Genomic DNA, 57671 nt, shown 5'->3' on the forward strand with positions numbered 1-57671 from the left:
GGAACAAAAGGAGACAAAGGTGATGCTGGAGCGACAGGAGCACAAGGACCTATCGGATTAACGGGAGCGACTGGAGTTGCAGGTGCAAAAGGAGACAAAGGAGATATTGGTGCAACTGGAGCACAAGGTATTGCTGGAACAAAAGGAGATAAAGGTGATGCTGGAGCAACTGGAGCAGCAGGCGCAAGAGGTTTAACTGGAGCACAAGGACTAATTGGTTTAACTGGTGCAACAGGACCAAAAGGAGATGCAGGAAATGCAGCGCCAGTTTATACGGCTGGTGCAGGAATAGTAGTTGATAATACAAAAAATATCATTTCTGCTTTATACACTACAAATTTATGGAACGCTAACCAATTGCAAGGTCGTCCTATAAGCACTACGGCACCAACAGGAAATCAAGTTTTAGCTTGGAGTGGAAGTAATTGGGCACCTGCATCAATTGGCCCAGAACCTTGGAGAGTGGCTGGTACAACAAATGAAGCTACTTCAAATACCCAGAATATATATCAAATGGGTAGAATAGGTATTGGGACTAATAGTCCCAGTAAAGAATTGAGTGTTGTAGGTAATGCGGTAATTTCTAAATCACTACAAGTCGATGGGGAAAATGTAGGTAACGGAACAGTCAGAACAGGTTTGTATTTTGGGTCTACTACTAGTGGAGAAGGAATTACTTCAAATAGAGCTACTACAGCAAATGGGAATGTGTATGGATTAGATTTTTGGACTGCTAATACTAAACGTATGTCTATTGCTAGTAATGGTAATGTAGGTATTGGTAAACTAAACCCAGAAACCGCATTAGATGTTGTAGGTATAACTAGAAGTAGTGTTCTGCAGGTTAATAATGGGCTTTCAACAGGAAACTATAACAATCCAGCCGAACTTAATTTTGTTAGAAATGCTGCATTTGACAGATGGATTTTAGGAGCCTCTCTTGGCGGAAGAGGTAATGATATTTTTGAATTAGTTCATGTAGCAGGAAGTTCTTTTACTAATAGAGTGTTTGTTTACAATAGAACAAATAGCAGTTTTGCAATTAATCAAGCTGATGCAAATGCTTCTTTTAGATTTTATGTAAATGGTGCAGCGGGAGGAACGACAACTTGGTCGCAATCATCAGACAGAAGATTCAAAAAAGACATTGCTCCAATTACAAATGCATTAGATAAAATAATGAAAATTGATGGGGTAGGTTACAACTGGAAAGCGGATGAATTTAAGGAAATGAGTTTTGATCAAAAACATCAGTTAGGAGTAATTGCTCAGGATATTGAAAAAGTATTGCCAGAAGCAGTTACTGTAGATGACAAAGGATACTACTCCGTTTCTTATACTACAATTATTCCAGTATTAGTAGAAGCTGTAAAAGAGCAACAAAATGAAATCTTGTCACTTCAAAAAAATCAAAAAGAGCAACAAGAAGAATTAGAAACTCTTAAAAAATTGGTGCAAGAAATTATAGCAAAAAAATAATTAAATGTGAGTACAGTCTTTATTAAAGACTGTACTCTTTTTATAAGTCTAAAATCGGCACTTTATTAAACTACTGATTTTTAATGTAAAACCACTTGGTTTACCTGAGTTTACAAGAACAGAAATACCTTAATATGGTGTTTTTTGGACGTTATTAGGCTTCTAATTTTTGTCACTTTGTATTATAAACATTGGGCTTTACAGCTACAAGAACAAAGCATCGATAAAAAGCTACATTCATTTCTAATCTGCATACAGGCAGTAAATTCAATTTTTATGAAAAATATATTCCCATTTATAAAAAAAGTAACGACGCTAATTGTTGTCGTTTGCTATCCGGACTTTAATTTGCAGGCACAATTATTAAACCCCGATCAAATTAAAGTTACTTCTGGAACTTTAGTTTCAGTACATTTTGATTTTAAAAATGCTGCTACAGGAGAGTTTATTAATGACGGACAAGTACATATTTTTAATCATTGGACCAATGATGGTAAGGTAAGTTTTACGCCTTCACAACAAGGAACAACTTATTTTACAGGACAGGAAGAACAAATTATAGATGGAGAAATACCTTCAACTGATGTTTACTCTCGTTTTAAAAATGTTACGTTCAATAATTCTTATGCATCGACTCCATTTTTACTAGCAACAGATATTTCTGTTTCAGGCAATTCTAATTTTCAAAAAGGAATTATAGATGCCGATAGTTACAACGGAAAAGTAATCTTCGAGAGTAATGCAACACATACAAATACAAATAATAACAGTTTTGTTGATGGTAGAGTTACAAAAATAGGAACAGCAGCATTTGAATACCCTGTTGGAGATGCAAATTATTATCGTCCATCTATACACGGAAGCTCAGGTGATAATTCAGATACATATACCTCACATTATTTTTTACAAAACTCAGATACTAATTATCCTCATAGTAGCAAACAAGATAATATTCAATTAATTGATAATAAAGAATATTGGGAAATATCCAGAGATAAAGGTCTTACGGATATTGTACTTACACTAACCTTAAATCCAGATACAACACCTTCCTATATCTATCAGGAAATGGCTAGTACAGAAATACAAATTGTAAGATGGGATAATGTTACCAAAAAATGGATTTCGGAAGGCGGAGCAACAGATGATGCACAAACTATGGTTACTGCCAAAGTTACAGATTACGGCATTTTTACATTAGCCAGAGTAACTAAAACTCCAGGAGAAAAAGAAGAAGAAGATCTTATTGTTTACAACGCTTTATCTCCAAATGGCGATGATAAAAACGACTTTTTCCTTATAAAAGGTATAGATAAGTACCCTGATAATAGTGTTGAGATTTATAATAGATGGGGAGTTTTGGTTTACGAAACCAAAGGTTATAACGAAAGTGATCGCGTTTTTAGAGGATTCTCAGACGGACGTGTAACGATCAATAGAGGTGCAGGTTTACCAACAGGAACCTATTTCTATATTCTAAAATACAATACAAAAACGAAGTTCAAAGAAAAATCAGGTTACTTATATATAAATCAAGATAATTAAAATGCAAGATGCTTTTTTAGATAAGCACGGAAGGGAATAATGAACCTCTTTAAAAATAATTAAAATGAAAACACTAAACATAAAATTATTGATCCTTATTTTGTTCACTTGTAATTACATAAGTGCACAGCAAGATTCGCAATACACACAATATATGTACAATCCTAGTATTGTAAATCCAGCATATGCAGGTTCGCGTGATGTCATGAGTATATTTGGGCTTTATCGCGCACAGTGGGTTGGGCTAGAAGGAGCACCAAAAACAGGAACACTTTCTTTGCATACACCTATAGAGAATTCAAAGGTAGGTCTGGGATTTTCACTTGTTAATGATCGAATAGGACCATCAGACGAGACAAATTTTGCTGCAGACATATCCTATACTATAGATGTTTCTTACCGATATAAATTGGCTTTTGGAGTAAAAGCGAACGCCAATTTAGTAAACATCGATTATACCAAGCTAGATATTTTTGATCCATCAGATTCTAGATTTCAAGAAAATGTAATCAATAAATTTTCTCCAAACGTTGGAGCAGGAGTTTACCTATATTCAGATAATACCTATGTAGGACTTTCGGCACCAGCATTATTACAAACAAAACATTTTGATGGATCTGTAAATTACGATGGATCTTCGACATTTTTTGCAAGAGAGCAGGTTCATTATTATTTAATGGCAGGACATGTCTTTGATTTAGATTATAATCTAAAATTCAAACCATCGGCATTGGTTAAAATGACCGAAGGAGCTCCTTTACAAGTCGATTTATCAGCCAACTTTTTATTTAACGAAAAATTTACTGCCGGTGTTGCCTATCGCTGGAGTGCTGCACTAAGCGCATTAGTTGGTTTTCAGGTAAGCGACGGACTATTTATAGGATATGCTTATGATGCCGAAACAACAAAACTAGCCAATTATAATTCAGGTTCACACGAGGTTTTCTTGCGATTCGAGTTATTCAAGAAATTCGATAAAATCACTTGCCCAAGATTCTTCTAAACAAATATTATTATGAAACTAAAAATAGTACTAAGCACCTTATTCTTAATCTCAGGGTTGGGAAGTTATGCCCAAAACAATAAAATTAAAAAAGCCGAAAAAGAGTATGAGCAACTAGCTTATATAGATGCTATAAAGATTTACGAAAATGTTGCTAAAAAAGGCTATAAATCAGCCGATTTATTTCAGAAATTAGGGAATGCCTATTATTTCAATGCCGAGTTACCACAGGCAAATCATTGGTATACCGAGCTTTTTTCGCTTAAGCAAACACTAGATCCAGAGTATTATTATCGCTATTCTCAAACACTTAAATCTGTAGGAGATTATGATAATGCCAATAAAATGCTCGATGCATTTAATATAAAAAACAGTAATGATTCAAGAGCAAAATTATATGAATCAAACAAAGATTATTATGCAAAAATTCAGGAAAATTCAGGACGATATACTATACATAATATTGAAATAAATTCTGAATTGTCAGATTACGGAACATCGTTTTTTAAAGATCAAATCGTATTTGCCAGTTCACGCGAGCGACGTGGAGTTACAAAACATATTCAGAAATGGAACAATCAGGCTTTTTCTACTTTATATACTGCAAAAATAGATGCAAATGATAATCTGGAGAAACCACAACCTTTTTCTAGCACTATCGATTCTAAATTTAATGAGGCAACACCAGTCTTTACAAAAGATGGTCAAACCGTATATTTTACCAGAAACAATTACAATAACGGAAAAAAAGGGAAAAATGCAGAAGGCACAATTTTGCTAAAGCTATACAAAGCAACTCTTGAAAATGATAAATGGGTAAATGTAAAAGAACTTCCTTTTAACAGCGATGACTTTAGTACAGCACATCCGGCATTGAGTCCAGATGAAAAAACATTATACTTTGCGTCTAACAGACCTGGTACATTAGGAGAATCTGATATTTACAAAGTAGCAATTTATGGAAATGATAGTTACGGAAATCCCGAAAATCTGGGGAATACTATAAATACTGAAGGCAAAGAAACTTTTCCGTTTATATCGGCAGAAAATGAACTTTATTTTTCTTCTAATGGGCATCCGGGATTAGGAGGTTTAGATGTTTTTGTTGCCAAAATGAATCCACGAGGAAGTTTTGAAAAACCGAATAATGTAGGTATGCCAATAAATGGTCCGATGGATGATTTTGCCTTTATAATCAATACTAATACTAACACCGGATATTTTTCTTCTAATCGAGAAGGAGGGAAAGGATATGATGATATATACAGTTTTACCGAAACTAAAAAACTTGAATATAATCAATTAATAGCGGGAACAGTTATTGACAAAGATACCCAAGGTTTTTTGGCTGGAGCCAAAGTAATAGTATTAGATGAAAACAGGAATGTTATAAAAGAAGTTTTAACTGATAACAATGGAAAGTTTATTTATGACGAAGCCGAATCTGGAAAAACTTATTATATACGAGTTTCAAAAGACGAATATCTTACTGAAGAACAAAAGCAATATATAACATCAGAAAACGGAAAAATAGATGTAAAGATTGCTTTAGAAAAGAACATCAAGAAACTAACTCCGGGAACAGATTTAGCTAAAATATTTGCCATCGAGAGAATATATTTCGATTTAGATAAATCTGATATTCGCCCAGACGCAGCTTTAGATATTAGTAAAGTTATAGCAGTTTTAAATCAGTATCCTACTATGAAACTGCAAATTACTTCGCATACAGATAGTCGTGCTTCTAAATCTTACAACCTTATGTTATCGCAAAAAAGAGCACAGTCTACTCTGGATTTTATGGTAAAATCGGGCATTGCCAAAAACAGATTAACAGCCAAAGGATATGGAGAAAATCAGCTAGTTAATAAATGCGCCGATGGTGTAGCATGTTCTGAAGAAGAGCATCAGCAAAACAGAAGAAGCGAGTTTATAATTACAGCCATGTAAAGCCTGTAAAACATCAAGAAGTTATTTTATCTGATAAAATAAAGCTCATTCTTTTTGGCGGTCAAAAAAAGAGTGAGCTGGGCTTCTGCCAAATTTAAAAATTTAAAATAGATACAATATGAAAAAGAAAAAAGTACTTGTATATGATAGTCAGCATTGTTTCTCGAGATTTTTAAAATATGAGTTTAAAAAAGATTTTGCATTTGATGTCTATAAAAACTTCAAAAAATTCGACAACATAATCGAGCATTATACCATTATGTTGTTTGTTGTTAATTCGGATAAAGAATTATATGATCTCATTCGAATTTATCAAAGAGGAATCCCTTTGATTGTTTCCACATTTAATAAAGAAATAAAATCAAAGTTAGAAATGATAGATGATATTCTATTGTTTGATCCTTCCAAAGTAAAATCAGAAATGCGAGCAGAGCTAAAATTCTTTCTCAATGTTACTTCTAATTAATACAATAATTAAAAATTAGAATGCACCAGAAACAATCCTTTGTTACAGAAAGGATTAAATAAAGAATTTGTAGTTGGAGAATAATAGATCTAAGAGGGAACTCATAAGAGCAATCCTATTTACCAAAAACAAATAAAAAATAAATTATGAAAAATATAAAATTACTAATACACTTTTTTGTCTTTCTACCATTGATTGCTGCCGCGCAAGGGCTCGATTTTACAGCTGTGGCAACACCTGTATTTTGTGTAAACGATGGTTCAATTACCGTAACAGTTTCCAATGAGGTAGGACACGTACAATACGAATTGGTAAATTATTCAGGAATATCAATAAGATCTGTAATAGGAATTCCGCAAGATAATCCTGTTTTTCTAAACTTGGCTCCGGGCACTTATACCGTAGGCGTGTATGATGATAATAATGGTACAACTCCTATTACAAAACAGGTTGTTGTACCTAATAACGGACCAGAAAAAACATTAACCATAAGTAATGTTTATTCTAGCCGATTTGCTTATTGTGGCACAGATACAAATCCTGGAGGATTAATGGGAGTTACACCAAGTGGAGGTGCAGCGCCCTATACCATTACAGTATTAGACACTAATGATGTTGTGGTAAGAGAGGCTGTTTCTAATGGCAGCCAGAGTTTCTCAGGTATGCCGGCAGGAACTTATAAGATAAGAGTAAAAGATAATTGTGGTACGGTGGTAAACAGCCTTAGTCCTCATGTTATTGCGCCAAATATTGTTTATGATTTTACTGTTTCTGCCCCTTTGCGCTGGGAGGATGGTTTAAAAGTTGAGAATAACAACGGTGCAGGAACTCCATGTGATCCTGTTACCAATGCTTATTTTGATTTCAATAATTTAGCGGGGTTTCCTATAGTTAGAGGTAACGATGTATTCCCAATAGGTCTGGCTCCAGGAATTACGCCAATGTATGCTGTTGAATACGATGGTATAAAAACAGCCTACATGACTTTCAATGAACTTAGGGCATATAAACAACCCCTTTCGACAGATGTAAAAAACTGGAAACCAATGACTTTGTGGGTAAGTGTTTGCGGGGTAGAAAAGTCTACCGTTTATAATTTATCCTCAAGAAATCAGAATTTTTTACCTAAACCCATTGAAAATGAAGCAATAACATTTTATGTAGCCGACGATCCCGCTAATACACTTTGTGTCCCAACAGGATATGTTAGGTTATCAAGATTATCCCAATTTTCAGGTAATTGTTATCCGCTTATTTTAACCATTACCGAAAAAAATGGAGCAGTGCCTCCACAACAATTTGACTTAACAGGAGGTCAAAACGAGTTTGAAGCCTTTTTAGCTCTTGGAAATACTTATAATTTAAAAATTACTGATGGAATAGGAAGCGAATTAAATAAGTTTTCTTATGTAAATATTACAAGAGGGCAAAACGTAAGATTGAATTCAATAAATGAGATATTTATTGATCCTATAAAATTCCGACCTGCTAATCAGGACGAATTGCCTATTGAATTAGGTAGTATGGCCGATTTTAAAAATTTCGGCAGAAGCCAAATAGGTATCAGAGATTATGCTCTGCCAAAGCCATATACAGCGGCTATTACAGGTCCGAACGGATTTTATATGGAAAAAACGGTTACTAAATCAGATATTTTTGTCGGTACATTATTATCAGATAATCTTGTGTTAGGCGATTATTCTGTTCGTGTAACATCTGCAGCGACATGTTATGATAAAACGTTTCCTATTACACTTGATAGAGTAATAGATAGTATCTCAGTAACTTCTAGAATTACGCCCGATCCTGTAGCGTGCGATCGTTATATAAAGCTTTTCGATTATAAACTTGCTTATAGAGGAACATTAAGACCATACCCAACTAATGTTTTCGAAGATGTATTTAAAGCGCCTGTTATAGGATTTAAAGTAATTGATGGGCCGGTAGGTTATACTCATACTAATGATATGAATAATGGTTGGAGAATGGAGGTTTCTCCTGTAATTACAGCAACTTTTAGAGGAGATATTGCAGGACTTTACAACATAAACCTAGTAGAGACTCGTGATCTGACTAATGTGTATGCTGGACCATTAAAAGTAGATGTTAAGTCAGAATTTCCAGTATTTGATATGAATGGTTCTGGAGGCGCAATTTGCACAGGGTCTACAACTGGTACCTTAAGTGTTGTGGTAAAAAATGCCACGTCACCAGTATATTACTTAAAAAAAGCTTCTGATGCTAATTATCCAGCTACAGGACAGAGCTCATCTGATTTTCCTAATCTTACAGCAGGAGATTATATGGTAAAGGTTGAAACGGCTTGTTATCCGACAGCATTAGAGACTAATTTTAAAATGGATTATTTAAGCAACATAGGAAGTGTAATTACAGGAACTAGTGATTTATGTGATTCAGATGCATTGAATTTATCTCTTAAATCAATAGGGCCAATAACAAATGCCGAATGGAAACTACCCGACGGAACTACTCAAACAGGAAGTTCTTTAGTACTTACTAATCCACAAGCTGGACAATATTCAGTAAAAGTGACAACTCGTTCTGGTTGTGTTGTTACTGATGTGATAGAGGTAAAAGTAAAAAACAGGGCAGTTCTTGCAGATGTTTTAGCAACAGACAAAACTATTTGTTCAGGAGAAACAACTACGTTGCAAGCCACAAGTACTACAATTACAAATCCTTTATTTACATGGTATAGTGATGCTGGTTTAACCAATGTTTTAAGTACAGATGCGGATTTTACTACACCTGTATTAACAGCAGATACAACCTATTATGTTACGGTACAAAATGTCGATGTTTGCGAGAGCATTCCAACTGAAGCCAGAGCAGTAGCTGTAACGCTTAATCCTTCGGCAACAGCAATGGATATTATTGCCGATACTGCAAATACTTGTTCAGATAATACAGCAACATTAGATGCAGATAGTACAACTATCACTAATCCTATATTTACTTGGTATAGTGATGCTGATTTAACTGATGTTTTAGGTATTGGAGCTAGTTTTACAACACCAGAATTAATAGCCGATAAAATATATTATGTTACAGTAAAAGGAGATAATGCGTGCGAAAATTTACCAGGTACAGCCAAAGAAGTACATGTAACGGTACATCCAGCTCTGGTAGTAACACCACCAACACCGCAAATGACAGGTAATCAATGTGTTTTTCCAGAAATTAATTTTTATAGTAATTCTGCTGGAACTTTATATGTTTGGAGCGTTGATGATTGGAGTATTGGTCTGGAAGATAATTGGATTTCGAGTCCTAATATGCCTTCTTTTACAGCGATTAACACAGGAACACAACCTGTAACGGCAACTGTAACTGTATATCCTATTGGAACTTATTGTGGTGCAGGACCATTTACCTTTACAATTACCGTAAATCCTATTATAGTCCTGACTAAACCAGCCGATATAAAGGTTTGCAACGATAATATCGTTTCAGAAATTAATTTTGATAGTAACATAACGGGAACTACATATAGCTGGACAAATGATAATCCGAGAATTGGTTTAGCTACTGTTGGTACAGGAAATATACCTGCTTTTACAGCAATTAACACAGGTGACTCATCCGAAATTGCTACAATAACAGTAACTCCCACTGCGGCAGGCTGCGCTGGTACTCCAGTTGTATTTACTATTGAAGTAAATCCAGAAGGAACAATGAATAAAATTGCAGATCAGAATATTTGTATGGGAGAAACAGCAATATTAACTGTAAGTAGTGCTACGGTAATTAATCCTGTATTTACTTGGTACAGCGATGCTGCCTTAACAAATGTTTTGGCTATTGATGCAACTTATAATACAAATCCTTTAGTTACAACTACATATTATGTAACAGTTAAAGGAGATAATGCATGTGAAACAACTACAGGAATGCCAGTAATGGTAACAGTTTCTGATGCAGGAACACCAACAGGAAGTGCGACACAAGAATTCTGTTTAGCATCAAATGCTTTGGTTTCCGATTTAGTTACAAACGAAAGTAATGTGACTTGGTATGATGCAGCAAATGGCGGAAATATAGTTTTTTGAAAATAGAATATAAAATTGATTCTATTTTTTGAAAATAACAAATATTAAATTCAGCTTTTTCAGGAAATTAGTTTTAAAAAAATATAGATCTCACAAACCTAAAAAACCAATCAACTCATTCAAAATCTGTGAATTATTTTTCAAACAAATTAAAAAACAAGTATTTTCTTTCAATTTGAGCAATGTACTGATTTACAGTTGCTTAAATCGATTTTGAAAAATCAAATCATAAGCAATAGTTAAATCCAATTTTAAGTATAAATTTTGATTAAATTTACAGCTATCAAAAAAAATCAACACTTATGCCAACCGACTGTATCAGCTACCAAAACTCAGGATATTTCTCAACATTGATACATGATTATTTAGAACAAAAATCAGATTTAAAACCATTATATAATAATTTTCCAACTCTGGAAAATTTTGAAAAACAAATTATCGAAAAACAACAAAATTTCGATAATAACAATAGAATCCCCTTAGTTTCTGTCTTAAAAGAACAATATGCTGAAATTGAACTTTCGGATTCCACCAAACAAAATATCAAAGCCTTAGCGCTCCCAAATACATTTACGGTTACTACAGGACATCAACTAAATTTATTTAGTGGCCCATTATATTTTTTATATAAAATCATCTCAACCATAAATCTTACCAACGAATTAAAATCAAAATACCCATCGCATAACTTTGTTCCCATTTATTGGATGGCAACTGAAGATCATGACTTCGAAGAAATCAATTATTTTAATTTTAAAGGTAAAAAGTTCCGATGGAATGCCGAAAGCACTGGACCTGTTGGAAGATTATCGACTAAAGGACTTGAAGATTTTTTCGAAATATATGCTTTAGAATTAGGTTCAAGCATCAATGCCAATGTTTTGAAAAAAATATTTAAAGATGCCTATTTAAAACATGATAATCTGGCAGATGCAACCCGTTATCTTGCCAATAGTTTATTTGCGTCACAGGGTTTAGTAATTCTAGATGCTGATAATGCCAATTTAAAACGTGCTTTTATTCCATACATAAAAGAAGAATTAGAATCTCAAACTTCATACAAAGCTGTTCAGGAAACTATCGAAAAGCTGAAAGATTATACGGTTCAGGTGAATCCACGCGAAATCAATTTATTTTATATTGAAGATAATTTACGCGAACGCATCATTTTTGAAAACGGAAAATATAAAGTTAATAATACCCGAATTGAATTTTCAGGAAAAGAAATCTTTGATTTACTAGACAGTAATCCTGAAAAATTTAGTCCAAACGTGATTATGCGTCCGTTATATCAGGAAATTATCTTACCAAATTTATGCTACATCGGCGGAGGCGGAGAAATCGCTTATTGGTTAGAATTAAAATCATTCTTTGATACTGTAAAGATAACTTTCCCGATGCTTTTAATTAGAAACTCTGTGCTTTTAACTACCGAAAAACAAGCAAAAAAAGCAGATCAATTAAAGTTATCATGGAGTGATTTATTCTCAAAACAAGACCATTTAATCAATAAAAGTACTAGAGAATTATCCCCGTTTTCAATTGATTTAACGCCACAAAAAGAACTTTTGCATAAGCAATTCGAATATCTTTATGAATTAGCAAATCAAACTGATAAATCATTTACTGGAGCTGTAAAAGCGCAAGAAGTTAAACAAATAAAAGGGCTTGAAAACCTAGAAAAAAGACTTTTAAAAGCTCAAAAAAGAAAACTAAATGACATTTTGCAACGTATTATCGATTTGCAAAACGAATTGTTTCCTAATAAAAGTTTACAAGAACGTCAAGCAAACTTTTCAGAATTTTATCTGGAAAAAGGAGAGGAATTAATCCCACTTCTTATTAAAGAATTAAAGCCATTAGAATCTAATTTTAATGTTATTACTATATAAATCACTATACTTGTAGTTCATTAAAAAATAAAAGCCATAAATTTAAAGAAAGTCTGTTTTAGGACTTTGACATTGCTAACTTAAATTGTCTATAAAGGAACGCGGATGATACTGATTTACGAAAGTAAAGCCGCAGATTAAACGGATTTTAAAATAATAAAAAAAATCCGTTTAATCTGTGTTTTCGCCTTAGCGAATCCGCATGATCCGCATTCCTTTCGCAAAGAGTTAGATAGAATTAAAATGATTTTTTGAGTACTCAGAAATCCGTAAAATCTTTTAAATCTGTGGCAAAAAAATAAAAGTAATAATCATAGGAAACAAATAACCACTTACTTCTGAAATTATTACGCTCTAAACCAAATTATTAACTTTAAAAAACAAGAACTAACCTATTACCAAAACATTATGACCAGAGAGCGCTTGATTTCACTAGATGTCTTCAGAGGATTAACTATTTTATTAATGACAATCGTCAATAATCCCGGAAGCTGGAACGCTGTTTATCCTCCTCTACTACACTCTGAATGGCATGGCTGCACACTAACCGATTTAGTTTTCCCATTTTTCATCTTCATTATGGGAGTAGCTGTTTCATTTGCAATGCCTACAAAAACTTTCGACAGTACCACATTCAATAAAATACTGGTACGCTCTTTAAGGATGTTTTGCTTAGGAATCTTCTTTAACTTTTTTGCCAAAATACAACTTTTTGGACTCGACGGAATTCCATTACTTATAGGTCGATTAATTATAACTATTGCGGTAGGCTATGCCTTAATGGGAAATTTTAGTTCTAAAGTCAAAAACATTCTTGCCTTTTCAATCCTATTTATATATCTCTTTTTAGCTTATAGCGGCATCGAAGCTTATCAAGACGTACGCTTACCTGGAGTATTACAACGTATTGCTATCGTATATTTTGTAGTATCACTTTTATACTTAAAATCAAACCAAAGAACACAAATAATAGTTGCTGCAGTCTTATTATTAGCCTATTGGGCAATGATGGCTTTAATACCTGTTCCTGGAATCGGTGATGCAAATTTTGATAAAGGAACCAATCTTGCTTCTTGGTTAGATGGTATCTTATTAAAAGGACATATGTATCGCGGAACCATAACTTGGGATCCTGAAGGTATATTAAGCACCATTCCGTCCATCGGAACCGGAATTATCGGATTACTTATAGGTCAGTTATTGCATCGTTCTATTCCAAAAATAGAAATTGCAAAAAAAATGGCAATCGCAGGAATTGCATTAATTATAGTTGCTCAAATCTGGAGTATAGTTTTCCCTATAAACAAATCACTCTGGACTAGTACTTACACATTATATACAGCAGGATTAGCAACTACTTGTCTGGCACTATTATATTACCTCATTGATATTTTAAACTTAAAAAAAGGAATTAAACTATTCTTAATTTGGGGGGTAAACCCTATGATTGTATTTTTCTTTTCGCAAATAATCCCACAAGGATTAGTAATGATACAGTTTGAAAACCCGCATAGTCCAGGAGAGCAAATCAATCTTTTAAACTATTTATACAGCTTTGGGATTGCGCCATTTTTCAGTAATCCAATGTCGGCTTCCTTAGCTGGGGCATTAGTATATGTGGGAATCTGGACCTTCATTTTATGGATTTTCTACAAGAACAAACTTATTTTTAAGGTTTAATTTTTCCTTTACAATATGTTAGACGCACTACGGTGCGTCTCTACCAATAGGCATCTATCAAATATCAATTATCATAAAGGCAACCTGTGCAGTTTTAATTATGAATTTATTAAATTCAATTCATAAAAAAAGTCTATTTTTGCACAAAATTTAATAAAAACAAAAATGGCAACAAATAGAACTTTTACAATGATTAAGCCAGATGCAGTTCAAAACGGACACATCGGAAATATCTTAGCAATGATTACTAATGGAGGATTTAAAATCGTTTCATTAAAATTAACTCAATTAACTGTAGCTGATGCTCAAGCATTTTATGCTGTTCACGCTGCAAGACCTTTCTACGGAGAATTAGTAGAATTCATGTCTCGTGGACCAATTGTTGCTGCAATTTTAGAAAAAGACAACGCTGTTGAAGATTTCAGAACTTTAATCGGAGCTACAAACCCTGCTGAAGCTGCTGAAGGAACAATTCGTAAAGCATACGCAACTTCTATCGGAGAAAATGCAGTTCACGGTTCTGATAGCGACGAAAATGCTGCTATCGAAGGTGCATTCCATTTTGCTGGAAGAGAGCAATTTTAATTTAGACCTCTTAGATAGTTAGATTTTTAGACTACTTAGATTCCTAGATTCCCTAAAGAGAAAACCCGTTTCAATGAAGCGGGTTTTCTCTTTTTGCTTATAAAATCATTAAAAATTAGCAGCTGTCTTTTTAATTATTTTGCCCATTTTTTGGTCTAAGTCTTTTAGCAACTCGTCTAAGGCACTTTCGCACATAGGCAGCACTTTTTCAGGAGTCAAAACAGGAATTCCACCTACTATAACACCCGTTTTTTTAGAGTTTGACCCTTCGTTGATAGCAAATACTTTCTTTCCAGTTTTGTCATACAACGAAATTCTAGTATAAGCTTTCATTTTAACAGTTCCTGTTCCCCCAACTGCAAATCCCTTTACCAAAGAAAAGTGTATTTCTGTAAATAAAACACCATCTGCAATTTCTTTAAAAATAGTAGCTGTTCCTACTTCATTTGACTGACCAGCCGGTCCTTCATAAATATATTTGTATCCTGGGTAATTTATTATAGTTTTCTCTCCTACTTCATCTTTAGCATATTTAGGAGAAAAATTAATGTACTCTTGTTTTTGAATCACTTCATTTTCTGGAAGTAAATCAAAAGGAAATTGTTTAGAATAAACATTAAAAAAAGCATTATGGTATTTCTCTAAAAGAGGACTAAGATTAAAGTTTGGATTATTTCCTAAATCAGCTATTGCTGCCAAACTATTAAGCCCAAAATCTGAAAGATCAATTATTTTGTCTGTGTAAAAACCAACAACAGCAACTTTTTTCTTTTGTGAATAGCTATTTAAAGCAAATAATACGGTTAAAATAAATAATACCTTCTTCATTTTTTCTATTTGATTGTTTTTAATTATTAAAAAAATACTTACAATTCAAATGTATCATAAAAAATCTATATCCAATATAGAAACGCTAATTATATTTTTAAATAAAACTCTAATAGCCAAAATTCATCTAGGTATTTTTACATCAATCTAATTTATTTTGGGTTGGAAATTACTAACCTTGTTATTTTAAAAACAAAACCCGCTTCAATGAAGCGGGTTTTGTTTATTTCAGCATTTCTGCACTTTCCTCTTTAGAGTTATATTCCTTCTCTCCTAAATCACGTATCTTTTCTCTTAAAACTTGTTTTAATTCATCAAAATTGCTTTGATAAAAAGTAGATATACTAGCTATTCTTTTTCCATTTTCAAGTATAAAAAGAGTCTCCGAAATACCTAGCTTTCCAACCTCAAAAAGAACTATAAAACCATCTAAACCATTAATTTCATACGTTATAGACTTCCCTAATCCAAAATAACGATTAACAATAATATATCTATCATCAATAGTTAACTTATGTGCTCTTGTTCTAAACATCGTCATCCAAAAAAAGATGACAAATAGTAGTAGTAAAATAGGTAAAAGCATTCCAGCTACAGGAGAAGTAGAACTTAAATAAATAACCAAAAGTGGTAAAACAGTTAAAAAAGTAGCAATAAAAATTGGGAGTGAATTAAACTTAGATTTTATACTTATCATTTTTAGAAACTTTTATTTTTAACGCAAAACTACATCCCGAACTACATCTCTACGCAATTCTTCATTTATCATTGTAATGATTTTAGATTTTCCATGAGTTAGTTCTTCTCTTAAAACAGACGATGTAAGCTCAACATAAAGCGTACTTCCTTTTAAAACTACATTTCGGGTATAACTATTCACTCCATTCCCCATCAGTTGCCTCCATGCCTCTTTTACATCGATCTGATCCATTCCGGGTTGGAGCTTATTTACTTGGATAATCCTTTGCAAAATATCCCCAACAGTACTCTGATTATTTAGTCTTTTTGCCATTGTCTGTGATATTAATTGGTCCTGCCTTTTTATAGTGATATTCTTTTTTCTCAGCGTTAAGCAGCACTAATTTCTCGTCTGTTAAGGTGATTAATTCTTCCGTCCATTTTGTATAAGGAGTCGAATAATCTAAGAAAGCTTTACCGTCTTTAAACCTAACTTTTACTTTTTCGTGTAAATCGTTTGTTAAAAAAGTTCCGTCTAATTGCGGCATTACTTTCTGACGGATTCCACTATTATCAGCTCCAATTTTAAAAAAATCATAGCTTTCATTCATCCCGTAATCCCTATCTTCACCTTTATCAAAAACTACTTTTTCAATTTCCCAATACCCATTTAGTTTAGCAACATCTGCGGGTTCTATTTTTTGTTGACATCCAATAAATAAAAGTGAAACTAAGAGAATCTTAAATACGTTTTTCATTATAAATTTTATTTTTTAGGAGCTGTTTCCTGCTATCCGCTATATCTTTTTGTGGAAGAAAAATCCACAAAAAAGGATACCGCTACTATCAGGGCTAAAGCTTCAAGGTAGTATAAATATTTTATTTTTGTGAGTTACAAAGTTAACTTTATATAATTGATAAAGAAGAAAAAATTGCCAAAACCCATTAAACAATTTTATAGATTTTGGTTTACTTCTAAAACAAAAAAACCAATGAATATTTATAATATTCATTGGTTTTTATATATTAAAAAGTCATTATTCTATTTACAAAAGTTTTACATCATAAAACCTATAATCAAGAATTCTGATTACTTAAAACTATCTTTTTGTTTGAATTCTTCTAAGAAGGCCTAAAAGAAATAAAATAACTCCTACTACTAATAAAACGTAATATAATGTTATGTTTTGTTCTCTAAAAATATTAGATAAAACAAAAGAAAGAATACTACCAAAATAAAAATAAATCGGCGGAATATTATTAAAACTCATCTGAAAACTATTTAAAGAAACTATCTACGAACTCATATTTATTAAAGACCTGCAAGTCTTCAATTCCTTCTCCTACACCAATGTATTTTACAGGAATTTTAAACTGATCAGAAATACCTATTACAACTCCACCTTTGGCAGTTCCGTCTAGTTTAGTTACAGCAAGAGCTGTTACTTCGGTTGCAGCGGTAAACTGTTTTGCTTGCTCAAAAGCATTTTGTCCTGTAGAACCATCTAAAACCAAAAGTACATCGTGTGGCGCATCGGCTACAACTTTTTGCATTACACGCTTTACTTTTGTCAATTCGTTCATCAAATTAATTTTATTATGCAAACGCCCTGCTGTATCAATAATTACCACATCGGCATTTTGTGCTACTGCAGATTGTAAGGTATCAAAAGCTACAGATGCTGGATCACTCCCCATATTCTGTCTCACGATTGGTACATCTACTCGATCTGCCCAAATTTGCAATTGATCAATTGCTGCTGCACGAAAAGTATCTGCTGCCCCTAGAACCACTTTATAACCAGCTTTTTTAAACTGATAAGCTAATTTACCGATTGTAGTAGTCTTACCTACTCCATTTACACCAACTACCATTAAAACGTATGGTTTTGTTTGTATCGGAATTACAAATTCAGTTGCTTCGCCTGTATTGGTTTCCGATAATAAACCTGCAATCTCTTCTCGCAAGATTTGGTTTAACTCATCGATACCTAAATATTTATCGGCTGCTACGCGTTTTTCTATTCGTGTAATAACTTTTAATGTTGTCTCTACTCCAACATCCGAAGAAACAAGGATTTCTTCTAAATTATCTAAAACGTCATCATCGACTTTAGATTTTCCGGCTACAGCTTTACTTAATTTAGAAAAGAAACTAGTTTTAGATTTTTCAAGACCTTTGTCTAATGTCTCTTTTTTATCGGAAGAAAATATTTTTTTAAAAAAACTCATTTTATATAGGTTGTTAGTTTTTCGAATTATTTAGATTTTTCTCACAATCTACAACAATCCTAAAGTTTAAAAAAGACAAATTGTATTTAATTAACCCGATTACTTCACATCATTTCCAATTACATAGGAGTTCAGTGAACTACGTTTGCAGAAAAATCCTTTCTTGTTCTAGAGTTCAGAACAAAAGATTGCAGCAAAAGCGGGAACTTTGATTAAAAAAGAACTTTTGTTTGGCTTCTCTAAATTTTGAGACAAATATAAAAAATAAAAAAGCTACTTCCGAATGAAAGTAGCTTTTCTATATATTGTAATTGTTAATTATTTCTTTTTCAAGAAAGTATCAACTTCTTCAGGAGCCATAATAGATTCTACGAATGTATATGCACCAGTTTTAGGAGATTTTACCATTTTGATGGCTTTTGATAATCTCTTAGAAGATGTTTGTAACGATGCTACGGTTTTCTTTGCCATGATTCAAATGTTATTTGAAGTTTCTATAAAGCTCTAATGGAAAACCATTGAGATTTATAAAATCTCTAATTATTACTTAATTTCTTTGTGAACAGTTACACGTTTCAAGATTGGATTAAATTTCTTAATCTCTAATCTGTCTGGAGTATTTTTTTTGTTCTTTGTTGTAATGTATCTTGAAGTTCCTGCTACACCAGAAGTCTTGTGTTCAGTACATTCTAAAATTACTTGGATTCTATTACCTTTCTTTGCCATCTTGCTATATATTTATTTTGGAAAAGATTATTTGATAAATCCTTCTGACTGCGCTTTTTTCAAAACAGCAGAAATTCCATTTTTATTAATTGTTTTTATCGTAGATGCTGCTACTCTAAGAGTAATCCATCTATCTTCTTCTGGAAGATAAAAACGCTTTTTAACTAAGTTCACAGAAAATTTTCTCTTAGTTTTGTTCATAGCGTGAGAAACGTTATTTCCTACCATCGCTCTTTTACCTGTAAGGTCACAAACTCTTGACATTATACTTATGTTTTATCGTTATTCAAAATCAGGGTGCAAAGAAAAGAAAAATAAACGATTGAAACAAAAAATTAGTGTACATTTTTTAAAATTTCTTTCTGTAACATTTCTAAACTTTTAATTACAGCCCTATCTATCACTTTTTCACGTGGTTGACCAAAGTTAAATTCTTCAACAATTACATCGTTTGGAGTGGCTATTGCAATGAAAACCGTCCCAATTTCTGCATTTGAGTCTCCTTTTGCTGGTCCAGCGTTCCCAGTTGTCGCAATTGCGTAATCAGTTTTCATTATGCGTTTTACGTTTGAAGCCATCGATGAAGCAACTGCCGCACTTACTACGGAATTTTCCTCTATTAAATCGGCCGGAACGCCCAAAACAGTAGTCTTTATCTCGGTTGAATAAGGAACTACACTACCTCTAAAATAGCTTGAAGCACCAGAAACCGCTGACAAAAGTGACGCGATTTTTCCTCCTGTACAACTTTCTGCAGTTGCAATCGTCTTTCCTTTTTTTGTTAGTAATTGTCCTACTACTACTTCTAGAGTTTCATTATCATCAAAACCTACTATAATATCATGAATGATAGCATCTAGCGATTGCACATTGGCTTCGATAGCCGCTTCTAGCATTTCTTTATCTGTACCTCGAGCAGAAAGTCGCAAACGCACTCTTCCCGGATTTGGTAAATAAGCTAACTTTATAAAGTCAGGCAAATTATTCTCCCAATCTTCAATACGCTCGGCCACTAAACTTTCGCCCTGACCATAAGTAAGTATCGTTTTATGAATAATATAAGGTCGCTCGTATTCTTTTACTACTTTTGGAATTATTACGCTTTCTACCAAATATTTCATTTCGTAAGGAACTCCCGGAAGCGAGATAAAAACAGTATTTTCTTTCTTCATCCACATTCCTGGCGCTGTTCCCATCTGATTATGAAGCACGGTACATTTAGAAGGAACCAATGCCTGATCTTTGTTCATTTGGGTAATCGGTCGCTTATAGAATCCTTCTATTAACTCTGTAACATGCGCCAAAACCTCGGGATTAACAACTAGTTCATCTTCAAAATAATCGCAAAATGTTTTTTTCGTCACATCGTCTTTTGTAGGCCCTAAACCTCCTGTAACGATTACCAAATCGACTTTGTTTTGCAATTGAGAAAACGTACTTAAGATATGTTCTTTATCATCACTTATCGAAATCATTTCATGGATTTCGACTCCGATTTTATCTAGAGATTTAGCTATAAAACCAGAATTTGTATCTACAATTTGCCCTATTAGGATTTCGTCACCAATTGTAATTATTGTTGCTTTCATGTATCTAAAATTCAAATTATTACGTAAGTTATTTATCGCAAGGAATTGCGCGGGGAATAGCAATGAAAGTCCTTTTATCGCGAAGAAAACGGAAGAAAGAAATACATAAATTCACTTGTTTTATAATTATGTTACAAAGCGAATTGTATCTGGAGAAGATTACCCAACCTGAATTTTCAGGTTGGCAATCTATGAAGTTTTACAAATCAAAGTCTTTCTTAATTTCTTTGATTGCCTCTTTTACTTGATTTTTTATACTTTTAAAAGTTTCTTCTATGGCTTTCTTTTTACCCTCTGCCTTTGTCCAGGCTTCGACTTGAAGAATTTCCTCAAAAGCAACATTAAGCCCTAACAAATCAAGCGTAGGCTTTATTTTGTGTGCATACGCATACGCATGTTTATGGTCTTTCTTTTTTATCCCTTCTTTTATTTGTTTTAAATCCTCAGGAACTTCGGTTACAAACAAATTAAGAATTTCATTTACAAATTCTGGATCGTTATCTGAAAGTGCGTACACTTTTGAAAGGTTATATTTTAAAGCCATTATTTTACTTGTATTCTGAATAATTTTTTTCCTTCTAAAAACCCTTCTAAAACATCGTCTGGCTTTACAGCTGCAACTCCTGCTGGAGTTCCTGTAAAAATAATATCTCCAATTTTTAGCGTGAAGTATTGAGAAACATATGAAATAAGTTCATCAATTTTCCACAACATCATACTGGAATTTCCTTTTTGAACTGTCTTAGAATTATTTGTTAACTCAAATGTAATATTTTCCAACGAACTAAATTGTGTCTTAGGCAAAAAATCACCTATTACTGCCGAACCATCAAAAGCTTTTGCTTTTTCCCAAGGCAATCCTTTTTGTTTTAACTTTTCTTGTAAATCTCTCGCTGTAAAGTCAATACCCACACTTATCTGGTCGTAATATTTGTGCGCAAACTTTGGCTCTATATATTTTCCGACCTTATTAATTTTAACAATAAGCTCAATTTCGTGATGAATATCTTCAGAAAATTCGGGGATTACAAACGGATGTTGCTTTAATAAAACTGCCGAATCGGGTTTCATAAATACAACTGGCTCTGTTGGGCGTTCGTTTTGTAACTCTTCGATATGATTGGTATAATTTCTACCGATACAAATGATCTTCATTATTTCTAGTTTTCAGTCTCAGTTTTCAGTCACAGTCTTTTATAAACACAAAATCAGTCCCAGTATAAAACCGAAGACTGACACTGTGACCAAAAACTTATTTAGTATTTAATTTTCTTAATTTAATCGCCGTTAATACTTTTTTAGTATATAAAGGAAAATCAGCATTTTGTATCCAGCTAAAATATCCTGGCTCAGTTTCCAGAACCTTCTCTACTTTCGCTCCTTTATGTTTTCCGAAAGTAAAAATTTCTTCGTCATCTTTATCAAAAGCGATCATTCCTGCAAAATCGGCTATTTTTTTTCTGGTTGTAAATTCAGATAACGCTTTCATATCATTTTCCAATTCTGGGTAACGATCTAATTGTGCTTTAAGAATTTCGTATGTCGCCATTGTATCTGCTTCGGCTGAGTGTGCGTTTTCGAGGCTTTTTCCACAATAAAATTTCAAAGCTGCACTTAATGTTCTTTCTTCCATTTTATGAAAAATAGTCTGCACATCGACTGAGCATTTATTTTTCATATCAAAATCAACTCCTGCACGAAGCAATTCTTCTGCCAACAACGGAATATCAAAACGATCAGAGTTAAATCCTGCCAAATCGCTATCTTTTATCATATTGTAAACCTGCGGTGCTAAAACTGCAAATGTAGGCTCATTTGCTACTTTTTCATCAGTAATACCATGAACAGCTGTAGTTTGTGGAGGAATTGGAATCGTAGGATTCACCAACCAAGTTTTACTTTCTTTATTTCCGTTTGGAAAAACTTTAAATATTGAAATTTCTACTATTCGATCTTTTCCGATGTCTATTCCGGTAGTTTCTAGATCGAAAAAGCAAATTGGTTTGTTAAGTTTCAGTTCCATTTTTTAATTTTATAAGTTTACAAATATAATTTTTAAACACGAATTTCACCTGTTTTTTTCAGAAAGTTGCCGATTACTACCTGTAATGCAATAATGATGTAAAAAGAAAACCCTTTCAACATTTAAAACGTTAAAAGGGTTAATTATTTATAAGACGGGATTTTTCTAGAAATCTCTATCTATATCAAAAGCTTCTAAATACTCAGCAACTCTTTTTACAAAACTTCCTCCTAATGCTCCATCTACAACACGGTGGTCATAACTGTGTGAAAGGAACATTTTTTGGCGGATTCCGATAAAATCTCCTTCTGGAGTTTCGATAACTGCTGGTACTTTACGAATTGCTCCAAGAGCTAAAATCCCTACTTGTGGCTGGTTGATAATTGGCGTTCCAAAAACACTTCCAAAAGTTCCTACATTCGTTACTGTATAAGTTCCGCCTTGTGTATCATCTGGTTTTAGTTTTCCTGCTTTTGCACGATTACCTAAATCGTTTACCGCTTTTGCCATTCCGACAAGGTTCAACTGGTCTGCGTTTTTAATTACCGGAACAATTAAATTTCCGTTTGGCAAGGCAGCAGCCATTCCTAAATTTATATTTTTCTTTTTGATGATATAATCACCATCAACTGAGATATTCATTCCTGGGAAGTCTTTTAATGCTTTTGCAACAGCTTCCATCATAATTGGTGTAAAAGTTAATTTCTCTCCTTCTCTTTTCTCGAAAGCTGTTTTAACTTTTTCTCTCCATTTTACAATATTGGTTACATCTACCTCAATAAATGACTGTACGTGTGCAGATGTTTGAACTGAAGCTACCATGTATCCAGAAATAAGCTTACGCATTCTGTCCATTTCTATGATTTCGTCACCTCCATTTACAGAAACCGGTGCTGCTTTTGAAACTACTGGTTCTGGTACTTTAACTGGTACTGGTACAGCAACCGCAACTTTTACTTCAACTTTTGGAGTTTCTACCTTCGGAGCTTCTACTTTGTTTGTTCTACTAACAACATAAGCCAATATATCTTCTTTGGTTACTCGACCATCTTTTCCTGAACCATTTATACTTTCTAACTCTGCAATAGAAACATTTTCTTCTTTAGCAATGTTTTTTACTAATGGAGAAAAGAATTTATCTGAAGCTGAATAATCTGCAGGAGCGGCAAATGTTTCTTTAGCTGCTTCGATTGTTTTTTCGATAGCCGCAGCTTCTACAGGAACAACTACCTCTTCCGTTACTTTATCAACTAAAAATGACGAACCTTCTTCTGTTTCAATAATGGCAATAGTTTGCCCTACTTGTACCAAATCGTCTTGGCCAAACAATTGCTCAATCAAAATTCCCGAAACCTCACTTGGCACTTCGCTATCGACTTTATCTGTAGCGATTTCCAGTACTGCTTCATCCATTTCAATTTTGTCTCCAACTTGTTTCAACCAGTTTGTGATTGTTGCTTCAGCGACACTTTCTCCCATTTTAGGAAGTTTTAATTCAAATCTTGCCATATTGTTAACCTAAAAGGTGATTTTGATTTTCAGATTGCGAAATTACTGAAATTTTTAAATATAAATTACATTAAATATAATTTTTATGTGATTTTAACGATTTTACCTCTATCATTACTTGAATCACTTCCGATTAAGAAAGCGGTGCTTTTGGGTAAAATCTTAAAAGTAATCTTCTTATGTCTTTCAGATTTTATCATATCGATACATTTCTTGAATGATATGTATTGATTATCTAAAATTACCTCTGCTCCTTTTCCTATGTAAATCAGGGACGAATTTACCATTTTTTCTTTTTTTAAATTACAAAATGTAACTTTATTTTGTAAAATTAAACTCAATTTTTCGACTAAATTATCATTCATGGAATAAAAAAAATATTCTTTTGGAGTTGTTTTTACCGTCGTTTTTCCCTGCATCATTTTAACGATAGAGAAAAATACTATTCCTATTTTCATAAAAAGAGAAAACAAAAATGATACTTTAAAGTGTTTCTTATAAAAGAAATTCATGGCGTTCTGAAAGCGTTTCATGTATTTTTCGTCTTTTATGGTACTTTCGCCTTTATAGTGAATTACCGTAGTTTCAGCGTAATAATAATTGTTTTTACCTTTTTTTAAAACCATATACGATAAATCGATATCATCGGAATACATAAAACAATCTTCATCAAAACCGCCGACTTCATTATATAAATCTCGTTTCATTATCATAAAAGCACCAACAAGTATTTCGACTTTTCCTGTTTGGTTCTTACTTAAATGTTGCGCATAGTATCTATTGAAGTATTTGGACTTTGGAAAATACTTGTACAATCCTGTAATTTTGGTAAAAGCTACCCAAGGTGTTGGAACCCCACGCTTGCTTTCGGGAAGGAAATTCCCTGCTCCATCTATAAGATTTACACCTATTATTCCTAAATCCTGTTGCTCTTTGGCGAAAGCCAATACTTTTGTAAATGTATCTTCAGCAACGACTGTATCGGGATTTAAAATACAGATATAATCTCCTTGAGCTTGAGAAACTCCGATATTATTCCCTTTGGGGAAACCTAAATTTTCGGTATTCTTAATCAGTTTTATATCGGGGAAACGACTACGGATCATCTCGCAACTATCATCTGGAGAATCATTATCGATTACAATAATCTCGCTATCAATATCTTTAAGTGCTTCTTGCACACTTAAAACACATTGTTCTAAAAAATAACGTACATTATAATTGAGGATAATAACCGATAATTGCATGTAAAATAGTCTTGAAAGTTCGAAAGTTAAAAATTTTCTACTAAACCAAACCGTAATGACCAATCATTTTTACTAACTCCAAAATCCATTACGAGATTACTATTATTACGTTTGTTCCATTTTATGCGCAATCCTGTACCAATTGCGGGATTCCATTTGGTAAACTGATATGTCTGAAATTTAGATACTGATGAAATATTAGTAAAAAATACTGCGCCCCAAAATCCATCGGCAGAAATATCTGTTCTATATTCGGTTTCAAAATACAATAATGCATTGCTTCGGAAACGATTTCTTGTAAATCCTCGTCCTGTTTTTTGTTGGCGGTCCCAGCCTATACTTGGCAAATCGAGATAATGCGGATCTCCTCCTCCTATTGTTGACCAATAAAAAGCTCTATATGCCAAAACTTTATGTCTTACATCGCTAAACGAATGGTATTTTCGAGCATCTATATATAAAGATTGCCAGCCTTTATTATTAAGTCCTCCATTGGTATTGATTCGGAAATTCGCTTCTAGATAGGTTCCTTGTTCAGGATTAATATTATTAATTCTGGAATCATAAAGTGCCTGAATTGCAACTCCAAATGAAACATCATCAGAATAATCTCCGCTCATATATTTAAAATAATCGGTTTCTCTCTCAATCTTAGAATCCTCGGAAATGTTTTGATAACTATCAAACAGAACTCCTAATCCGAGTCCAAAATCACCTTTCACTTTTCTTGTTACATATTCATAAAACCGCCATTGTTTGTAATTAAGTATAGACATTTCGTCGTCGAGATGATGATCTCCTAAACCGTATGTAGGTTGCGGATATATCATAAATCGATAATCTCCTGTAAAGTTATACTTGTCATCCTTAGTATATATATAGGACTGAATTGGGAAAACATACTGATTAGAGAAACTAAAATAAGGAGAGAAAATTACTTGCGACATTGTTGTTTTCTTATGGTCATCGCCTAGGTAAAAAGTGCTTAAAAATGAAATAATTACTCTGGCATTTCCATTGCCTTCTACAGGAATAGGAGACAATGAAAAGGCTACCTTCTTCTTGGTATCATATCTTACAGTATCATTCTTAGTAAAAATGCTTTTATACACATCGATAATGTCTCTACTATTGTGCAGAAGCGAATCTTTTTTGTGCGTAATGGAGTCATTTTGCGAATAGCAAAAACAGCTAAAAAAAAGAAAAGACAAAACACTTTTTATTTGTAAGCAATTCATTTTTAATTGTTTTAAAAAACACTCTCTTAACAAAAATAAAACTAAAATTTCACTTACTCTTGAATTCATCAATAAAGATTCTTACAAAAAATATAAAATATAAGTCCTTGTTTGTGAAATATGGAATGAAATCTATGATTGCAACTAAATATATTGTTGAATTATTTATTTTAGCAAAAAATAGCTTTCTCTTTATGAAATATAAAACATTCACTAATAGATTTTTACCTCTTGGTTTTATTATACTTTCATTCTTTTTTTTAAGCTGCAAAACAACTTCTGTACAGAACGTAAATAGCAATTCTGATTTGGTTATTTTTAACACTTGGTATATTGCTGGACCAACTAAAGAAAATCAAGATGTTATAAACGAGATTAGAAAAAAGAAGCATTATATTCTTGTTACTGCAAAGGATTCGCCTGCAGGAGAAATTGAACTAAATGTGATGATTACTCCATCTGGTTCTAATGATGGAAAACCAACTAACTTACCCGGCGATTCTGGTTTTGTTAGTATTACTTATAAATCATCTCAGCTTATTAAAATCCAAGCTCGTGAAGGAAATGATTCTGGTACTGGCTGTGTTCATGGAGGAACGCACGCAATGGCTGATTTACCTGCTTCTCCTGATAATTTTACCACAATAAAAATCCCTTGGTCGGATTTTAAACTAAACGGTAAACCTGTGAATATTCATAATCTTTGCAAATTTAATTTTGTGAATTATCATCCTGTTTCTGGCGCTATATTAAAAATAACTGAAGTGCAGATTCAAAACTTAAAACCATAAAACTAACAAACCTCAACGCTATGAAAATCAAAATTCTAAAATTCTTATTTCTAACACTGTTCTTCTTTAATCTTTCTTATGGTCAAAATAAAAAGATAGATATTAATGGCGTTTGGGCTGATATTAATTCGGGAGTAGAAAATGCGGTTGTTATTATCTCTGAACAAAATGGTAAGGTTATTTTTTCTCATTATCTGGAATGGAAAGGACAGAAATTTGTAGAAAGTGGTGTCGGGAAAAGAACTGGAAACACGATAGAATATAAGGTTGATGTAACTTTACCTATTGAAGGTTGGGCAACTCAAGGAACGCATACTTTAACATTATCTGAAGATGGGAATACTCTTGAGGGGACTTATAAAGACAATAAAAAAAGAGAAGGTCCAATTGCTTTTAAACGTGTGAGGTGATTTTATTTTGTAAAACACAAAAGGGAGCTAATGATATCATTAGCTCCCTTTTTATTATTTTATGTACCCATTTCTACATTATCCCAATCATCGGCTCGATTATAGATCCATTCTAACGATTTTCGTCTTTCATATACTAATCCTTCATTTAGTTTTGCTTGTCGACCATTTAGTCTTTCATCTACACAATACCAATGAAGTCGGTAGTAATAATCTAGCATGGTATAAATATCAACTTCAGATTTTAAATTCTGTAAGCTTTCCATTTTTTGATTATCTTCTTCATTTTCCAGATTTGGTAAAAGGGAAGCCATATTATCTCCTATATACTCTTCTGCTTCTAGCCCCGGAATCATTTCTGTTACCCACATAAAAGCCCATAAAGACTCAAGATACCATCTTAAAGAATTAACTTCAAATTCGGTTAAATCATCATTTTCTTTATCTAATATTTCTTTTTCTGAATCTGATAGATACTTGGTTAAATCATGATTCTCTATCCATTCTTTAATAATATAAATTGGAGCTTCAAACGCAATGTTTATCAAAGCATTCATAACGGACATTCTTCCTTTAATCTCTTCCAGAGATCTTAGTTTTGGTGTATCCAGAATCGGCAACCAATCATTTACACGATATTCTTTTTGTTTAATAATTGTATCATTATCAATTTTAATCTGTCGGCGTTGTTCTTCTGTCATAATGTAATTTTCAAAATATATCCGAAAATATAAATAATTTCTTTCAACACAAACTGATTCAATTGAAACTTTACAAATGCAGTTGAATCTTGTATTTGTTAAAAATTTTCATGGCAAACAACATAATCGTTGAGAATACTAAAGACCAGATTATTCCAGGAATTCCTTCGCGGAAATATCCTGGAATAATATGGATCGCAAAAGTTTTACAGAAATAATAAATTACGCCTGGCAAAATATAAATCAATAAAGGATTTGCTGCAGCTGGCATAAAAAAATTACTCCATTTGGTTTGTTTTTTAATTTCCATAAGCCAATACAAGAAATAAAATATAACAGTACAAATACCCGCTGAATATAGTACCCAAGAAGGTGTTCCTCTTATTTTTGAGATCTCATAATACGGTCGTAACAGATACCCCAACACAAAAAACAATACTCCAAAAGCTATTACGTTCCAATTGATTTTATCTGATATCTTGCCCTCAAAAAACAAAAGTGATATTATTACTCCTGCCGAAACAAGTGTAGCGTGCGTCATATGTCCAGCGATAAAGCCTATCCATTTTATTTCATGAACAAACGATCCTTCGATTTGATTTAAAATATTTGCTACAAGACAAATAAAAAGAAACACAATCATTGCAATCAATCTTCCGTTAACAAGCCAGTAATACAACACAGCAATTAAATACGCCCAACCGATAAGTCCTAGAATTCCCCACCATTTTGGCGTGATTCCCACATCTCCATTTTCCTGAACGTATAAAAAATATAACGCTACCAGAACCAACATTCCGCCATATTGCAAGATATTTTTAGTGATTTTAGGAAATGATTTGTCGTATTTATTCCAAATAGGAATTGGCATTGTGTATGCTAAAAGTCCCCAGAATGCAGCAGAAATCACCATCTTGGATGCATCATAACCATATTCGGCATTTACCATATAAACTCCAATAATAATAAGTGCCAACGCTCTTTTTAAAGTATGTGTCCAGATTGTTTTGGGTGTATCACCTTTAATTAATCGGGCATTAAATGCAAATGGAATTGACATCCCGACGATAAATAAAAATGCAGGAAATACTAAATCGACAAATGTCATTGCATCAGTATCGGCTGGCATATGCTTCATCCATTGTGGCACATTCTTTATACTTGCCAACTCATTGACAAAAATCATGATAAAAATGGTAATTCCACGAAAAGCATCTATGGAAATAATTCTTTTATTGAATAAATCTTCTTTTATTTTCATATCCATTACATTATTATTACTAACAAATATAAAATATTCAAGGAGAAATCAAAGGTGTATTTAAAAGACTGACAAACTTGTTTATTTATGTTAAATATCGGCAGAAACGGAGATTTTTGTTTGGGTCAAAAAGTTATCTTTGCCGAATTACCCCAAAAACATTAAGAAATTAAAGGTTAAAAAAATAAAACTCCAAATTAAACTAATTCATCATATAACATGAACAAAATTACATTCTGTGCTATTACATTAATAACATCAATATTTTCAGTAAAAGCTCAACTTTATACCCCTAGCGGAACTGTATTAGGAACCTCATTAAATAGTAATATAGGAATTGGTACAAGCTCACCTTCTGAAAAAATAACTATTGAAGGAAATCATGGAGATACTCGCTTTTCACTTCATTCTACAGGAGGTGGAAATAATACAAATGAAGCCGATCTTCTGTTATGGGCAAGCGAACCCGGGTTAACATATTCAGGAGTTGGTATTGGTAATAATGTCCATAATTATACAACCAATAATGGCAATATAAACTTATTAAATCCAGCAAGAGGTGGTTCATACATTCGCTTGCTAGATAATTCAATGTTATTTAATGTTGTATCATCTACCGGAGTTAACAAACAAGCTTTAAGCATTAATACAGAAGGTAATATTGGAATTGGAACCACAAATCCATCTGCTACATTAGATATAAATTCACCTATACCAACTCAAGGTAGATATAGTTCTCAAAAATGGTCTACTGGAAACCCTGGATATAGTTTAACATTACAAACTATCTGGAACAATAGTGGTATCAATCAAGAATTTATACAACGCTATAATGGAATAGATTATACTTCATTGGCTTTGTTTCAAGGTAAAATAGGTATAGGCACAACAAATCCAGATGAAAAACTTACTGTAAACGGAAAAATACACGCTCAGGAAGTTAGGATTGACCTAACATATCCTATGACCGTTCCCGATTACGTCTTTGCTAATGATTACAAACTAAAATCATTACAAGAAGTAGAAGAATTCATCAAACAGAATAGCCATTTACCAGAGATTCCATCAGCAAAAGAAATAGAAAAAAATGGACTCATGCTTGCTGAAATGAACATGAGTTTGTTGAAAAAAATCGAGGAATTGACATTGTATATGATTGAAATGAAAAAGGAAAACGAGACAATGAAAAAGGAAAACAAAAAATCAAGTCAAGAAATTGAAACATTAAAAAAAGAAAACGAAGGCTTTAAATCTATATCCGACAGATTAGCCAAACTTGAAAATCAATTAAAATAACACCAAATTTTCTATGAAAAAAATTACCATGAGCATTATAGTCACAATGGCATCAATACTCTCTGTACAAGCACAAACCTTAAACCCTACTCCTAGTATTTCTAGTCCTAATTCGGCTGATAATTTTAAAGGAGGTTATACTTTCTCATATGCTACAGCAGGAACACCTTGGGATGGCTCACTTATAAGTTATGGCGGCTTTGCAAATAATTATGATTCTCAAATAAACTCTGATTATTTAGAAGGAAAAAACATTTCTTTTAGAACAAGAAATGGTGATACTAACATATGGAATCCTTGGATAGAACTAGCAACACGTGGAATAAATAATTTTAAAGGTGACCAGGTAGTCACAAATGGTAGTATTACTAGCTCTATTACTAATGATGGAGGTGGTCATATCAATTTAGAAAATCCCTCTAAAACATCTAATGGGATAGCCAAAAAGTGGACTATTTTTAATATGACTGGAGTTTATGGTAATAGTTTACAATTTTGGGCGTATGATAATTTAGGTTGTTCAACAAGTGGAGGTATGTGCAACAACCGTTTTACTATAATGGATAATGGTAATGTTGGGGTAGGAACGTCAAGCCCAAGTGATAAACTTAGTGTATTAGGTGGAATTTCTAAATTAACTATATCTGGAACCGATGGTACTTTTGATAATCTTATCAAATATGGTCACAAATCAGATTTGGAAAGTGGAGCTAATAACGTAAATCGTTGGCATGGTATCGATGCAACTATTACAGCAGGTCGCCCAGATAATAATAAATTAAAATTTAAACTATATGCAGGAGGTACTGAAAATAAAGAACCTATTGATGTAATGACATTAGTAGGCAATGGTAATGTGGGAATAGGAACCACGAATCCAACTGCAAAACTAACAGTGGCAGGTGACATTAATTCCCGAGAAGTAAGAGTAACGGTTGAAGCTGGAGCTGATTTTGTCTTTGAAAATGATTATGATTTACCATCATTGAATTTTGTAGAAAGCTTTATTAAAGAAAATAAACATTTACCTCAAATAGCTTCTGCCAAAGAAATGCAAGAAAATGGTATTAATCTATCGGAGATGAATATAAAATTATTACAGAAAATTGAAGAAATGACATTGTATATGATTGAGCAGAACAAAAAAATATTAGTACTCGAAAAACAAAATGAAAAATTTTCAGCCTTAGAAAGAAGATTAGAAAAAATGGAAAATGGTTCAAAATAGAAAATAAGTATAACTATTAATTTACATAAAATGAAAAAAAAATTAAGCCTCCTGATAATTATATTAGGACTATCTATAACGTCTATAAATGCTCAAACCTATTTCCCTCTTCGAAATATAGAAACCAATTTAGGTCCATTTTCAAATATTAATGGACAATGGATTGCAGTAACACCTACAAATAATACGCTAGGCTCAAACTATTATCAAGGAATAAATTTTGGTTTCGATACAAACAATTACGCCAGTTTAGTAAATGCCATAGGCACAGATGAAATTTATTTTGGTAGATGGTCATTTGGTTGGAATGATTGGAATAAAATATGGCATTCCGGAAATTTAAACAATATAAAATCAGATTTTACTGCCAGAACAATAAAAACGTCTAAAATTAACTTTACAAATACTACATATTACTATAATCCATCATCCTTAACTAAAACTAGTTATATTGAATTTCAAAATGCTGATTCTGATAAAATTAGTTACATTTTCGGTGCGATACCGCCTGAATATCATACTCCTGGTATAGGCATAGCAACAAAATCTGCATGGGATAGTCCTGAAATATATAATCTATTTTGTCATCCAAATGGGAATGTAGGAATCAGCACAACAAAACCAGATGAAAAACTTACTGTAAACGGAAAAATCCATGCTAAGGAAATTAAAATAGATCTAGACTTTCCTGCACCAGATTATGTCTTCACCAATGATTATAAACTAAAATCGTTACAAGAAGTAGAAGAATTCATAAAGCAAAACAGCCATTTACCAGAAATTCCATCAGCAAAAGAAATCGAAAAAAATGGATTGATGCTTGCCGAAATGAATATGAGTTTATTAAAAAAAATTGAAGAATTGACGCTTTATAGTATTGAGCAGAATAAAAACAATTTAGATCTAAAACAAAAAGTTGAAAAATTAGAAAAAGAAAATGAAGGGTTTAAATCTTTATCAGAAAGACTTTCTAAAATTGAAAACCAATTGAAATAATACCGAATCTATTATGAAAAAAATCACACTAAGCGCAATAATTATAATGACTTCTATAGTTTCATTACAAGCACAGATATATGGAACAATCCAAGGCAACTCTACTAACAATAATTTTATAGGAATTGGAACCAATAATCCTATTGAAAAATTAAACATTAATGGTGGTACAGGAGATGGAGCTTCATTTGACGCAAAAATGGCATTAACAAAAGTTTCAAGTACAGGAAATGTACAAAGTGCTAAAATTGTTTTAAGCGATGTTGATACAAATTTTGGGAACCTAACCTTTAAAGTGAAAACAACTGCCAGTAAAGCAGAGTTTGAGAGTTTCTATACTGATGCCTTAACCATAAAAGGATCAAATGCTAATGTAGGAATCGGTACAACAAACCCAATAACAAAACTCGATGTCGTTGGTACAATAAAAAGTTTTGAGTCTACACCTCTAAGCTCAACTACTAATTCATTTCAATTAATTAATGAAATTGGAGGTAGTACTGGAAGCAATAATAAAATGATGAATAAAAAATGGCTTATAAGAGATGCTACATCAGATAATTGGTGGACTGCTAGATTACATGACGGTCTCTCTGTAGATGCCTCTTTTATGACTCCACGTACTGATACTAGAACTTGGTGGGAAAGAGATCCAAATGACGATATTCAGTCATGGGGAAATGAAGGAAAAACCTATTTAACTATAAATAAGAGTAACATAGGTATCGGCACAACAAACCCAGACGAAAAACTAACTGTAAATGGAAAAATTCATGCTAAGGAAGTTAGAATAGACCTCGATTTTCCTGCACCAGATTATGTCTTCGTAAATGATTACAAATTAAAATCATTACAAGAAGTAGAAGAATTCATCAAACAAAACAGTCATTTACCAGAAATCCCATCTGCAAAAGAAATCAAAAAAAATGGGCTTATGCTTGCCGAAATGAATATGAGTCTATTGAAGAAAATTGAAGAATTGACGCTTTATAGTATTGCTCAAGAAAAAAACATTAAATCTCAAAATAATAAAATCATTGAACTTGAAAAGCAAAATGAAAAATTATCAGCTATAGAAAAAAGATTAGAAAAAATTGAAATGAACACAAAGTAAAAGACCAAGGGCTAATTTTATAAAAATGAGTTAATATTCCCCTACTTTTGATAATCACAATTCATCACAATGAAAAAAGCCCTTTTGCTTTTCTTTTTATGCATTACTTCAACTCATGGACAAATCTTAGGTTGTACAGACCCGCTGTCTAAAAACTACAATCCGAAAGCTACTCAGAATGATGGAAGTTGTGTTTACAAATCAGTAAAGATAAAACCTGATTATTCTAATAAACTTAGTGATTCTATCAAAGAAACTTCGGGATTAATAGCTTTTGATTCGTTATTATGGACGCATAATGACGACCATGACACAACCATTTATGGCATAAATCATCAAGGAGAGATTAAAAAGAAAATTGTACTAGAGAAAGTAATCAATACCGACTGGGAAGAGATTTCGCAAGACAGCACACATATATACCTAGGCGATTTCGGGAATAATTATAGAGGAAACAGAAGCAATTTGCATATTCTGAAAATCGAGAAAGAATCGTTTCTAGCAGGAAAAGCTATCATCGATACCATTTCGTTTTCTTACTCCAACCAAACCAGTTTAACCAAGGAAAGTCCAAACAAAACCAACTTTGATTGCGAAGCTTTCATCGTTACAACCGACAGCATTTATTTGTTTACCAAACAATGGAAAAATACTAAAACCAGTATTTATGTTTTACCCAATACAACCGGAAATCATGTGGCTCAACTAAAAGAAACCCTTGATGTAAAAGGATTGGTAACTGGAGCTAATTATTTGCCTTCCAAAAAACGGATTGTCCTTTGTGGATATTCTAAAATCGGAAAACCATTTTTATATCTCTTATACGATTATAAAAACAATGATTTTCTATCGGGTAATAAACGAAGAATCAATATTGCATTGCCATTCCATCAAATTGAAGGTATTGCAACCGAAGATGGTTTGCATTATTATTTAACCAATGAATCTTTGGTTAGAAAACCAGTAATTAATGTACCGCAACAAATCCATCGAGTTGATTTAAGTGTATATCTAAGTCAATAATCATAATAGTTTTCTCCAAGATATTTTTTTTCACCATTAAGAGATTAAATTTCATTAAGCTAAACTTACACTTTTCTCACCCCCTTTTAATGGTGAAAAACTGATATATAGCGTATATACTCCATGTTCTTATAAAATTGCCCCACATTATCGAGTTACTTGCGGAGACCCTTCGTTCCTCAGGGTGACAATATCGTGGAGAAACTTTGTGCCCTTTGCGTAAACCCTTGCGTACTTTGCGGTTAATCCCCTTAATCTCTTAATGGCAAAATAAAAATTGTAAATCTTACAAATATCTACCAAAATTATACAACAACGATTTGCAAGAAGATAGCAACCTTTGTTCCCTGATATGAAAAAAGCATTAATCCTATTCCTCTCCTTCTTTTACTTGGTACTGTCTTGTGGCTTTACCAAGAATACTCATATCTGTAAAGGAGTTCAACAGGAAACTTATTTTTTTGCACAAAACAAACAAGGTCAACCTTGTACCAAATGTGCTTTTAAAGACAAAAAAATACGTAAGGATTGCTGCAAACATGAAACCAAATTATTAAAAATAACAGAAAAGGCGCAAAAAGCAACTTCTGAGATTCCTCCTTTTAAATACCTAGGAGTTGCCTTGCCTTTTCATTTCTTCAAAGTTGTCTTTGGCTATGAACTTCCACAGGTAAAAACTTCTGGATTTTCATACGTCTTTACAACTATTCCTATTAGGAACACTCTACTCTACGTCTATTATTGCGTATACCGTATTTGATTTTATTCAATTGATAAACTGTGTTATTCCCAAAGAATAGCATGGGACTTCTATTGTTTAATTTTAAATATAAATGTATGAAAATGCAATTCTTTGCATTGGTATTCATCGGTCTTGCCTCTGGAAATCTTTTGGCACAGACCGTAACTTTACCAAATGCTCTTGAACGTTCTGTTCAGAATTTTGAAAAAATAAAAGCCAAAGAAGCAATGGTACTTGCTTCGAGAGAAAATGTAATATACCAAAAAAGTCAATATTTGCCTGATTTCACATTGATGGCACAACAAAGTTATGGAACTATAAATGCTCAAAACGGACCTTTATATGGTTACGGAGGTTTGGGTGTTGCATCGACTTCTATGCCCTTGCAGGAACAAAACTGGAATGCTGCTTTTGGCTCGCTTTACCTAGCTAACATCAATTGGAATCTATTTACTTTTGGTAAAATAAAAAACCAGGTTGCTATTGCCAAAGCCGATGAAACTGTGGCTCAAAAAGACTTAGACCAACTAAAATTCCAACATCAGGTAAAAGTTGGTGCTGCTTACTTAAATCTCTTGGCTGCACAACGTGTAAAGTTTGTTCAGGATAAAAACCTAGAACGTGCCGAAGTTGTTGCTACAACTACCGAGAGCCGTTCTAATAGTGGTTTGATTCCAGAAGTCGATTTTTCTTTGGCGAAAGCCGAAGTTGCCAATGCTAAATCGGCAGTAATAAAAGCCAATGATTTAGAACTCGATTACTCCAAAGCACTGGCTGTTATGATGGGCGAGGAATATCGTAAGTACGAACTCGATAGCCTTTTTACCAACAAAACTCCTACGCTACTTCTTGAATCTTCATTAGAAACTAGTAAACATCCTATTTTGGAATGGCAAAACAGTGCGGTTCAAAAAAGCGTGCAACAAGAAAAACTACAATCTGCACTTGGGCTTCCTACTATTTCATCCTTTGGTGCAATACAAGGTCGAGGTTCAGGGTTCGATTGGAATTATGTACAAGATAATTCAGCTTTTTCTAAATCCTACTCAGATGGAATTGGCATAGACCGTAGCAATTATGTTGTTGGTATTGGCATAAGTTGGAATCTGATGAATGTATACCGTCAATCATCCAAAAAGAAAGAGCAAAAATTCATTACACAATCCTTGCAAAAGGAATATGATTATATGAATCAAGAGCTTGTGGCACAACAAAAATTGGCAGATGACAAATTAAAAAATGCATTTGAAAATTTTGAAGAAACCAAAACCCAAGTAAAAGCTGCGACAGAGGCTTACCAACAACATACTGCATTATACAATAACGGATTAACGACTATTGTAGACCTGACTCAATCTTTCTATACGCTTAACAGAGCCGAAATAGACTATGAAATAGCACAAAACAACATCTGGCAAGCCTTATGGATTAAAGCTGCTGCCAAGGGTGATCTGACTATTTTATTAAACGCCATATACTAAAGCATAAATTATGAATTTAATACGTTTTGCCTTGCGCAAGCCCATCTCGATTATGGTGATGGTGCTAGGGCTTTTATTCTTCGGAATTAAAGCTACCAAAGATATAAAGGTAGATATTCTGCCAGATATGAATCTTCCAGTCGTGTATATTGCCCATTCATTTAATGGCTATACACCACAACAAATGGAAGGTTATTTTACCAAGATGTACGTAAACATGATGTTGTTTACAAGCGGAATCGAAAGCATCGAAACCAAGAATACACAAGGACTTACCTTAATGAAAATAAACTTTTATGAAGGTACAGATATGGGGCAGGCTATTGCCGAAATCAATGCTTTGTCTAACCGTTCTCAGGTATTTTTACCGCCGGGAGCTCCGCCTCCATTCATCATCAGATTTGATGCATCATCGCAACCTGTTGGACAATTGGTTTTCAAGAGTAATTCAAAAACCAATAACGAGTTACAGGATATTGCCAACTTTACGGCTCGACCATTTTTGATTAAAATTCCGGGATTAACCACCGCACCACCCTTTGGCGGAAGCCCAAGAACTATCGAAATAAACATCGACCCGAATAAATTACGTACGCATCAATTAACTCCTGAGCAAATTGTAGAAGCTATTAGTCGCAATAATATTACCTCACCATCTGGTAATATATACATTGATGATATTAATTATTTAACGCCTACAAACAATACAATTAAAGAAGTTGCCGATTTTGGAAATATTCCAATTTTTAAAGGCGGAGTTGAGAATGTCTATATCCGCGATGTAGCAACTGTAAAAGATGGAGCCGATATTACAACAGGTTATGCCTTGATTAACGGAACACGATCTGTATATATTAATATTGCAAAATCAGGTAATGCATCGACTTGGGACGTGGTAAGAAATTTAAAGAAAGCCATCCCGATGATTCAGAATAATTTACCAGACGATGTTACAATTTCTTATGAGTTTGACCAATCTGTATATGTTATCAATGCCGTAAAAAGTTTGATACTCGAGGGCGTATTAGGCGCACTATTAACCGGATTAATGGTATTACTATTCTTGCGTGATAACAGAGCTGCCTTAATTGTAGTCTTAACAATACCTATTTCGATTATTTCTGGTGTATTATTCCTTAAATTGTTTGGGCAAAGTATCAATATTATGTCCTTATCAGGATTGGCACTTGCTATAGGAATCTTGGTTGACGAAAGTACTGTTACTATCGAAAACATCCACCAACATCTTGCAATGGGCAAGACAAAAGCCAAAGCAATTCTAGATGCTTGTCGCGAAATTGCCTTTCCTAAATTATTGATACTACTTTGTATTTTGGCAGTATTTGCACCAGCATTTATGATGACAGGAATCCCAGGTTCATTATTCATGCCATTGGCACTTGCTATAGGATTCTCGATGATTTTATCATTTATCCTATCACAAACCTTTGTTCCCGTAATGGCAAACTGGTTAATGAAAGCCAAAGAAGAAGGTCACGAACACAAAGAAGACAGATTTGATAGATTTAAAAATCGCTTTGTAACGTTCTTACAATCTATAATGGAGAAACGCAAAACCATATTAATTGTCAGTTTTGTTGTAGTAGCCTTAGGTATTTTTGTAATGTATAGTAATACAGGAAAAGATGTATTACCAACCGTAAACTCAAGTCAGTTCCAGGTACGTATAAAAGCACCCGAAGGAACTCGAATCGAAAAAACAGAGCTAAAAATTAAACAGGTTTTACGTGAGCTAGAAACGGTAATTGGCAAAGACCATATTGCAATTTCTTCTGTATTTATCGGTCAGCATCCATCATCATTTGCGGTAAGCCCAATTTACTTATATAATGCAGGACCACACGAAGCGTTGATGCAAATTGCATTAAAAGATTTTGACGGAAACACCAATGATTTAAAAGAAAAAATCCGTCACCACATGAAAACAAAAATGCCCGAATTGCATTTTTCTTTCGAACCAATAGAACTAACAGAAAAGATACTTAGCCAAGGAACTAATACGCCTATCGAAGTTCGTTTTTCTGGAATGATGAAAAAAATGAACATCATGTATGCCAATAAATTACTGGCAAAACTAAAAGAAATTGACTATTTAAGAGACCAGCAAATTCCGCAATCATTGAGCTATCCAGCGTTCGAAATTAATATCGACAGAATGAGAGCTGCACAATTAGGAATCGATGCACAAGATATTGCTCGTTCATTAGTACCAATTACAGCATCTTCACGCTATACAAGCAAGAATATGTGGGTAGGTGGAATGATGGGAATTGCTTACGATGTACAAGTACAAACGCCACAAAATATACTAACCAGTAAGGACGAATTACTTAATGTTCCATTAGGAAAAAACTCCGACCGACCAGTTCTTGGCGATGTAGCAACCATAACCCCAACAAAAGTTTTGGGCGAAAGTTACAATCTAGGAACAATGGGTTACACGCCTGTTACGGCAAACATTCATAATGCCGATTTAGGCCGTGCGCAAAAAGATGTACAAGCAGCAATTGCCTCATTAGGAGAATTACCAAAAGGAGTAAATATTCAAATCTCAGGAATGGTACCTGTATTAGATGAAACCATGAGCAGCTTGGCATTAGGATTATTAATTGCCATTATGGTTATCTTCTTAATGTTGGCGGCAAATTACCAATCGTTCAAAGTTTCGTTTGTGATCCTAACAACCGTTCCATTTGTAATCTTAGGTTCATTGTTATTAATGAAACTAACAGGCTCAACATTAAACCTACAATCATACATGGGAATCATTATGTCCGTAGGAGTATCTATTGCCAATGCCGTATTATTAATAAGTAATGCCGAAACCTTACGTATGCAAAACGGGAATGCGTTAACCTCAGCCATTCAGGCAGCATCACTTCGTATTCGTCCAATTATTATGACATCGCTGGCAATGATAGCAGGAATGTTACCTATGGCTATAGGACATGGCGAAGGTGGAGACCAAGTCGCACCATTAGGAAGAGCCGTAATAGGCGGATTAATCGCATCCTCATTTAGTGTATTGCTCCTATTACCATTAGTATTTGTATGGATACAAGGCAAAGCATCGACACAATCCCCATCATTAGACCCAGAGGACGAAAACAGTACACATTATATAACATCAGAAAAATAAATTATCTACATATGAAATCGCCATGATTCGAAATCATAAACAATAATGAAGAATGGCGATACCATATTCCAATAAAAAACAAATATTATCTACATATGAAACTAATCTATTATATCCTTATCGGAATTGTATTTGCATCCTGCAATTCAGAAACTAAAAAGGCCGAAAAAACAGACGCAATGCCAATGATGATGATGCCAAATTTTGAAACAATAGCCATCAAAAAAAGCAATCCACTAGTACAATTAAAACTAGCTGGAGAGTTAGTTTCTGACCAAGAAACGGCTATTTATGCCAAAGTAAACAGTTATGTCAAGAAACTTCCTGTAGATATTGGCTCGATAGTAACCAAAGGACAAGTTATTCTTGTACTCGAAGCGCCAGAAATTCAGGCACAATTAGCATCGGCAAAATCAAAATGGAAAGCACAAGAAGCAATATACATTGCTACAAAATCCAATTACGACCGAATGTTCAAAGCAAATGAAACAAAAGGTGCCATTGCCAAAGATGCTTTAGACCAGATTACAGCAAGAAAACTAGCCGACCAAGCGCAACTAGAAGCTGCCAAATCAGCCTATCAGGAAATACAAATCATGAACGATTACTTAGTAATCCGAGCACCATTTAGCGGAATCGTTGCCGAAAGAAACATCGACTTAGGTTCGTATGTTGGCCCAATGGGAAAAGGTTCCGACAAACCTTTACTGGTACTTCAGGATAATAAGAAATTAAGAGTTTCCTTATCAGTTCCCGAGGCAAATACAGCCTTTTTAAACTTAGGCGATTCGATACATTTCAAGGTAAGTTCGATACCTCAGAAAAAGTATATGGCAAAAATATCTCGAAAATCAGGAGTCCTAGATTTCAAACTTCGTTCCGAACGTATCGAAGCCGATTTAATGAAAGTATATCCAGAACTAAAACCCCTAATGGTAATCGAAGCAATGATACCGTTGCAAGCAAAAGAAGCAACATTTTTTATTCCAAAAACAGCCCTAGTCGAAAGTAATATCGGTATGTATGTAATTCGCATCGAAAACGGAATGACCAAAAATATTCCCGTTTCAAAAGGACGTCCATTAATGGATAAAATAGAAGTATTTGGCGAATTAAACGAAGGCGATAACATACTCCTAAAAGCCACCGAAGAAATAGTAGAAGGAACAAAAATTAAAAAATAAAACGATGAAAACATATAGCAAATATCTAATTATAGCAGCAATTGCAGCAGTATTAATTTCTTGCAAAGACAAAGAAACCAAAGAACAAATCGCAGTACAAACCCCGCAAGAAGTGCCAGTACAACAAGATATTCCCAACATAGCAAAACATGTTCCTACCGATGAGGTATGTATGGTCAATGACAAACACATGGAAAAAAAGCAAATGGAAGTTCCCTTTGATGGGAAAATGTACTACGGATGTTGTGCAATGTGCGTAGAACGAATCCCAACCGACGAAAGCGTTCGTAAAGCAACAGACCCATTTACAGGAGAAAAAATCGATAAAGCCTCGGCATATATCGTATCATTAAACGAAGAAGGAAATGTCGCCTATTTTGCCTCCGAAGAAAACTTCCAGAAGTTTATGAAAGATAATCAACAGGCAACAAAATAACCTAGAAGTTTATAAATAAAATCTTAAATCAAAAATCCACTTTACTAACAATAAAGTGGATTTTTCTATTTTATAAAGTATCATTTTAAGGAGCTATTTCCAGCTATCCACTCTATCTTTTCTTTGTTAAAGAAACAAAGAAAAGGATGCCGTTTCTATCTGGGCTAGAACAATCAACATTATAAGGTTATATCCTTCTGAAATCAAAAATCGTTAGTCAAAAGTCTTAAATCATTTTACTAATTAACTACCGCTTTATTCTTTGCCCCCATAATCAATAACCACAAACAAGTTCCAATTTCCCCAATACTTGCTGGTAATCTTACCATAGAAGAAACCCCAAACTCAGCATAATTAGACAATAAAGAAAAACCCAAAAAGTTTATCAAGTAACTAAAGCAACCCAACATCAAAAAAAAGCCTAAAATCTTAGGTAAAAATCCCGATTTAAAAACCAAATACCCAAAAGGAAACAACCATAATCCCCAGAAAATCTGAACGATTAAATTTCCATAATCATATTGATTTAGATAAAACATTACCTGATTTTGCAACTGGTCATTTGTATACACTTTCTGAAGACTAGCGTCGCTAACAAGCGAAAGAACAGCAAACTTATTAAGCATATTTACAAAAGATATTGGTACACTTATAACTGCCAGAATAACCATAGCTTGAGCATAAGCCTTATTAACAGGTTTAAGCAATCGATACAAAGCAAGAGGAAGAAATATAAAGAAAGTATAACATATCAAACCACTTACAATACCAAGCCTAAAAAGAAATTGAGAATTTACAATGTTATTAAAAGTAGTCGCAGCATTATCCCAAACAATCAATTTTGACGGAATATAAGCCAAGCTAATAATTCCGGTTACAACAACAACGAGATATAATAAACCTGCAATTCTAGCCATCTCCTTATTCGAAGCTTTTATTTGATTTTCCATTATTTCCTTATTTATCTTAATTAATGATTATCGTTATCCTCCAAATCATAATTGCCTAGGCCATTTATACGCCTGCCAAACAATCAATATGGTAATAACACTTTCTACCAAAGCCAAAAACACATAAAAAGCCCACCACGGAGCAATTGTAGTCGCAGCAATTAATAACATAATAGCAGTATATATAATTCCGAAAATTATATTAAGTAACCTAGCTAACTTAGGTTTTAATAGTATCGACAAAAAAATCATCAAAGACGGGATTACCATTAGTATCGTTGCAGCAAACAATTTTACGGGGTTGTCAAGTATATTATCACCACTTACAAAACCCTGAATTTTGTTAGGAACATAAAGAGAAAAATAATCCCCATATATATAACAAAACATAACCGATGCCCATAAAGCCGAAAGTTTGATTCTTACATTTACTTTGAAATCTTCAAATCCGCCTGTATTAATTTCTTTTGCACTCATATTAAACACTTTAGTTATTTCAGTATGACGAGGTTAAGCCTATTATGTTACAATGCCTTTTTATTTTATTTAAGAAAAATTTCAACCTCTCAAATTTAAGCAAAAGCAAAAAGAGCTGCTCCAGTTATTCTGAGACAGCTCTTTTTATAATTACAAGTTATATTAGATTATTCTATACTACATTTATTAAGCATTCTTCCACCAATTATAATAGTTATGATCCTGATCTAATTCGAAACCACATTTAGGATATAAAATATTACCAATTTCGTTTGTCTTTTCAGTTTCTAATAACAAACCACAAGCATCCGTTTCATCACAAAATTGCTTGCATCTATCAATTAAATCCTTAGAAAAACCTCGACCTCTAAAATCGGGTGCTACAAATAAATCGCTTAACAACCATTGTCGTTGCAATGCCTTATAATGAAATAAGGAATACAATTGTGCAAAACCAACAAATTTACCATCAGCTTTAATTAAAAAAGTAGTCGTTTCATTTTTACTGATTCTGTCTTTTAGGAAAGCCTTCCCTATTTCGACATTCGATTCTTGTCTATAAAAAACACGATAACTATTAAACAATTCTGCAAATTCATCCAAATGATCTAACGTAGCAATTTCAATGTGTTTCATAATTTAAAATTTTATTAATGATTTATAAAAGAGCAAATATCATTTATTACAGGAGTAATTAATTAATCCAGTTTTTACAAATAAATAGGTCCAGATATAATTACGAAATAATCATAAAAAGGCTAATTTTGAACCAAAAGAACATTCCTTTTTTTAATAAATAAAAGAACCGATGCTAAGAACCTGGAAGACTATTTTTAATATTTCATTTAATTCCGACCAAACCTTGGTAGAACAAATAAGCGAAGTAATCCGAAAAGAAATTATTAAAGGAAGACTAGAAAGAGGAACACCATTACCGGGAAGCAGAGTTCTAGCCGAAGATATTGGAGTAAATCGAAAAACAGTTGTTTTTGCCTACGAAGCACTTATAGAAGAAGGCTGGCTAGAGAGCAAACACAAATCTGGAACCTATATTTCCCAGAACCTCCCCCTGATAAAAAAACACCAAACCAACCCTTCACAAAAAGCAAGTACTTTTGAACATATACATTACAATCCTTTTTACCTTACCGACCATGCCCTCGAAGGAAGTCGTATTGTTTTTAATGAAGGAGGTCCAGACACACGACTTGTCCCACTTAACGAGTTATCGAGAGCATACAAACGTATCTTTCAGCGCAAAGGAAAATGGGGATTACTAGGGTATAGCAGCGAAAAAGGAGATTATAAACTCCGGGAAATGCTCTCCGTAATGCTTTCTAGAGATAGAGGACTTAACGTAAAACCAGATACAATATGTGTAACCCGAGGAAGCCAGATGGCAATATATCTTGTTGCCAAAGTTCTTATAAAATCTGGCGATACAGTAGTAGTCGAAAATCCTGGATATTATGCCGTACAAAAGATATTCCGCGAAACAGGAGCTAACATAAAAACAGTCGAAATAGACAAAGACGGAATCAATGTTGACGCACTTGAACAATTATGCCGTAAGACAAAAATAAAAGCAGTATACGTTACGCCACATCATCAATTTCCCACTACAATTACCATGAAAGCGGGACGAAGAATACAATTATTAGAACTATCCTTAAAATATAATTTTGCCATAATCGAAGATGATTACGACCACGAATACCATTTTGGCGCAGGAAATAACCTCGCATTGGCTAGTAACGAAAAATCAGATAATGTTATTTATATTAGTTCGTTAAGCAAACTTTTAGCGCCAGCAATACGTGTAGGTTACGTAACTGGACCAGCTGCTTTTATGGAATCTCTAGTAAATTTACGTGTACAAATCGACCGCCAAGGAGATACTATTCTGGAACACGCCATAGCCGAATTAATGGAAGACGGAACCATAAAAAGACATGCCCGCAAAGTCGTAGCGATTTACAAAGAAAGACGTGATGTAATGGAATCTTGTTTGCGTGAGAATTTTGGAGACGCCATTACTTTTAATAAACCAGCTGGAGGATTAGCTTTTTGGATAAAATTTAATGAGCAAATAAACCTCATCCAATATATTGCACTATTGGAACAAAAAGGAGTTCAAATTGTACCTCCAAACAGTTTTTATCTGGACAACCAACCATATAATTCTATCAGACTTGGTTATGGTTCCTTAAACAAAGAAGAACTTACTGAAGGATTAAAAATCATGGGAACCGTTTTTAAAGAATTAAAATAAACCAACAATTCTTTCCAAACAAATCTTAATTCTTTTAAGACAAATGATTTAGCCATAATACAAACACCTTTGTATCTGTATTCACTTAAAAAATATTGACATGGACACAAAGAAAATTTTAGTACTTGGTGCAACTGGAAAAACAGGTCGCAGAGTAGTCGAAAGATTAAAAAAAGTAACCGATGTAGAAGTTCGATTAGGTTCAAGAAACGAAAAAACACCTTTCGATTGGGAAAATCCTGAATCATGGGCAGCGGTTATCAAAGATATAAATTCCGTTTATATTACTTTTCAGCCGGATTTAGCCATTCCCTCAGCAGAAGATACAATTAGAAGATTTACCAAATTTGCAGTACAAAATGGCGTACAAAAAATGGTGTTATTATCTGGCAGAGGCGAAAAAGAAGCACAAATTTGCGAAGAAATTGTAAAAGCTACTGCCAAACATTGGACAATTGTAAGAGCAAGTTGGTTTAATCAAAACTTTAGCGAAAGCTTCTTTCTAGAACCTATTCTCTCAGGAGTTGTAGCCTTACCAAGAGCCGAAACACTAGAACCATTTACAGATGCAGATGACATTGCCGATGTTGTAGTCGAATCACTTTTGCATGATATCCACAACGGACAAACCTATGAACTTACAGGCCCACAACTACTAACATTTGAGCAGGCTGTCGCCGAAATTGCCAAAGCAACAAACAGAAACATTATTTTTCAAGCGTTGACTTTAGAACAATACAATCAAATGCTAAAAGAATACCAATTACCCGAAGATTATATTTGGTTAGTAAATTATCTTTTTGAGCAAGTACTCGACGGAAGAAATTCAAGTGTCACCAATGATATTGAAAAAGTCCTTGGCAGAAAACCAAAAGATTTTACTACCTATGCACTCGAAATTGCCAAAACTGGAATTTGGAATATCTAAATGCTTTAAACCTAAAATGTCAGTCTTTGTGATGATAAATTTAAAGAAAATAGACTACAAAGTATTGCAATTGATTTTCAAACAGTTAACACTTTAGTTCCTGGCATTGGTAGAGTTATAAACCCCTAATTATGAGATTACGAGAGTTAAAAAACAAATATGAAGGCTGCGTATTTAATGAGATATCAGACCAAAATTTAGTTGACAAAGCAGCTGAATGGGAATACCATTCGCCTATTCGCCTAAGTGGAATAATAGCAATTGGATGGTTTTCAGATGATAATATTTTTGTAATTAATTTAGATGGAATTTTTATTTATGATATTCTTAAAAAGAATATTATATTTAGTGATTATGAGGATTCATTTAAAAAAAATATATCTGATGATAATCTGACTTATTTTGTTCAAAGTAAGTCTGAAACTGTATCTATTTTTGGATTAAGAGGTGGAGGTGGAAATTTATTAGCAAAAGATAATACATGGAAGATAGAAGTTTTTGATATTGCTTGGAATATCAAGGTGCCTAGCCTCTTAAATTATAGGAATGGAAAAAAATATTTTTTAGAATTGCAGCAAAATAGTTATGAGGGAAATAAATATTTAGGTTTTTCAAAGTCAGAAAATTATTTTCTAATTATGGGGGATGGAGGTGTTGACATTTTTTCCCGATTACCTGATTACAATGAACCAGATGGCTCAGATATATCACTCGACGATAGTGCGGAAATTCTTTCTGCACCTGCAACAATAAAACACAATTCGAATCATAAAAAAAAAGCAACTCGTAGCTGGGTTGCTTTTTTATATACAACTAAATTACACACAATAATGAGAAGAAATTTTTCAATACTTCAAAAGAAATATTTAAGCAAAACCCAGCAAAAAAGATAGCCTAAAGCTATCTTTTGTTATTTAATTCAAAAAAAGTGATCCAAAACTTAAGAATCAGAATCACCAGAATATTGGTCTAATAAATCTAAAGTTGGTACAAAAAATAATGTGCCTGTTTCTGTTGTACTAAAATCCAAAATTCTATCATAATTTCCCTGTGGATTCCCGATGAACATATTTTCTAACATTTTTCTGGTAGTGCTAAATTTACTAGCATAAGAAATAAAGTAAGTCCCAACTTCACCCTTAGATGGATTCCCAAAAGGCATATTATCTCTTACAATCTTAAGTTCATTACCATCATCATCCGTTATAGCAGTAAGAGCGCTATGAGAGTTTGTAGGTTTTACATCATCATCCATTTCAATATCATTCATTTTAGATCTACCAATTACTTTCTCCTGATCTTCTGTCGATAAGTTTTCCCAATTTTTCATATTATGGAAATATTTTTGAACAAATAAATAACTCCCTCCTTTATAGGCAGAATCCTCATCGCCTACAACAGCAAAAAATTCTCTTTCATCTCCTATCGGATTTTCAGTACCATCGACAAAACCAATAATAGAACGGCCATCCCAATACCTAAATCCATGAACTTCTTCCTGACATTCTGCAACAGATTCTAAAACATTTGAAATAGCCATAGCCATATCAAAACAAATAGCCACATTTTGGGCTCTTAAATGAAAATGAAGATCTCCACCAGTAGCCTTTGCTGTATGTTTACCTCCTATTATAGACTCAAAATTAACCAATTCCTTTGGTAAAGGTGTTGGTAAACCAAGTCTTATCCATGCATCATGCCCCACCCCCATTACACAACTGCTTCGTCCATTTGGAATTCTTATTGTGTAAGAATTATTTAAATTACTTACCAAAGAACAAAGTTTCTCGAATGTAGATTTTATATCTACCTGGTTTTTAAAATTCCAAACCATGAAAATAGTGTTATTGTTTGGGTAATCAGTAACGTTTTGCGATTGATCCATATTGATATTTATATGTTATTTAACCTTTTCCAGACAATCGATACAAATTAGTAATTCTGCTGTATCAACAAGATATAAAGTTATGAAATTAATAAACAAAAAAACGCCAATAACAATTTCATCCAAGACTAAACCTAAAAGTTAACTCGACGCATAATTAGATAGAAATAAAATCTTAAAACCATCTAAAAAGCAGAAAAGACACAAGGTCAGATAATTACCCAAAATCCAACAAAAAAGATAGTTCAAAACCTCCTTTTTTTGTTTGCTTCAAAAAGCTATCTTCACACCGTCGTTTTGATTCCTATTTAAAATTAGAAACTTAATTAAAGGCCTCATAATTTTAACATACACAAAAGACTGATATAAAGCACTAAAAAACACCATAAATTACTTATCTATAGAAAGGATTATTCTAAAAATAAGAATTCAGCAATAATGGCACTTTTCCAGCATTTAAAAGACTTCACAAAGATTTACAAAAAACAAAACAATCAAAATATATCATTTTTTTTCATTTAATACCACAAAATTAGAGACCTAATTAGAGACCTATTAAATTTTTAATGTATCTTTGATTATCATGAAAGCAATTACTTATCGTTATAAATTGAAAGCTAAAAGTCAAGTACTTGAGCGTCGGACTAGCCCTGAATTGGTGCTCGCTGAGGTCAGTGGTTCCTTTGTAAATAAAGTAGACGGAAAAATTAGCTACAAAAAATTTCAATACTCTTTAGAAGTAACAATTTTACCAAAATATTTTGGTGTAATCCGAGAAAAAAGAGGTGTTCGAAATTATGTTTATGACTTACAGACAATTAAAACATATGAGAAACGCAATAAACTGTTAAGAATTAGGCTATCCGATTTTGAATCAAATATAATAGCTACTGCGTCTCATTTTAAAAATGAAGAACCAAGTCCAGAAGAAGTCAAAAATTATCTTCTTCTAATTAGTGGGAGAGATAAAAGAAAACCAGAAGAAAATTTTATAATACTAAACTTTCTTAGCGACCATATTAGTTATTTAGAAAACCTTGTTGGTAGTGCACGCAAAGATGAAGTCAAAGAAGCCACTATTAACTCTTTTAGAAATCTTATTCCGATAATAAAACGTTACGAAGAAGTAAAAAAGATTAAACTAACATTTGATAAAATCAATGAAACGCTATATCGAGAAATTTGGGAAGTATTAAATAATATTAGAACTGGCAAAATTTTAGTAAATAGTTACAAACTAGAGCCAAAAGAAGCACTTGCAGCGAACACATTAAAAGCATACCAAACATATTTTATACTACTTTGCAAAGCTGCTAAAAAACTAGACATAAGAATCCCATTAGATCTATCAGACAAAAATTTAATTAATGCTTCTACAAGAAATAAATCTGCAAAAACTGAAGCGTTTCTTAAAGAAGAGGAAATCCTAAAAGTAATAGAATACATACCCACATCAAAACATTTGGAACTAGTTAAAAACTATATCCTAATAGCCAGCCAAACTGGTATGCGCCTCCAATCAATGCAGGAAGCAAAAGGTAGAACAATTCAAATATGTGATGAAAATAAAAACATTTTCTACTACATACACACTATCCAAGCTAAAACAGGAACAGAATGCTATACTCCCTTATTTTCCACAGCACTAAAAATCATTCAAAAAAATAATGGTACTTTTCCCGATTTTTCAAACATTAGTCTCGCTAATCTTAATATCAACATCAGAAATATACTTAAATCTATTGAAGTCGAAAACAGTAACTTATTCAGTACTCACAATTTAAGAAGCTCTTTTGTTAGTAATTTATCTTTATTAAATGTTCCTGAGATGATTATAAGCTATGTTACTCACCCATCCAAGAGAAGTAATTCTTCAAGCGTCCATATCTATGACAGAAGAGATATGCTAGACAAAGCTAAAATGTTTGCTGCAGAAATAATTAGGGCAAATAAAGTAAAACCATCAAAATTATATACTTTCAGATAAAGAGGGATTCGAACAAAACCGTCATATCTCGCTTTTATACTGCATTTCTAATATTTTCTTTCTGCTGTGCTACGATTCTGCCACAAAAATTTTCACTGTTTTTATAAATCTTGAAATTTTCACTGTAATTTATCCGTTTAATTTTAGGTTATAATGATTCAACTGATTCAATACTAAAAGTACGCTTTTTTTTATTACACAAAATGATTAAATATGTTGAAACCTTATAAACGAGGTGACAGGGAATGGAAGAATTACTTATATTGGGTTTTGTGGTGGAAGGTCTCAATTTTATTGAATTAACTGCTCTATTCTCTCGGTCAGCTTGAGCAAAACTTTTTCCTGTTCATGTTCAGATAACCCGGAAAGAGCTTCTGACGGTGCATTAACGGCCTGTAAATCGCTTATTCCAATCTGGTTTGAAAATCTGCAGGGACGGACAATTATCGAAAGAAGTATAGTACCGTTTTCATTTGCATTATTCAGCAATTCTGGGATCTCTTTTCCTTGAATAAAATCTGAGGCCAGAAAATCTGTGGAAACAATTAAGATTGCAACTTTTGCTCTGTTTAATGCTTTGGTAATTTCATCCTTCCATTTATCTCCAGCTGCTATCTTATTGTCATCCCAAACTTCAAAATCAAATTCTGTCTGATGTTTAAGTACTTTTATATGAGTCTGTACCTTTTCTAGCCATATTTTATCCTTATGACTGTAACTTATAAAAATGCTGGTTTTTGAGGTTTTATTCATGTTTACTGGAATTGTTTTGTTTTTATCATTTTTTATTAAAGGCAATGAATTTATTAATCGGCTGATATCGTTTGTATCGCCTATCTGTTGAAAAGTTCTTAAAGAGTTTCCTTTTATTATTGTAAGTGCCAAATAATTGTGATCCAGCATTGTTCTGTCTAAAATTGGACTGTACGCATATATGCCCTGCAGGTTTTTTAGGTTGACATAAAGTGTACTTAGCATTGCATTTTTTAATGGAAGCTGGCATATCCATAGATGTTTCAGATTTACTAATGCCATGAGGGGCTCGGGTAATTCGGAGAATAGATTTTTTGACAGATTTATTGAGACTAAACTATTTAATTTAGAAAATTCATCTGGCAAAGTCTTAAGTTTATTACCTGCTAAAAATATTTTTCTCAAGTGCTGCAGCTTTAAAACCTGACGCGGCACAGTTTTAATCTGGTTATTATTTAAATTTAAAGTGTGGAGCTTTCTTAGTTCACAGAGCTTAGCAAAGAAATTAGAAATTTTATTATTTGAGATATCTAAAACTTCAAGTTTTTTTAATTCTGAAATTTCCTTGGGGATATCCTTAATTAAGTTACCACTGAGATTCAGTGTTCGAAGATTCTTTAATTTAAATATCTCATGTGGGACTTCTTTTAAGTTTGAATTCGATAAATCTAATTTTGAAATATTTAAATTATTTGGTATTTTCTTTACTTCCATAAATCAAATTTAAAATATTTATCGTAAAAAAACTCATTTATTTTCTAAGGTGATTCTGCAGTCCCTTCGATATTGAGTCGGCGGCTATTTAATTTACTTCAAATACAGAAGGTTTTAGAACAAAAAAGCATGAGTATCATTGCTTTTATTTCCATACATTTGCATCTCCCATAGGAGGTATTGGGATTAATAAATCAAGATCAGGATGGGTCGCAGACAAGGTTTGTTTGCAAGTGGATTACAGACTGTTCTGCTTCGGCAGCCTCACGAATTCAAACACTAGTATTTGACTCCCGAGCCGCGAAAGATCGCACTCGGGATTTTTTTGAAATTGTTTAAGCTGAAAGTCTAAAAAATAAGTAACTTCTTATTTCAAAAGAGCAGTGTCTGTTTTAATTTGTTTTTTTAAGCCTCGATTCGGAGCTGCTATTTAGGTTTTCAATAATGGCGATGTTTGACGTAATCAGCTGTTTTGATTAATATTAAATATCAATCAGGCAATATACGTAAGTTTGATTTTTTTTGATTAGTATTGTAAGAATTATATATGATCTAGTGAAGGAGGTTAAGGAATTCGGTCAGATTATTGTAAATAGATACAGAAGTTCAATGCCAACAGTAGTTAAATCCGAAGAGATAGAGATTGATTATATTCTTCAGCAGTCTCACGGTAAATTTTTTGAAGACTTTATTCCCACGAGAATACCTTCAAGGATGTATGAAGCCATAAGAGTTTCAACAGACGGTCTGTCTTTTAAACTTATAGACAAAAACCAAAGAGACTTACTTTCATGTGTTAACGGTAATTTTACGAACTATAATGATATAGAATATTTTGAAATAACAGGGACCTATTCAAAACTTGAGCATAGAGGATTTCTGACGTATTTATTTGAAATTTTAGTTTATGAATATGACTATCACGTTCTGTCAGACGGGCAGCATTCCAGTCCCGGATCAAAAGAGTTCTGGCAGGCTCAGATAAAGAGGACTAAATTCAGCATTTACCGTCTAAATATAAAAACAAGCTATAAAAGAAAAGCTCATCGTTTCCAGCAAAAGGAAATATGGGGCGAACCCAAAAAAGTTAACTTTTACATAAGCAGCTTTATCGAGGAGGATGAAAGTGAAGGAGATGGAGAGAGAGAATTTGAAGACATGGATCTTTTAAACGCTGAGGTGGAGGCTTTAGATGAAATTATAACTGCAGATGATTTTACATACGAAGATCTAAATCCTGTATCACGAAATCAGGAAATATCATTTGAAGACATCAGACTAGTTGCCCAAAAATGGAAGGAGGAAACATAAACTGCGACTTATCATATATCTTTAATATAAAAGCATCTACTCATTGTTAGACGAGGAAAATAATGTTCTAAAAGTTTCGAACCTAAACTTGTTAGACCTTTTTTTGCTGGATTTCTTGTTTTAAAAAACAGCATGTGCCACGATTCTGCCACAAAACTTAGAATGGTCAAATAACTTTAAAAACTGTCTTAACTTTTGTGGCAAAAAAGGTATCCAATCCACTCCCTGTCAATCCCCAAAAGCCATGATCTATGCATATTGCAGGAATGATAAACCGTCTATACCTAAATTTGATATTTTTACAGTTTCAATTACTATGCTTTCATTTATGACTGCATGTTGTGCCAAGGCGGAAAAATTGATAAGCTGAAAAACGAAAGAAACAATTTTACTCATTTGTCTGGAATATTTAATTTTTTTGAGATACAATTTGATAGTGCTAAATTACATTTACTAATATTATTTTATTTGTTGACAATACAAGGGGTATAATATTTATTTCATGACAATTCCAAGATTATTATATTTACATCTTATAGCATAATTACGCGCCTTTCATATTTCGAGATGTAAGGAATCGATGTGCTGATTGAATTTCATAAAAATCTAATCTAATAAAAAAATGGGAAACTCTGTTGATGAAAGATTTACTAGTCTAAAATTGTGGAAACATTTTGAGACTGCGGCAGATCGCGAGCAGGTTATATTAGTAAGTAAACATATTGAACATGTACTTCCTCTACTAAATTATTTCACAACCGCATTTCCAACATATACATTGCATAATGGCCAGCATCAGAGAAATATCCTTTATCTTATGGGCGAGCTGCTGGGACCCGAATTAAGTGAAGTTTCAGCACTGGAATGTGCAGTTTTGATCCTTTCAGCATTCTATCATGACCTGGGGATGGTATTTACAGAAGAGGAATTGGATTCAGTTGAAAGTGAACCAAAATTTTTAATGTTCCTTGATCAGAATACCAAAGCAAGATTGAGTTATGAATCCAATGGCAAAAAAGCCGACAGAGAATTAATTGAATGGTACTGCAGAACAATGCACGCTGAAAGGGTATGGGTGTATTTGGATCAGGAGGATATTGATTTACCGCTTTTATGGAATGACCTTCCTTTTAAAACACAATTAGGCAAAGTCTGCGAGAGCCACAATTTATCGGTAAAAGATATAAAAAATAATGATGATGTATTTGTTACAGATTTTTTGGGAGAATGTGATTTAGTTTTCTGCTCTATACTGCTTCGTCTAGCAGATATTTTTGACTTCGATAATACAAGAAGCCCCAAAAGTGTATACGAGTTTCTTGGTCTGGACAAACCTAAAAATAACATCGAATCTGTCAGTAGAGCAGAATGGCAGAAACATTTAAGCTCGGGAGGATTTACCTTTCAAAGAAATGAAGATATATTAACTGTTCTTTTCAAAGCTGCGCCAAAGCACCCTTCTGTAGAAATAGAGATAAGAAATTTTCTAGATATTATAGAGATGGAACTGGCTGACTGCAATGAATTGAAAAGATTCTGTTCCAAAAAATGGAATGAGTTTAAACTGCCATCCAGTATCAACAGGGCCTGTATTTTAAGCACTAATTTCCGCTCTGGAAAATATCATTTTAGTTTGTCTCAGGATAAAATCCTAACCTTACTAACTGGAGAAGGACTATATAATGACCGGTATATTTTTTTACGAGAGTTACTGCAAAATTCTATTGATACCAGCAGGCACAGGGAGTTTAAGGAGAAAATTTCAAATTCCCGATTTACAGCAGATGAAATTGAAATATCCTATTTTACTGATACAGATGGATACAACTGGATCAGGATCGATGATTATGGAATGGGAATGACAGAGGATATTATTAGCAACCACTTACTGAAAAAGGGCGAGTCTTATTATAATTCAGATAAATTTAAACTTGAAAAACTTTTAATAAACCAGGCTTTTCACAATGATTTTGTTCCGATCAGCAGATTTGGCATTGGTATGCTTTCCTGTTTTATCATCAGTGATAAAATTGAAATAAGTACAAAACACATAAGCGAACCTGCAAATGCGTACAGGTTAACTTTGGAAGGGCAGAATGGCTACTTTATTTTTCAGTCCAGTAAAGATCATCATACTGCTAATCCAATGCCTAAAGAAAATGGTTTTGAAAAGGGTTTTCGTAAAAAAGCAGGAACCTCAATTGCAGTAAGGATTACAGGGAATATGGAATTCCATGGTTTTGATTTTAAAAAGCAGATCGAATCCTATGTGCTTTGTTCCCCCATTAGGATCATGTACGAAGGCGAACTCGTTGGGGGTGAATGGAAAGCGCTGCTTGAAGACCCATGGACAGAAAGCCATGTTGTAGAAGTTGAAAAATCTTTTATAGATAATATTGAATCCACATTCGATTTAAAGCTTCCAAAATCATTACAGCTGGAAATCGCAGCAGTAAATGTTGGAGAAAAATCGCTGGACCCTAATCTAAAGGGGCAGCTGGTTATGATATACCTAAAGATTGAAGAAATTATTTCCTTAAAAACACTGCCGACTTTCAGTATTGCCGCAAATGGAAAAGAGCTTGTTATCAAGGTCAGCAAAGCAGTAATAAAAGATGGCAAGTCGACCGATCTCTCAATAGAGCATAGGGATATAGATATTATATCCAGCTTAAATGTTCCTGAAAAGATAACTAACAGGCTTATGTATAATAATGAATATGAATATAGTTTTTCTAAAATCCAGTTAAGCCATAATGGTATAACTATTCACGACCAGGGAGATTTTTTCAGTTTAAATACAATATTTGGCAGAGAGCCAATACTAATGCATTCTTATGACAGACGAACTGTATACTCCGGAATACTTTATTTTCAGGACCGATTGCTGCCTTCTTTAACAGTTTCAAGAAACGAAATTAAGGACGTTACATTTGAGCTGTCTTTCAATGCATTGTATGCCCTTAGAGATTTAAATAAATTTGTTTATTATGATAATGATTTATATGATTTTTTCAGTAATCGTATCTCTATTATAAGTAGTCGCAGAATAATAAAGGAATCGGGAATTTATGAAAATAATAAAGATTATTGGGACAACGAACCTTTATATTTAATTGGCCGGGAAAAATTATCAGTAGTTCAAATAAAGGAATTACTTAAAACTTCTTCCGACTTTTTTGAAAATCCTTATTTCTACAGAAATGATGTTATTAATAATTTTGTTCTTTACATTTTAGAACAAAACTTTGAAGTTTATATTTCCATAAAAAAAATGACTGTTGGTCATATGACAGTGTATAAATTAACTATAGCAGAATCCCTGATACCAAATGAATTAAGACGTTTTAGGCCTTTTCGATTTTTTAAATTTGAAGAGGACAGGGTAGAACTATTAATAGGGGATAAAATAAATATCAACCACCGCTTTGTCCAATGGTATATTAAGGCGTCCGATCTTTTGTCGGATAAATTTAACTTTTATTCCTATCAGCTGATTCATATTTTGTATGATCCTGACACTGCGAAAGCAGTTTTAAACATTAACTCAATTTTAGACCGCCTGCGAAAAAGTTTACCACAGGATATTGCTCCTGATAAAGCAATAAATTTAAATGCTAAAGATTTTTATCTTTAACAAGAAAAGAACCTGATGTAAAACTCAAAAAACGAATGAAGCTAAGCAAAATCTTAAAAAGAGAAATACTCAAGAAAATTCTTGAGCAGCATAATCCATTTGGGGAATCGGATAATATAATGTCATTTCTTTCCCGTATCTGGGAATTAGACATTATGCCTTCGACTGACAGCCGATTTGAGGATGCTTTCGGT

Annotated in this window: 50 protein-coding genes (1 of these 50 running past the window's edge); 28 read left to right on the top strand and 22 right to left on the bottom strand. The window is 33.2% G+C overall.

Annotated elements, in window-relative coordinates; genetic code table 11:
- The 9 genes from IW20_RS26885 to IW20_RS18705 all read left to right on the top strand — a co-directional run.
- Positions 1-1479, top strand: a 1479-nt coding sequence (locus IW20_RS26885; protein ID WP_205625917.1) for a tail fiber domain-containing protein, incomplete at its 5' end; no start/stop codon positions are given.
- 276 nt (positions 1480-1755) lie between these two features.
- On the top strand, positions 1756-3024 hold the full coding sequence (locus IW20_RS18670; RefSeq protein WP_035625936.1) for a gliding motility-associated C-terminal domain-containing protein: 1269 nt from the start codon (positions 1756-1758) through the stop codon (positions 3022-3024).
- Positions 3025-3088: 64 nt separating this feature from the next.
- Positions 3089-4027, top strand: a complete 939-nt coding sequence (locus IW20_RS18675) for a PorP/SprF family type IX secretion system membrane protein (protein WP_035625938.1) — start codon at positions 3089-3091, stop codon at positions 4025-4027.
- Between the two features lie 12 nt (positions 4028-4039).
- Positions 4040-5977, top strand: a complete 1938-nt coding sequence (locus IW20_RS18680; RefSeq protein ID WP_035625940.1) for an OmpA family protein — start codon at positions 4040-4042, stop codon at positions 5975-5977.
- 118 nt (positions 5978-6095) lie between these two features.
- Entirely contained in the window at positions 6096-6443 is a 348-nt protein-coding gene (locus IW20_RS18685; RefSeq protein WP_035625943.1) for a hypothetical protein, read from the top strand.
- 146 nt (positions 6444-6589) lie between these two features.
- Complete coding sequence (locus tag IW20_RS18690) at positions 6590-10513, top strand: Ig-like domain-containing protein (RefSeq protein WP_035625945.1); 3924 nt, start codon at positions 6590-6592, stop codon at positions 10511-10513.
- A 302-nt stretch (positions 10514-10815) separates the two neighbouring features.
- The gene (gene bshC, locus IW20_RS18695) at positions 10816-12405 is read left to right on the top strand and encodes a bacillithiol biosynthesis cysteine-adding enzyme BshC (protein WP_035625949.1); all 1590 of its coding nucleotides are present in this window, start codon (positions 10816-10818) and stop codon (positions 12403-12405) included.
- 408 nt (positions 12406-12813) lie between these two features.
- Positions 12814-14085, top strand: coding sequence for an acyltransferase family protein (locus tag IW20_RS18700; protein WP_035625952.1), 1272 nt, complete (start codon positions 12814-12816; stop codon positions 14083-14085).
- Between the two features lie 165 nt (positions 14086-14250).
- A complete protein-coding gene (locus tag IW20_RS18705; protein WP_035625955.1) occupies positions 14251-14670 on the top strand; it encodes a nucleoside-diphosphate kinase in 420 nt (139 codons plus the stop codon).
- 108 nt (positions 14671-14778) lie between these two features.
- Here the strand turns inward: IW20_RS18705 and IW20_RS18710 are convergent, their stop codons facing one another.
- The 15 genes from IW20_RS18710 to IW20_RS18780 all read right to left on the bottom strand — a co-directional run bounded on the left by IW20_RS18710 (position 14779) and on the right by IW20_RS18780 (position 26740).
- The gene (locus tag IW20_RS18710) at positions 14779-15498 is read right to left on the bottom strand and encodes a hypothetical protein (protein ID WP_035625959.1); all 720 of its coding nucleotides are present in this window, start codon (positions 15496-15498) and stop codon (positions 14779-14781) included.
- 223 nt (positions 15499-15721) lie between these two features.
- Positions 15722-16195: a hypothetical protein gene (locus IW20_RS18715; RefSeq protein ID WP_035625963.1), complete on the bottom strand. Its 474-nt coding sequence runs from the start codon at positions 16193-16195 to the stop codon at positions 15722-15724.
- 18 nt (positions 16196-16213) lie between these two features.
- On the bottom strand, positions 16214-16510 hold the full coding sequence (locus IW20_RS18720) for a DUF721 domain-containing protein (protein WP_035625965.1): 297 nt from the start codon (positions 16508-16510) through the stop codon (positions 16214-16216).
- Positions 16491-16934 carry a hypothetical protein gene (locus tag IW20_RS18725; protein WP_035625966.1) on the bottom strand — a complete coding sequence of 148 codons (444 nt, stop codon included), beginning with the start codon at positions 16932-16934 and terminating at the stop codon, positions 16491-16493. Before IW20_RS18725 ends, IW20_RS18720 begins: the two co-directional genes overlap by 20 nt.
- A gap of 520 nt (positions 16935-17454) precedes the next feature.
- Positions 17455-18408, bottom strand: a complete 954-nt coding sequence (ftsY, locus tag IW20_RS18730) for a signal recognition particle-docking protein FtsY (protein WP_035625969.1) — start codon at positions 18406-18408, stop codon at positions 17455-17457.
- A 318-nt stretch (positions 18409-18726) separates the two neighbouring features.
- Positions 18727-18879, bottom strand: a complete 153-nt coding sequence (locus IW20_RS25825; RefSeq protein WP_007805819.1) for a DUF4295 domain-containing protein — start codon at positions 18877-18879, stop codon at positions 18727-18729.
- Positions 18880-18951: 72 nt separating this feature from the next.
- Positions 18952-19134, bottom strand: a complete 183-nt coding sequence (gene rpmG / locus IW20_RS18740; RefSeq protein ID WP_017495179.1) for a 50S ribosomal protein L33 — start codon at positions 19132-19134, stop codon at positions 18952-18954.
- Positions 19135-19161: 27 nt separating this feature from the next.
- On the bottom strand, positions 19162-19398 hold the full coding sequence (rpmB, locus tag IW20_RS18745; RefSeq protein WP_007805815.1) for a 50S ribosomal protein L28: 237 nt from the start codon (positions 19396-19398) through the stop codon (positions 19162-19164).
- 71 nt (positions 19399-19469) lie between these two features.
- Positions 19470-20723, bottom strand: coding sequence for a CinA family nicotinamide mononucleotide deamidase-related protein (locus IW20_RS18750; protein WP_035625974.1), 1254 nt, complete (start codon positions 20721-20723; stop codon positions 19470-19472).
- A 199-nt stretch (positions 20724-20922) separates the two neighbouring features.
- Positions 20923-21267, bottom strand: a complete 345-nt coding sequence (locus tag IW20_RS18755; RefSeq protein WP_035625977.1) for an Hpt domain-containing protein — start codon at positions 21265-21267, stop codon at positions 20923-20925.
- Positions 21267-21878, bottom strand: a complete 612-nt coding sequence (locus IW20_RS18760; RefSeq protein ID WP_035625979.1) for a fumarylacetoacetate hydrolase family protein — start codon at positions 21876-21878, stop codon at positions 21267-21269. The genes IW20_RS18755 and IW20_RS18760 overlap by 1 nt, the downstream gene beginning before the upstream one ends.
- A gap of 97 nt (positions 21879-21975) precedes the next feature.
- The gene (locus IW20_RS18765) at positions 21976-22746 is read right to left on the bottom strand and encodes a 3'-5' exonuclease (RefSeq protein ID WP_035625982.1); all 771 of its coding nucleotides are present in this window, start codon (positions 22744-22746) and stop codon (positions 21976-21978) included.
- A gap of 165 nt (positions 22747-22911) precedes the next feature.
- Entirely contained in the window at positions 22912-24255 is a 1344-nt protein-coding gene (locus IW20_RS18770; RefSeq protein WP_035625985.1) for a dihydrolipoamide acetyltransferase family protein, read from the bottom strand.
- 83 nt (positions 24256-24338) lie between these two features.
- Complete coding sequence (locus tag IW20_RS18775; RefSeq protein WP_035625988.1) at positions 24339-25502, bottom strand: glycosyltransferase family 2 protein; 1164 nt, start codon at positions 25500-25502, stop codon at positions 24339-24341.
- A 26-nt stretch (positions 25503-25528) separates the two neighbouring features.
- Positions 25529-26740 (bottom strand): BamA/TamA family outer membrane protein, encoded by a 1212-nt coding sequence (locus IW20_RS18780; RefSeq protein ID WP_081912516.1) that lies wholly within the window; start codon positions 26738-26740, stop codon positions 25529-25531.
- A 194-nt stretch (positions 26741-26934) separates the two neighbouring features.
- On the opposite strand from IW20_RS18780, the gene IW20_RS18785 reads away from it, so the two are divergent.
- Together IW20_RS18785 and IW20_RS18790 are read left to right on the top strand one after the other, a co-directional pair.
- Positions 26935-27531 (top strand): hypothetical protein, encoded by a 597-nt coding sequence (locus IW20_RS18785; RefSeq protein ID WP_035626069.1) that lies wholly within the window; start codon positions 26935-26937, stop codon positions 27529-27531.
- A gap of 20 nt (positions 27532-27551) precedes the next feature.
- Positions 27552-27941, top strand: a complete 390-nt coding sequence (locus IW20_RS18790; protein ID WP_035625993.1) for a hypothetical protein — start codon at positions 27552-27554, stop codon at positions 27939-27941.
- 59 nt (positions 27942-28000) lie between these two features.
- Here IW20_RS18790 and IW20_RS18795 read toward each other — a convergent pair whose 3' ends face one another.
- Both IW20_RS18795 and IW20_RS18800 read right to left on the bottom strand, forming a co-directional pair.
- The gene (locus tag IW20_RS18795; RefSeq protein WP_035625995.1) at positions 28001-28642 is read right to left on the bottom strand and encodes a DUF4272 domain-containing protein; all 642 of its coding nucleotides are present in this window, start codon (positions 28640-28642) and stop codon (positions 28001-28003) included.
- Between the two features lie 70 nt (positions 28643-28712).
- Complete coding sequence (locus IW20_RS18800) at positions 28713-29903, bottom strand: DUF5009 domain-containing protein (RefSeq protein WP_035626071.1); 1191 nt, start codon at positions 29901-29903, stop codon at positions 28713-28715.
- 219 nt (positions 29904-30122) lie between these two features.
- Between IW20_RS18800 and IW20_RS25520 the strand changes: the two genes are divergently transcribed.
- The 10 genes from IW20_RS25520 (at position 30123) to IW20_RS18850 (ending at position 42563) form a co-directional block, all read left to right on the top strand.
- Entirely contained in the window at positions 30123-31199 is a 1077-nt protein-coding gene (locus IW20_RS25520; protein WP_051885960.1) for a tail fiber protein, read from the top strand.
- A 13-nt stretch (positions 31200-31212) separates the two neighbouring features.
- The gene (locus IW20_RS25525; protein WP_123869490.1) at positions 31213-32427 is read left to right on the top strand and encodes a hypothetical protein; all 1215 of its coding nucleotides are present in this window, start codon (positions 31213-31215) and stop codon (positions 32425-32427) included.
- Positions 32428-32457: 30 nt separating this feature from the next.
- On the top strand, positions 32458-33423 hold the full coding sequence (locus IW20_RS25530; RefSeq protein ID WP_051885964.1) for a THO complex subunit 5: 966 nt from the start codon (positions 32458-32460) through the stop codon (positions 33421-33423).
- 13 nt (positions 33424-33436) lie between these two features.
- On the top strand, positions 33437-34537 hold the full coding sequence (locus tag IW20_RS25535) for a hypothetical protein (RefSeq protein ID WP_051885965.1): 1101 nt from the start codon (positions 33437-33439) through the stop codon (positions 34535-34537).
- Between the two features lie 69 nt (positions 34538-34606).
- The gene (locus IW20_RS18825; RefSeq protein ID WP_035625998.1) at positions 34607-35560 is read left to right on the top strand and encodes a hypothetical protein; all 954 of its coding nucleotides are present in this window, start codon (positions 34607-34609) and stop codon (positions 35558-35560) included.
- Positions 35561-35912: 352 nt separating this feature from the next.
- Complete coding sequence (locus tag IW20_RS18830; RefSeq protein ID WP_035626001.1) at positions 35913-36320, top strand: HYC_CC_PP family protein; 408 nt, start codon at positions 35913-35915, stop codon at positions 36318-36320.
- A 77-nt stretch (positions 36321-36397) separates the two neighbouring features.
- Positions 36398-37783 carry a TolC family protein gene (locus IW20_RS18835; protein WP_035626003.1) on the top strand — a complete coding sequence of 462 codons (1386 nt, stop codon included), beginning with the start codon at positions 36398-36400 and terminating at the stop codon, positions 37781-37783.
- Between the two features lie 10 nt (positions 37784-37793).
- The gene (locus IW20_RS18840; protein WP_035626005.1) at positions 37794-40943 is read left to right on the top strand and encodes an efflux RND transporter permease subunit; all 3150 of its coding nucleotides are present in this window, start codon (positions 37794-37796) and stop codon (positions 40941-40943) included.
- A 95-nt stretch (positions 40944-41038) separates the two neighbouring features.
- Complete coding sequence (locus IW20_RS18845; RefSeq protein ID WP_035626008.1) at positions 41039-42127, top strand: efflux RND transporter periplasmic adaptor subunit; 1089 nt, start codon at positions 41039-41041, stop codon at positions 42125-42127.
- A gap of 4 nt (positions 42128-42131) precedes the next feature.
- On the top strand, positions 42132-42563 hold the full coding sequence (locus IW20_RS18850; RefSeq protein WP_035626011.1) for a hypothetical protein: 432 nt from the start codon (positions 42132-42134) through the stop codon (positions 42561-42563).
- A gap of 239 nt (positions 42564-42802) precedes the next feature.
- Here the strand turns inward: IW20_RS18850 and IW20_RS18855 are convergent, their stop codons facing one another.
- The 3 genes from IW20_RS18855 to IW20_RS18865 form a co-directional block, all read right to left on the bottom strand.
- Positions 42803-43513 carry a DUF4386 domain-containing protein gene (locus IW20_RS18855; RefSeq protein ID WP_035626014.1) on the bottom strand — a complete coding sequence of 237 codons (711 nt, stop codon included), beginning with the start codon at positions 43511-43513 and terminating at the stop codon, positions 42803-42805.
- A 45-nt stretch (positions 43514-43558) separates the two neighbouring features.
- A complete protein-coding gene (locus IW20_RS18860) occupies positions 43559-43990 on the bottom strand; it encodes a DUF6326 family protein (protein WP_035626017.1) in 432 nt (143 codons plus the stop codon).
- Between the two features lie 186 nt (positions 43991-44176).
- On the bottom strand, positions 44177-44626 hold the full coding sequence (locus IW20_RS18865) for a GNAT family N-acetyltransferase (protein ID WP_035626019.1): 450 nt from the start codon (positions 44624-44626) through the stop codon (positions 44177-44179).
- A gap of 172 nt (positions 44627-44798) precedes the next feature.
- Between IW20_RS18865 and pdxR the strand changes: the two genes are divergently transcribed.
- The 3 genes from pdxR (at position 44799) to IW20_RS18880 (ending at position 48083) form a co-directional block, all read left to right on the top strand.
- Entirely contained in the window at positions 44799-46262 is a 1464-nt protein-coding gene (gene pdxR / locus IW20_RS18870; RefSeq protein WP_035626021.1) for a MocR-like pyridoxine biosynthesis transcription factor PdxR, read from the top strand.
- Positions 46263-46362: 100 nt separating this feature from the next.
- Positions 46363-47190 carry an NAD(P)H-binding protein gene (locus IW20_RS18875; protein ID WP_035626023.1) on the top strand — a complete coding sequence of 276 codons (828 nt, stop codon included), beginning with the start codon at positions 46363-46365 and terminating at the stop codon, positions 47188-47190.
- A gap of 131 nt (positions 47191-47321) precedes the next feature.
- Positions 47322-48083 carry a hypothetical protein gene (locus IW20_RS18880; protein WP_035626027.1) on the top strand — a complete coding sequence of 254 codons (762 nt, stop codon included), beginning with the start codon at positions 47322-47324 and terminating at the stop codon, positions 48081-48083.
- Between the two features lie 47 nt (positions 48084-48130).
- Here IW20_RS18880 and IW20_RS18885 read toward each other — a convergent pair whose 3' ends face one another.
- On the bottom strand, positions 48131-49075 hold the full coding sequence (locus tag IW20_RS18885) for a Dyp-type peroxidase (protein WP_035626030.1): 945 nt from the start codon (positions 49073-49075) through the stop codon (positions 48131-48133).
- A gap of 583 nt (positions 49076-49658) precedes the next feature.
- On the opposite strand from IW20_RS18885, the gene IW20_RS18890 reads away from it, so the two are divergent.
- A complete protein-coding gene (locus IW20_RS18890; protein ID WP_035626032.1) occupies positions 49659-51062 on the top strand; it encodes a site-specific integrase in 1404 nt (467 codons plus the stop codon).
- A gap of 291 nt (positions 51063-51353) precedes the next feature.
- Here IW20_RS18890 and IW20_RS25540 read toward each other — a convergent pair whose 3' ends face one another.
- Complete coding sequence (locus IW20_RS25540; RefSeq protein ID WP_051885967.1) at positions 51354-52529, bottom strand: leucine-rich repeat domain-containing protein; 1176 nt, start codon at positions 52527-52529, stop codon at positions 51354-51356.
- Positions 52530-53051: 522 nt separating this feature from the next.
- On the opposite strand from IW20_RS25540, the gene IW20_RS18905 reads away from it, so the two are divergent.
- The 3 genes from IW20_RS18905 to IW20_RS18915 all read left to right on the top strand — a co-directional run.
- Positions 53052-53840: a hypothetical protein gene (locus tag IW20_RS18905; protein WP_035626035.1), complete on the top strand. Its 789-nt coding sequence runs from the start codon at positions 53052-53054 to the stop codon at positions 53838-53840.
- Between the two features lie 622 nt (positions 53841-54462).
- Positions 54463-57477 (top strand): HD domain-containing protein, encoded by a 3015-nt coding sequence (locus tag IW20_RS18910; protein ID WP_035626037.1) that lies wholly within the window; start codon positions 54463-54465, stop codon positions 57475-57477.
- 35 nt (positions 57478-57512) lie between these two features.
- A protein-coding gene (locus IW20_RS18915) for an AbiJ-related protein (RefSeq protein ID WP_035626039.1) crosses the window boundary here: on the top strand, positions 57513-57671 show its start. Its footprint extends 1767 nt past the window's final position; 159 of the gene's 1926 nt are visible here — the first part of the coding sequence; it begins with the start codon at positions 57513-57515; the stop codon falls past the right edge of the window.

The organism is Flavobacterium hydatis, from assembly GCF_000737695.1.
In the GTDB taxonomy this organism is placed as follows: Bacteria; Bacteroidota; Bacteroidia; order Flavobacteriales; family Flavobacteriaceae; genus Flavobacterium; species Flavobacterium hydatis.

Coding starts and splice junctions, on each gene's coding strand:
- IW20_RS18670 (WP_035625936.1), top strand. CDS start 1,756: ATGAAAAATATATTCCCATTTATAAAAAAAGTAACGACGCTAATTGTT.
- IW20_RS18675 (WP_035625938.1), top strand. CDS start 3,089: ATGAAAACACTAAACATAAAATTATTGATCCTTATTTTGTTCACTTGT.
- IW20_RS18680 (WP_035625940.1), top strand. CDS start 4,040: ATGAAACTAAAAATAGTACTAAGCACCTTATTCTTAATCTCAGGGTTG.
- IW20_RS18685 (WP_035625943.1), top strand. CDS start 6,096: ATGAAAAAGAAAAAAGTACTTGTATATGATAGTCAGCATTGTTTCTCG.
- IW20_RS18690 (WP_035625945.1), top strand. CDS start 6,590: ATGAAAAATATAAAATTACTAATACACTTTTTTGTCTTTCTACCATTG.
- bshC (WP_035625949.1), top strand. CDS start 10,816: ATGCCAACCGACTGTATCAGCTACCAAAACTCAGGATATTTCTCAACA.
- IW20_RS18700 (WP_035625952.1), top strand. CDS start 12,814: ATGACCAGAGAGCGCTTGATTTCACTAGATGTCTTCAGAGGATTAACT.
- IW20_RS18705 (WP_035625955.1), top strand. CDS start 14,251: ATGGCAACAAATAGAACTTTTACAATGATTAAGCCAGATGCAGTTCAA.
- IW20_RS18710 (WP_035625959.1), bottom strand. CDS start 15,498: ATGAAGAAGGTATTATTTATTTTAACCGTATTATTTGCTTTAAATAGC.
- IW20_RS18715 (WP_035625963.1), bottom strand. CDS start 16,195: ATGATAAGTATAAAATCTAAGTTTAATTCACTCCCAATTTTTATTGCT.
- IW20_RS18720 (WP_035625965.1), bottom strand. CDS start 16,510: ATGGCAAAAAGACTAAATAATCAGAGTACTGTTGGGGATATTTTGCAA.
- IW20_RS18725 (WP_035625966.1), bottom strand. CDS start 16,934: ATGAAAAACGTATTTAAGATTCTCTTAGTTTCACTTTTATTTATTGGA.
- ftsY (WP_035625969.1), bottom strand. CDS start 18,408: ATGAGTTTTTTTAAAAAAATATTTTCTTCCGATAAAAAAGAGACATTA.
- IW20_RS25825 (WP_007805819.1), bottom strand. CDS start 18,879: ATGGCAAAGAAAACCGTAGCATCGTTACAAACATCTTCTAAGAGATTA.
- rpmG (WP_017495179.1), bottom strand. CDS start 19,134: ATGGCAAAGAAAGGTAATAGAATCCAAGTAATTTTAGAATGTACTGAA.
- rpmB (WP_007805815.1), bottom strand. CDS start 19,398: ATGTCAAGAGTTTGTGACCTTACAGGTAAAAGAGCGATGGTAGGAAAT.
- IW20_RS18750 (WP_035625974.1), bottom strand. CDS start 20,723: ATGAAAGCAACAATAATTACAATTGGTGACGAAATCCTAATAGGGCAA.
- IW20_RS18755 (WP_035625977.1), bottom strand. CDS start 21,267: ATGGCTTTAAAATATAACCTTTCAAAAGTGTACGCACTTTCAGATAAC.
- IW20_RS18760 (WP_035625979.1), bottom strand. CDS start 21,878: ATGAAGATCATTTGTATCGGTAGAAATTATACCAATCATATCGAAGAG.
- IW20_RS18765 (WP_035625982.1), bottom strand. CDS start 22,746: ATGGAACTGAAACTTAACAAACCAATTTGCTTTTTCGATCTAGAAACT.
- IW20_RS18770 (WP_035625985.1), bottom strand. CDS start 24,255: ATGGCAAGATTTGAATTAAAACTTCCTAAAATGGGAGAAAGTGTCGCT.
- IW20_RS18775 (WP_035625988.1), bottom strand. CDS start 25,502: ATGCAATTATCGGTTATTATCCTCAATTATAATGTACGTTATTTTTTA.
- IW20_RS18780 (WP_081912516.1), bottom strand. CDS start 26,740: ATGAATTGCTTACAAATAAAAAGTGTTTTGTCTTTTCTTTTTTTTAGC.
- IW20_RS18785 (WP_035626069.1), top strand. CDS start 26,935: ATGAAATATAAAACATTCACTAATAGATTTTTACCTCTTGGTTTTATT.
- IW20_RS18790 (WP_035625993.1), top strand. CDS start 27,552: ATGAAAATCAAAATTCTAAAATTCTTATTTCTAACACTGTTCTTCTTT.
- IW20_RS18795 (WP_035625995.1), bottom strand. CDS start 28,642: ATGACAGAAGAACAACGCCGACAGATTAAAATTGATAATGATACAATT.
- IW20_RS18800 (WP_035626071.1), bottom strand. CDS start 29,903: ATGAAAATAAAAGAAGATTTATTCAATAAAAGAATTATTTCCATAGAT.
- IW20_RS25520 (WP_051885960.1), top strand. CDS start 30,123: ATGAACAAAATTACATTCTGTGCTATTACATTAATAACATCAATATTT.
- IW20_RS25525 (WP_123869490.1), top strand. CDS start 31,213: ATGAAAAAAATTACCATGAGCATTATAGTCACAATGGCATCAATACTC.
- IW20_RS25530 (WP_051885964.1), top strand. CDS start 32,458: ATGAAAAAAAAATTAAGCCTCCTGATAATTATATTAGGACTATCTATA.
- IW20_RS25535 (WP_051885965.1), top strand. CDS start 33,437: ATGAAAAAAATCACACTAAGCGCAATAATTATAATGACTTCTATAGTT.
- IW20_RS18825 (WP_035625998.1), top strand. CDS start 34,607: ATGAAAAAAGCCCTTTTGCTTTTCTTTTTATGCATTACTTCAACTCAT.
- IW20_RS18830 (WP_035626001.1), top strand. CDS start 35,913: ATGAAAAAAGCATTAATCCTATTCCTCTCCTTCTTTTACTTGGTACTG.
- IW20_RS18835 (WP_035626003.1), top strand. CDS start 36,398: ATGAAAATGCAATTCTTTGCATTGGTATTCATCGGTCTTGCCTCTGGA.
- IW20_RS18840 (WP_035626005.1), top strand. CDS start 37,794: ATGAATTTAATACGTTTTGCCTTGCGCAAGCCCATCTCGATTATGGTG.
- IW20_RS18845 (WP_035626008.1), top strand. CDS start 41,039: ATGAAACTAATCTATTATATCCTTATCGGAATTGTATTTGCATCCTGC.
- IW20_RS18850 (WP_035626011.1), top strand. CDS start 42,132: ATGAAAACATATAGCAAATATCTAATTATAGCAGCAATTGCAGCAGTA.
- IW20_RS18855 (WP_035626014.1), bottom strand. CDS start 43,513: ATGGAAAATCAAATAAAAGCTTCGAATAAGGAGATGGCTAGAATTGCA.
- IW20_RS18860 (WP_035626017.1), bottom strand. CDS start 43,990: ATGAGTGCAAAAGAAATTAATACAGGCGGATTTGAAGATTTCAAAGTA.
- IW20_RS18865 (WP_035626019.1), bottom strand. CDS start 44,626: ATGAAACACATTGAAATTGCTACGTTAGATCATTTGGATGAATTTGCA.
- pdxR (WP_035626021.1), top strand. CDS start 44,799: ATGCTAAGAACCTGGAAGACTATTTTTAATATTTCATTTAATTCCGAC.
- IW20_RS18875 (WP_035626023.1), top strand. CDS start 46,363: ATGGACACAAAGAAAATTTTAGTACTTGGTGCAACTGGAAAAACAGGT.
- IW20_RS18880 (WP_035626027.1), top strand. CDS start 47,322: ATGAGATTACGAGAGTTAAAAAACAAATATGAAGGCTGCGTATTTAAT.
- IW20_RS18885 (WP_035626030.1), bottom strand. CDS start 49,075: ATGGATCAATCGCAAAACGTTACTGATTACCCAAACAATAACACTATT.
- IW20_RS18890 (WP_035626032.1), top strand. CDS start 49,659: ATGAAAGCAATTACTTATCGTTATAAATTGAAAGCTAAAAGTCAAGTA.
- IW20_RS25540 (WP_051885967.1), bottom strand. CDS start 52,529: ATGGAAGTAAAGAAAATACCAAATAATTTAAATATTTCAAAATTAGAT.
- IW20_RS18910 (WP_035626037.1), top strand. CDS start 54,463: ATGGGAAACTCTGTTGATGAAAGATTTACTAGTCTAAAATTGTGGAAA.